Annotated in this window: 57 protein-coding genes (2 of these 57 cut by a window edge); 23 read left to right on the plus strand and 34 right to left on the minus strand. The window is 67.4% G+C overall.

Annotated elements, in window-relative coordinates; translation table 11 throughout:
• The 4 genes from NO998_RS14870 to NO998_RS14885 all read right to left on the minus strand — a co-directional run.
• Positions 1-790 carry the 5' portion of a flippase gene (locus NO998_RS14870; protein WP_267648074.1) on the minus strand. 680 nt of this gene lie to the left of the window's left edge, so the window shows 790 of its 1,470 coding nt (coding positions 1-790); the start codon lies at positions 788-790; its stop codon lies off the left edge, out of view.
• Entirely contained in the window at positions 791-2,620 is a 1,830-nt protein-coding gene (locus tag NO998_RS14875) for a hypothetical protein (RefSeq protein WP_267648075.1), read from the minus strand.
• 168 nt (positions 2,621-2,788) lie between these two features.
• Positions 2,789-3,076: a DUF7521 family protein gene (locus NO998_RS14880; protein ID WP_267648076.1), complete on the minus strand. Its 288-nt coding sequence runs from the start codon at positions 3,074-3,076 to the stop codon at positions 2,789-2,791.
• A complete protein-coding gene (locus NO998_RS14885; protein WP_267648077.1) occupies positions 3,073-3,432 on the minus strand; it encodes an ArsR/SmtB family transcription factor in 360 nt (119 codons plus the stop codon). The genes NO998_RS14880 and NO998_RS14885 overlap by 4 nt, the downstream gene beginning before the upstream one ends.
• A gap of 149 nt (positions 3,433-3,581) precedes the next feature.
• On the opposite strand from NO998_RS14885, the gene NO998_RS14890 reads away from it, so the two are divergent.
• From NO998_RS14890 to NO998_RS14910, 5 genes are all read left to right on the plus strand, one after another.
• Positions 3,582-4,031, plus strand: a complete 450-nt coding sequence (locus NO998_RS14890; protein WP_267648078.1) for a hypothetical protein — start codon at positions 3,582-3,584, stop codon at positions 4,029-4,031.
• The gene (locus NO998_RS14895) at positions 4,028-4,279 is read left to right on the plus strand and encodes a hypothetical protein (RefSeq protein WP_267648079.1); all 252 of its coding nucleotides are present in this window, start codon (positions 4,028-4,030) and stop codon (positions 4,277-4,279) included. Before NO998_RS14890 ends, NO998_RS14895 begins: the two co-directional genes overlap by 4 nt.
• Positions 4,280-4,390: 111 nt before the next feature.
• Positions 4,391-5,083, plus strand: coding sequence for an SCO family protein (locus tag NO998_RS14900; RefSeq protein ID WP_267648080.1), 693 nt, complete (start codon positions 4,391-4,393; stop codon positions 5,081-5,083).
• Entirely contained in the window at positions 5,080-5,616 is a 537-nt protein-coding gene (locus tag NO998_RS14905) for a TlpA family protein disulfide reductase (protein ID WP_267648081.1), read from the plus strand. Before NO998_RS14900 ends, NO998_RS14905 begins: the two co-directional genes overlap by 4 nt.
• Positions 5,616-6,281: a cytochrome c biogenesis CcdA family protein gene (locus tag NO998_RS14910; RefSeq protein WP_267648082.1), complete on the plus strand. Its 666-nt coding sequence runs from the start codon at positions 5,616-5,618 to the stop codon at positions 6,279-6,281. The genes NO998_RS14905 and NO998_RS14910 overlap by 1 nt, the downstream gene beginning before the upstream one ends.
• Before the next feature lie 76 nt (positions 6,282-6,357).
• On the opposite strand, the gene NO998_RS14915 is transcribed toward NO998_RS14910, so the two are convergent.
• The 6 genes from NO998_RS14915 to NO998_RS14940 all read right to left on the minus strand — a co-directional run bounded on the left by NO998_RS14915 (position 6,358) and on the right by NO998_RS14940 (position 12,531).
• Complete coding sequence (locus NO998_RS14915) at positions 6,358-7,293, minus strand: glycosyltransferase (RefSeq protein ID WP_345781147.1); 936 nt, start codon at positions 7,291-7,293, stop codon at positions 6,358-6,360.
• 47 nt (positions 7,294-7,340) lie between these two features.
• On the minus strand, positions 7,341-8,348 hold the full coding sequence (locus tag NO998_RS14920; RefSeq protein WP_267648084.1) for a GNAT family N-acetyltransferase: 1,008 nt from the start codon (positions 8,346-8,348) through the stop codon (positions 7,341-7,343).
• 123 nt (positions 8,349-8,471) lie between these two features.
• Entirely contained in the window at positions 8,472-9,419 is a 948-nt protein-coding gene (locus tag NO998_RS14925) for a polysaccharide deacetylase family protein (protein WP_267648085.1), read from the minus strand.
• Positions 9,416-10,444, minus strand: a complete 1,029-nt coding sequence (locus tag NO998_RS14930) for a DUF354 domain-containing protein (RefSeq protein WP_267648086.1) — start codon at positions 10,442-10,444, stop codon at positions 9,416-9,418. The genes NO998_RS14925 and NO998_RS14930 overlap by 4 nt, the downstream gene beginning before the upstream one ends.
• Positions 10,444-12,012, minus strand: coding sequence for an alkaline phosphatase family protein (locus NO998_RS14935; protein WP_267648087.1), 1,569 nt, complete (start codon positions 12,010-12,012; stop codon positions 10,444-10,446). The genes NO998_RS14930 and NO998_RS14935 overlap by 1 nt, the downstream gene beginning before the upstream one ends.
• 63 nt (positions 12,013-12,075) lie before the next feature.
• Positions 12,076-12,531 (minus strand): hypothetical protein, encoded by a 456-nt coding sequence (locus tag NO998_RS14940; RefSeq protein ID WP_267648088.1) that lies wholly within the window; start codon positions 12,529-12,531, stop codon positions 12,076-12,078.
• A 130-nt stretch (positions 12,532-12,661) separates the two neighbouring features.
• On the opposite strand from NO998_RS14940, the gene NO998_RS14945 reads away from it, so the two are divergent.
• Positions 12,662-13,018 (plus strand): HalOD1 output domain-containing protein, encoded by a 357-nt coding sequence (locus NO998_RS14945; RefSeq protein ID WP_267648089.1) that lies wholly within the window; start codon positions 12,662-12,664, stop codon positions 13,016-13,018.
• Here NO998_RS14945 and NO998_RS14950 read toward each other — a convergent pair.
• The gene (locus NO998_RS14950; RefSeq protein ID WP_267648090.1) at positions 12,993-13,124 is read right to left on the minus strand and encodes a hypothetical protein; all 132 of its coding nucleotides are present in this window, start codon (positions 13,122-13,124) and stop codon (positions 12,993-12,995) included. The genes NO998_RS14945 and NO998_RS14950 overlap by 26 nt on opposite strands.
• Positions 13,125-13,373: 249 nt before the next feature.
• Between NO998_RS14950 and NO998_RS14955 the strand changes: the two genes are divergently transcribed.
• Positions 13,374-13,508, plus strand: a complete 135-nt coding sequence (locus NO998_RS14955; RefSeq protein ID WP_267648091.1) for a hypothetical protein — start codon at positions 13,374-13,376, stop codon at positions 13,506-13,508.
• A gap of 226 nt (positions 13,509-13,734) precedes the next feature.
• On the plus strand, positions 13,735-15,531 hold the full coding sequence (locus NO998_RS14960; protein WP_267648092.1) for a right-handed parallel beta-helix repeat-containing protein: 1,797 nt from the start codon (positions 13,735-13,737) through the stop codon (positions 15,529-15,531).
• A 60-nt stretch (positions 15,532-15,591) separates the two neighbouring features.
• Here NO998_RS14960 and NO998_RS14965 read toward each other — a convergent pair whose 3' ends face one another.
• Positions 15,592-17,175, minus strand: coding sequence for an aldehyde dehydrogenase family protein (locus NO998_RS14965; protein ID WP_267648093.1), 1,584 nt, complete (start codon positions 17,173-17,175; stop codon positions 15,592-15,594).
• 120 nt (positions 17,176-17,295) lie between these two features.
• Here NO998_RS14965 and NO998_RS14970 point away from each other — a divergent pair, with 120 nt between their 5' ends.
• The 3 genes from NO998_RS14970 (at position 17,296) to dps (ending at position 19,980) form a co-directional block, all read left to right on the plus strand.
• A complete protein-coding gene (locus NO998_RS14970; protein ID WP_267648094.1) occupies positions 17,296-18,639 on the plus strand; it encodes an MBL fold metallo-hydrolase in 1,344 nt (447 codons plus the stop codon).
• Positions 18,632-19,351 carry an SOUL family heme-binding protein gene (locus NO998_RS14975; RefSeq protein ID WP_267648095.1) on the plus strand — a complete coding sequence of 240 codons (720 nt, stop codon included), beginning with the start codon at positions 18,632-18,634 and terminating at the stop codon, positions 19,349-19,351. Before NO998_RS14970 ends, NO998_RS14975 begins: the two co-directional genes overlap by 8 nt.
• Before the next feature lie 80 nt (positions 19,352-19,431).
• Positions 19,432-19,980: a DNA starvation/stationary phase protection protein Dps gene (dps, locus tag NO998_RS14980; RefSeq protein WP_267648096.1), complete on the plus strand. Its 549-nt coding sequence runs from the start codon at positions 19,432-19,434 to the stop codon at positions 19,978-19,980.
• 41 nt (positions 19,981-20,021) lie between these two features.
• Here the strand turns inward: dps and NO998_RS14985 are convergent, their stop codons facing one another.
• From NO998_RS14985 to NO998_RS15040, 12 genes are all read right to left on the minus strand, one after another.
• Positions 20,022-20,957, minus strand: coding sequence for an alkaline phosphatase family protein (locus NO998_RS14985; protein WP_267648097.1), 936 nt, complete (start codon positions 20,955-20,957; stop codon positions 20,022-20,024).
• A gap of 111 nt (positions 20,958-21,068) precedes the next feature.
• Positions 21,069-21,998: a DUF4397 domain-containing protein gene (locus NO998_RS14990; protein WP_267648098.1), complete on the minus strand. Its 930-nt coding sequence runs from the start codon at positions 21,996-21,998 to the stop codon at positions 21,069-21,071.
• A 149-nt stretch (positions 21,999-22,147) separates the two neighbouring features.
• Positions 22,148-22,570 carry a universal stress protein gene (locus tag NO998_RS14995; protein WP_267648099.1) on the minus strand — a complete coding sequence of 141 codons (423 nt, stop codon included), beginning with the start codon at positions 22,568-22,570 and terminating at the stop codon, positions 22,148-22,150.
• A 233-nt stretch (positions 22,571-22,803) separates the two neighbouring features.
• Entirely contained in the window at positions 22,804-23,079 is a 276-nt protein-coding gene (locus NO998_RS15000) for a DUF378 domain-containing protein (protein ID WP_267648100.1), read from the minus strand.
• Between the two features lie 185 nt (positions 23,080-23,264).
• On the minus strand, positions 23,265-23,498 hold the full coding sequence (locus NO998_RS15005) for a hypothetical protein (protein ID WP_267648101.1): 234 nt from the start codon (positions 23,496-23,498) through the stop codon (positions 23,265-23,267).
• A gap of 115 nt (positions 23,499-23,613) precedes the next feature.
• Positions 23,614-24,417 carry a polysaccharide deacetylase family protein gene (locus tag NO998_RS15010; RefSeq protein WP_267648102.1) on the minus strand — a complete coding sequence of 268 codons (804 nt, stop codon included), beginning with the start codon at positions 24,415-24,417 and terminating at the stop codon, positions 23,614-23,616.
• Positions 24,408-25,823: a nucleotide sugar dehydrogenase gene (locus tag NO998_RS15015; RefSeq protein WP_267648103.1), complete on the minus strand. Its 1,416-nt coding sequence runs from the start codon at positions 25,821-25,823 to the stop codon at positions 24,408-24,410. Before NO998_RS15015 ends, NO998_RS15010 begins: the two co-directional genes overlap by 10 nt.
• Positions 25,820-26,791, minus strand: coding sequence for a Gfo/Idh/MocA family oxidoreductase (locus tag NO998_RS15020; RefSeq protein ID WP_267648104.1), 972 nt, complete (start codon positions 26,789-26,791; stop codon positions 25,820-25,822). Before NO998_RS15020 ends, NO998_RS15015 begins: the two co-directional genes overlap by 4 nt.
• On the minus strand, positions 26,788-27,903 hold the full coding sequence (locus NO998_RS15025) for a DegT/DnrJ/EryC1/StrS family aminotransferase (protein WP_267648105.1): 1,116 nt from the start codon (positions 27,901-27,903) through the stop codon (positions 26,788-26,790). Before NO998_RS15025 ends, NO998_RS15020 begins: the two co-directional genes overlap by 4 nt.
• On the minus strand, positions 27,900-28,469 hold the full coding sequence (locus NO998_RS15030; protein WP_267648106.1) for an acyltransferase: 570 nt from the start codon (positions 28,467-28,469) through the stop codon (positions 27,900-27,902). The genes NO998_RS15025 and NO998_RS15030 overlap by 4 nt, the downstream gene beginning before the upstream one ends.
• Before the next feature lie 205 nt (positions 28,470-28,674).
• Complete coding sequence (locus NO998_RS15035; RefSeq protein ID WP_267648107.1) at positions 28,675-29,379, minus strand: class I SAM-dependent methyltransferase; 705 nt, start codon at positions 29,377-29,379, stop codon at positions 28,675-28,677.
• Complete coding sequence (locus NO998_RS15040; RefSeq protein WP_267648108.1) at positions 29,376-30,725, minus strand: right-handed parallel beta-helix repeat-containing protein; 1,350 nt, start codon at positions 30,723-30,725, stop codon at positions 29,376-29,378. Before NO998_RS15040 ends, NO998_RS15035 begins: the two co-directional genes overlap by 4 nt.
• A 342-nt stretch (positions 30,726-31,067) precedes the next feature.
• Here NO998_RS15040 and NO998_RS15045 point away from each other — a divergent pair, with 342 nt between their 5' ends.
• The 4 genes from NO998_RS15045 (at position 31,068) to NO998_RS15060 (ending at position 33,630) form a co-directional block, all read left to right on the plus strand.
• The gene (locus NO998_RS15045; RefSeq protein WP_321169532.1) at positions 31,068-31,259 is read left to right on the plus strand and encodes a DUF1328 domain-containing protein; all 192 of its coding nucleotides are present in this window, start codon (positions 31,068-31,070) and stop codon (positions 31,257-31,259) included.
• Between the two features lie 83 nt (positions 31,260-31,342).
• Positions 31,343-31,495 (plus strand): hypothetical protein, encoded by a 153-nt coding sequence (locus NO998_RS15050; RefSeq protein WP_267648110.1) that lies wholly within the window; start codon positions 31,343-31,345, stop codon positions 31,493-31,495.
• Positions 31,496-31,840: 345 nt separating this feature from the next.
• The gene (locus NO998_RS15055; protein ID WP_267648111.1) at positions 31,841-32,176 is read left to right on the plus strand and encodes a hypothetical protein; all 336 of its coding nucleotides are present in this window, start codon (positions 31,841-31,843) and stop codon (positions 32,174-32,176) included.
• Between the two features lie 206 nt (positions 32,177-32,382).
• Positions 32,383-33,630, plus strand: a complete 1,248-nt coding sequence (locus tag NO998_RS15060) for an RNA-guided endonuclease InsQ/TnpB family protein (RefSeq protein ID WP_267648112.1) — start codon at positions 32,383-32,385, stop codon at positions 33,628-33,630.
• 133 nt (positions 33,631-33,763) lie between these two features.
• Here the strand turns inward: NO998_RS15060 and NO998_RS15065 are convergent, their stop codons facing one another.
• Positions 33,764-33,982, minus strand: coding sequence for a hypothetical protein (locus tag NO998_RS15065; RefSeq protein ID WP_267648113.1), 219 nt, complete (start codon positions 33,980-33,982; stop codon positions 33,764-33,766).
• The gene (locus NO998_RS15070) at positions 33,982-36,138 is read right to left on the minus strand and encodes a hypothetical protein (RefSeq protein ID WP_267648114.1); all 2,157 of its coding nucleotides are present in this window, start codon (positions 36,136-36,138) and stop codon (positions 33,982-33,984) included. The genes NO998_RS15065 and NO998_RS15070 overlap by 1 nt, the downstream gene beginning before the upstream one ends.
• 501 nt (positions 36,139-36,639) lie before the next feature.
• Here NO998_RS15070 and NO998_RS15075 point away from each other — a divergent pair.
• Positions 36,640-38,229, plus strand: a complete 1,590-nt coding sequence (locus NO998_RS15075; protein WP_267648115.1) for an alkaline phosphatase family protein — start codon at positions 36,640-36,642, stop codon at positions 38,227-38,229.
• Complete coding sequence (locus NO998_RS15080) at positions 38,219-39,220, plus strand: GNAT family N-acetyltransferase (protein ID WP_267648116.1); 1,002 nt, start codon at positions 38,219-38,221, stop codon at positions 39,218-39,220. The genes NO998_RS15075 and NO998_RS15080 overlap by 11 nt, the downstream gene beginning before the upstream one ends.
• Positions 39,221-39,274: 54 nt before the next feature.
• Here the strand turns inward: NO998_RS15080 and NO998_RS15085 are convergent, their stop codons facing one another.
• Both NO998_RS15085 and NO998_RS15090 read right to left on the minus strand, forming a co-directional pair.
• Positions 39,275-39,694, minus strand: coding sequence for a hypothetical protein (locus NO998_RS15085; RefSeq protein WP_267648117.1), 420 nt, complete (start codon positions 39,692-39,694; stop codon positions 39,275-39,277).
• Positions 39,695-39,920: 226 nt separating this feature from the next.
• Entirely contained in the window at positions 39,921-41,213 is a 1,293-nt protein-coding gene (locus NO998_RS15090) for an MFS transporter (RefSeq protein ID WP_267648118.1), read from the minus strand.
• A 163-nt stretch (positions 41,214-41,376) separates the two neighbouring features.
• Between NO998_RS15090 and NO998_RS15095 the strand changes: the two genes are divergently transcribed.
• Positions 41,377-42,087, plus strand: a complete 711-nt coding sequence (locus NO998_RS15095; RefSeq protein ID WP_267648119.1) for a helix-turn-helix domain-containing protein — start codon at positions 41,377-41,379, stop codon at positions 42,085-42,087.
• A 55-nt stretch (positions 42,088-42,142) separates the two neighbouring features.
• Here the strand turns inward: NO998_RS15095 and NO998_RS15100 are convergent, their stop codons facing one another.
• On the minus strand, positions 42,143-42,355 hold the full coding sequence (locus NO998_RS15100) for a hypothetical protein (protein ID WP_267648120.1): 213 nt from the start codon (positions 42,353-42,355) through the stop codon (positions 42,143-42,145).
• 1,021 nt (positions 42,356-43,376) lie between these two features.
• Here NO998_RS15100 and NO998_RS15105 point away from each other — a divergent pair.
• Positions 43,377-44,606: an orc1/cdc6 family replication initiation protein gene (locus NO998_RS15105; protein ID WP_267648121.1), complete on the plus strand. Its 1,230-nt coding sequence runs from the start codon at positions 43,377-43,379 to the stop codon at positions 44,604-44,606.
• Positions 44,607-45,181: 575 nt separating this feature from the next.
• Here NO998_RS15105 and NO998_RS15110 read toward each other — a convergent pair.
• Both NO998_RS15110 and NO998_RS15115 read right to left on the minus strand, forming a co-directional pair.
• On the minus strand, positions 45,182-45,694 hold the full coding sequence (locus NO998_RS15110; protein WP_267648122.1) for a GNAT family N-acetyltransferase: 513 nt from the start codon (positions 45,692-45,694) through the stop codon (positions 45,182-45,184).
• A gap of 89 nt (positions 45,695-45,783) precedes the next feature.
• On the minus strand, positions 45,784-48,165 hold the full coding sequence (locus tag NO998_RS15115; protein ID WP_267648123.1) for a heavy metal translocating P-type ATPase: 2,382 nt from the start codon (positions 48,163-48,165) through the stop codon (positions 45,784-45,786).
• A 161-nt stretch (positions 48,166-48,326) separates the two neighbouring features.
• Between NO998_RS15115 and NO998_RS15120 the strand changes: the two genes are divergently transcribed.
• The gene (locus tag NO998_RS15120) at positions 48,327-49,121 is read left to right on the plus strand and encodes a sulfite exporter TauE/SafE family protein (protein WP_303648390.1); all 795 of its coding nucleotides are present in this window, start codon (positions 48,327-48,329) and stop codon (positions 49,119-49,121) included.
• Between the two features lie 133 nt (positions 49,122-49,254).
• Here NO998_RS15120 and NO998_RS15125 read toward each other — a convergent pair whose 3' ends face one another.
• Both NO998_RS15125 and NO998_RS15130 read right to left on the minus strand, forming a co-directional pair.
• Positions 49,255-49,626, minus strand: coding sequence for a DUF7970 domain-containing protein (locus tag NO998_RS15125; RefSeq protein ID WP_267648125.1), 372 nt, complete (start codon positions 49,624-49,626; stop codon positions 49,255-49,257).
• Positions 49,623-50,489 carry a ParA family protein gene (locus tag NO998_RS15130; protein WP_267648126.1) on the minus strand — a complete coding sequence of 289 codons (867 nt, stop codon included), beginning with the start codon at positions 50,487-50,489 and terminating at the stop codon, positions 49,623-49,625. The genes NO998_RS15125 and NO998_RS15130 overlap by 4 nt, the downstream gene beginning before the upstream one ends.
• A gap of 665 nt (positions 50,490-51,154) precedes the next feature.
• Here NO998_RS15130 and NO998_RS15135 point away from each other — a divergent pair.
• Positions 51,155-53,281: a PQQ-dependent sugar dehydrogenase gene (locus NO998_RS15135; protein WP_267648127.1), complete on the plus strand. Its 2,127-nt coding sequence runs from the start codon at positions 51,155-51,157 to the stop codon at positions 53,279-53,281.
• Between the two features lie 100 nt (positions 53,282-53,381).
• On the plus strand, positions 53,382-53,741 hold the full coding sequence (locus NO998_RS15140; RefSeq protein WP_267648128.1) for a hypothetical protein: 360 nt from the start codon (positions 53,382-53,384) through the stop codon (positions 53,739-53,741).
• A gap of 6 nt (positions 53,742-53,747) precedes the next feature.
• Here the strand turns inward: NO998_RS15140 and NO998_RS15145 are convergent, their stop codons facing one another.
• Entirely contained in the window at positions 53,748-54,155 is a 408-nt protein-coding gene (locus NO998_RS15145) for a DUF6788 family protein (protein WP_267648129.1), read from the minus strand.
• Between the two features lie 111 nt (positions 54,156-54,266).
• On the opposite strand from NO998_RS15145, the gene NO998_RS15150 reads away from it, so the two are divergent.
• Positions 54,267-55,111, plus strand: partial view of an enolase-like domain-containing protein gene (locus NO998_RS15150; protein WP_267648130.1) — the 5' portion only. 241 nt of this gene lie beyond the right edge of the window; only the first 845 of its 1,086 coding nucleotides appear in the window; the start codon lies at positions 54,267-54,269; its stop codon lies beyond the right edge, outside the window.

Genomic DNA, 55,111 nt, shown 5'->3' on the forward strand with positions numbered 1-55,111 from the left:
GCTTGGCGACGGTGTAGTAGCCGACTGCGGTCATGTCGATCAGGACGCCGACCAGCAGCGTGTCGACTTTCTTGTCGAGTACGTTCGCCCCCCGGGTCGCCGTCAGCGGGACGCTGTACTCGAGGAGGCGACGGGTGAGCCGGTCGCTCGGCGCGTCGTCGGCGTCGTAGGAGCGGTAGAAGCGGGTGTAGACGACGTACGCGCCCATCGCTGAGGCCAGCGCGAACGCGAGCACGTAGCCCGCGACGGCCCCGACGACGCCGAAGCCGAGTGTCACCATCAGCACCACCAGCGGCAGGCGGGCGACGCTCGAGACGGTCGTGACCAGCGCGCTCCAGTCCACCCGGTTCAGCCCCTGGAACACCGTCGCGAAGTAGCTCTGGTACGCCCGGCCGGCGACGTAGAGGCTGCCCACAGCCAGCAGGCCGCCGACGGCCGGCGAGCCGGTGAGTCGGAGCACGGTCGGCCCCAGTACCACCGTCCCGAGGACGACGGCGGCGATCATGATCGTCAGGTAGAACGCCGACTGCCGCAGGACGTGGGGGACCTGTCCCGGGTCGGTCTCGGTGAACTCCGTGACGTACCGCGCGGTGGACTTGGGTAGGCCGAGCGTGGCGAGGATCGTCACCACCCCCAGCGCCGAGAGCGCGAAGTTGAGTCGACCGTACTCCGCCGGCGAGAACAGCACCCGGGTCAGCACCAGCACGAGCAGCCCGCTCGAGACGAGGTTCAGCATCGTGGCCGCGAAGCTGGCTTTGACCCCCCGGGCCAAGCGGTCGACGAGCGCCATCTAGGACTCCTCACCCCCCTCGACGCGGTAGAGGCGGAACCCGTCGTTCGCCCTGATCCGGTCGACCCCCGGGGTCGTCTTCAGCGCCCTGAACCCACGTCTCGGGTAGCGGAACCCCTCGTACAGCCCGGTCTCCTGTTCGTACGTCGCTTCGGTGATCGTCAGGTATCGCGGCCCGTCGAAGGCGTCCGAGTAGTTCGCGGCGGCGAAGACGGCGGGGCGTATCCCCCGTTCGTAGCCCGGGAACGCGAGGACGTCGCGGGCGTACTGGGTGCCGTAGTGGTAGTCGACGTAGCGTCGCGGCCCGCCCCTGAGGCCGGTGAAGGGGACGTCGGGATCGCGCGCCTCGAACGCCGCACCGTAGCCGTCGACCTGTTGGGCCGAGACGTGCCCGGAGGGTTGGTAGACGTACGGCGAGGAATGGACCACCGCCAGCCCGGCGGGCGCGATGACCAACACGATCACGAGGGCGAGTGCCGCTCCGGACCGACTCCAGCCCGAACTCGTCAGCCGTCCCCGGAGGCCGGCCACCCCGGCGGCGCCGGCGACGGCGATCGGGACCATCAGGAACCCCTGATAGCGGAAGTACATGTCGCCGTAGCTGGCCGCGAGCATAACGAAGAACAGCCCGACGACGGGGACGAGCCCGGCCGTCAGCAGGAGGGCGAGCGGCGAGCGCCGGTGGTGCCAGAGCCCGGCGAGCAGCGCGACGGCGGCGAACACCGAGAGCAGCGTCGCGCCGCCGAAGAGCTTGAGGTACACCTCGAGGAGGCTCCCGCCGACGGTGGTCAGTGAGGTCGATTTCGCGCCGACGACCGCCGCGCCGGTCTCCCCGCTGGTGAGCAGGCGCGTGAGAATGCCCTCGGCGGCGCCCTGGACGCGGCTGAACCGGGGGGTCCAGATCAGGAACGCACCGAGCAGCGCCGCCGTCGGCGGGAGCAGCGACGGCACGCTGACGATCGGGTGGTCCGACCGGTAGCGACGGATACCCCACTGGAGCCCCAGCGCACCACAGAGGAACGCGGCGGCGTTGAGCGCCTGCTGAGGGTGGACGAACACGAACGCCGGCCCCGTCAGCAGGAGCATCGAGCCAGTCGCTGCCGTCATCGACCGGGTCGTCGCCACCGACGCCCGACTGTCGAGTCCGGTCGCCGCGTACGCGAACACGAGGTAGAGGACGAACGCGAACAGCAGGATCGCCTGACTGGCCGGGTGGGCCGTCGCGTGGACGGCGATGTTGTTCACCGGGACGAACGCCGCCGCCGCCAACAGCCCGATGGCGCCGGCTCGGGGAGCGCCGGTGAGGAGGCGAACCGACGCCGGGACGAACAGCAGGAACGTCAGCGGGAACGCGACGAGGACGACGTACAGGTTCGCCTGCATCGTGGCCACATCGGCGACCCGCGCGACGATCACCGTCGCCGTGTGGACGCCGGGGTAGAGCAGCTCCGTCGGGGCGAGCGAACCGGCGGCGATCTCGCGAGCCCAGCCGGCGTGGCTGAGTGAGTCGCCCGGGCCGTAGAAGGTGTAGCCACGGAGGATCGGCATCGAGAGGACCGACAGCGCGACGGCACCGATGAGCACGAGGGCGGCACGATGAGTGTACCAGCCGGCCGCGTTGGGGTAGTCGCCGTCGTCGAGGAGCGCGACGGTCGTACCGGCGAGGAAGGCGGCAGCGAGGCCGAGCCAGACGACCGTCGGCGTCGCCCCGTACAGCGATAGCTCGTAGCCCGTCGCCGGGTTCTGCCTGGCGACGGCGACCGCGATAGTCAGCCCGACGTAGCCAACCACCAGCGAGACCTTTGGGTAGCGGGAAGGGGTTCGTGACATGGGTCGGCGTTTGGTTCCGGTCGGCCCGATCGGGGGATTGTTATACGCCGAGTACTCGGCGATGCCGACGACGGCGGCTATCGGCGTGGCCGGCGACTGCCGGCCCGAAAAGGAGGTACCTACTCGTCGCGGTTCCGGGAGCGTCTCGGGAGCGTTCGGCGCCCGTCGCTACGCCTGATGCCGGTCGGGCCCGAGCGTGATCGAGCGCAGTATCAGCACCATGCCCGCCGAGACGAGCACCGCTTGCACGAGCGCCGCCGAGAACAGCGACGTTCCGAGGACGTCGAGGATCAGCCCCTCACAGATGGCGCCGACCCCGATGAAGACGAACCCGACCGAGACGTAGATCATCGGCGCCTGCTCGCTGCGCCGGTAGGCGTAGAACGCGAGGTACGCGACCGAGAGACTGAGCAGCAGCGCGATCAGCTTGACGGCAACGATCGGGATGCTGGTCATACGTTCTCTCTGAACTCCTCCCAGAGCGACGTGAAGTTATCGGCGAGTTCGTCGCGGGTCTCGACGGAGAGTTCGAGTTCGCCGTCGTCGACCCTGACGTGGAACGCCTCGATCGTCGTCTCGAACAGCCGTTTGTGTTCGCCGCCGGAGCCGACCGTCGAGTGGACGGCGATGAGCCCGCGCTCCTCCAGCGTGGAGATTCGTCGGTAGACCGTCGCGAGCGACGCGTCACAGATCCGGCTCAGGCTCTTGGCCGTGCGTGGTTCCTCGTCGGCCGCGAGGATGATCTGCCGGGAGTACTCGTCCGCGAACACTCGCAGGAGGGCTTCGGAGTCCCCGGCTTCGCCCGTCGTCATGGCTCCGAGTAGCGCGGACGGGCCGAAAGAAGCGACGGTTCGGCCGCGCGCCACCGCGGGCGTCGACAGCCGACGGGGGCGAGGCTTTTGAACGAGCGAGCAAACGGGCGGGCGACTTTATGCGTCGGACACCGAAGCCCACGGTACAGATGCGACCACCGTCACGGCGTCACCTCGAAGCGGCGGGCGTCACCGTCGGGGCGTTCGCCCTCTTCGGCGTCGTCACCGGCTTGCTCCCGAACGGACTCTACGTCAGGATGGTCCCGCGAACGCCGCTGGATTACCTCTTTCTCGTGCTCACCGCCGGGTTCCTCGGGCTGTACACCTTGCAGCGCACGGGCGAACGCCACGACGGGAAGACCGCGACGGCAAGCGCCGCGCTCGGCTTCCTGGCGTTCGGCTGCCCGATCTGTAACGCTGTCCTGCTGGCCCTGTTCAGCAGCTCCGCGCTGATGACGTACTTCGACCCGCTCAGGCCGCTGTTGGGCGTGGTGAGCGTGGTGCTGTTCGCCGGGCTGCTCTACGTTCGGTCACAGCGGCCCTGTGAGGACTGCGAGACGTCGAGGAACGACGAACGGGCCGAGGGGGTCGGTCGATGAGCGACGACGCTGAGTCAGGGGAACCGAAGTCGGGTCGGAGCGCGTTGCTGTGGGTCGGCGGCGCGGTGAGCCTCTGCTGTCTCTTCGCGACGCCGGCGGCGACCGGCGCCGTCGGGGCGACCGCGGCGGGCGGAGCGACGGCGGCACTCGGCGGCAGCGTCGTCAGGATCGTCGTCTCGGCCGTGGCCGTCGGCGCGCTCGGGGTGGCGCTCCGGATGCGGACCGGGTCGGAGTGCTGTGACGAATAGGGCGCGTGGGGCTGGAACCCCCCTCGACGGTTCCTTCCTCCAGCCGCCAGCTTGTTTTCGAGGTCGGAGAATCACCGGTCCCCACTTGTACGCGTCCCCGCTACGGTCACTATGGACCGCCGCAGCTACCTCCAGTCGATAGCCGCGACCGGGGCCGTCTCGGGGCTGACCGCCACCGCCGGCTGTCTCGGGATCGGTGACGCCGGCGCCGAGGGGACGGTACTCGATCCGCCGGAACAGGACCTGAGTGCGGCAGCACACCCGAGCTACGGCGACGAGATGCCGGCGTTGACGGTTCCGGACCCGATCACCGGCGAGTCCGTGTCGACCGCGTCCTTTGAGGGTGAGCGGACGTACCTATGGACCTCGTTCTACACGAACTGTCCGGACGGCGTCTGTCCGGCCCTGACGCTCCGGCTCCGGCGCGCCCAGGAGGTCGCCGCGGTGAACGGCTACGGCGACGACGCCGCCTTCCTCGCGCTCACGTTCGACCCCGAACGCGACACGGAGCCGGTCCTCCGGGAGTACGCCGACCAGCAGGGCGTCGACTTGGACGCAGGCAACTGGCACTTCCTCCGGCCCGAGAGTTACGAGTCGGGCAAGGAACTGCTCGACGAGGAGTTCGGGCTGGTGATCGAGAAGGTCCCGGCCGACGACTACGAGAACCTCGAGTACCAATTCCCCCACTACGGGCTGATCCTCCTCGTCAACGACCGCGGGATCGTCGAACGGGCGTACCCGAACGGGCCGACCGTGGATATCGAGACCGTCGAAAACGACTTCGAGGCGGTGGTTACGGCGTGAACCGTCGACAGCTACTGGCCGGGGTCGCGAGTGCCGGCGCGATCGGGGCGGGCGCACTCGTCGCGACCGGGGGTATTCCCAGCGGAACCAGCGACGGACAGACACCGGTCGAACCGACGACGCTCGACACCATCGACGCCCCGGGGAGCCGTGACGGCGAGGTGACGCTCCCAGCGGCGGGCCAGCCCACGTTCGTCGACTTCTTCGGGACGTGGTGTGACCCCTGTGTCGAGCAGATGCCGGCGCTCGCCGAGGTCGAAGATCGGGTCGGCGACGACGTGCAGTTCGTTTCGGTAACGACCGAGGACGTGGGCGGGTCGGTGAGTACGGAGTCGGTCGTCGAGTGGTGGCGCGAGAACGACGGCGACTGGCTCGTCGCCGCCGACGTGACCGCCGAACTCGCGGCGAAGCTCAACGTGGGCGGCTACCCGACTGCGGTCGCACTCGACGCCGACGGGCGGATCCGGTGGTCCGAATCGGGCATCCACAGCGCCGACGAGCTCATCGCCGGGATCGAAACGGCCAGGGACTGATGGCGGGGGAACTGCTCGCGACCAACGTCCCGTTCGCGCTCGCGGCGGGCGTCGCGACGTTCTTCTCCCCCTGTGCGTATCCGCTCCTGCCGGGCTACGTCGGCTTCTACGTGAACTCCGTCGACGCCGAGAACGCCTCGGTCGCCGGTGCCGGCGTCAGGGGCGTCGCGGCCGCGATCGGCGTGCTGACGACGTTCGCGCTGCTCGGCGGCGCAACCGCGTGGGTCGGCCAGGAGACGCTCTCGGGGATCACCGTCTTCGAAACGCTCGTCGGCGGGCTGCTCGTCGTCTTCGGGGTGCTCGTGGCGCTGGGTCGCGCCCCCTCACTGTCGCTGTCGCTGCCGAAACGCCGGACGGGGGTTCTGGGGTTCGGCCTGTTCGGCGCGGGCTACGCGCTGGCCGGCGCCGGCTGTGTCGCCCCGGTGTTCCTCGCGGTGGTCGCTCGTTCGATCACGCTGCCGACGGAGGCGGCGGGTGTCGTATTGGGCGTCTACGCCGGGACTGTCGCCGTGCTGATGACCGCCACGACGGTCGCGACCGGCGTCGGGGTCGTCAGTAACGCGAACCGAGTGATGACCCACGCGACGCTCCTGAAGCGGCTCGCCGGGGTGGCGATGGCGATAGCCGGGGTCGGGCAGCTGTACCTCTCGCTGGTCGTCTACTGAACCGCCGGGACCGAGGAGGTCGGTACGCCGACAGCGCCGGCGTGGACTGGGGAGCGCCGACGGCGAGTCCCCCGGGTCAGCCGTCGACCACGTCGCGATAGATGTCGAGGAGCCGTTCGCCGGTCCGCTGGACGCTGATCTCCCGAACCGCAGCGCGGCCACGAGGACGGTCGTCGGTCGTGAGAGCGTCGATGAGGCCATCGACGAGTTCGGCGTCGCTCGCACAGACCCACGAGTGGTCGAGGCCCGCAAGCCGCGTGGCCACGTCGCCCACGTCCGTCGAGACGACCGGGACGTTACACGCGAGGGCCTCCTTCACCGCGTTCGGCGACCCTTCGTGAGTGGAGGTGAGCAGCAGCGCGTCGGCGGCGTTGAGGTAGGATGGCATCCCGTCGTGGGGGACGCCGGTCACCGTGTGGAGTTCGATCGGATCGGACACGCGCTGGCTGGCCGCGTCGACGATCCGCTGGGCCCGCGGGTAGTTCTTCACGCCGCGCTCGGGGGGGTAGGGAAACAGCACGTGGTGGCCCTCGGCGTCCCAGCCGACGCGTTGGCGAGCGGGGCCCGTCGGCGCGGGCTTGAACAGCGACAGATCGACGCCGTGGGGGAGGACGTGTGCCTCCCGGCCCAGGTCCTCGGCCATCGCCGGCGACATGACGACGACGGCGTCGGCGAAGCGGGCACAGAACCGGCTCACCGGGCCGTACTTCCCGTAGAGGTCGGTCCCCCACAGCGAGAGCACGACGGGGAGGTTCGGCTGGCAGATGGCGTGGGGCGCGGTCAGCCCGTAGTTTGCGTGGATCAGGTCGTAGTCGTCGAAGGACGCCGAGAGCACGTTCGGGTAGAGCCGCGCGTAGTCGACCACCGATCGGCCGGAGGTGTCGCCGTCGTCGTACTCGCGGTGGCCCGGCACCGAGAGCGTCGTACAGTCGACCCCGAGACTTTCGAGGGTACGAACCTGCTGGTCGAAGAAGCGCGACTGCTCGCTGGGGACGAGGTTGAGCACGCGCATGTCGGTCGACGCCTCGGGCGGCGTCGCCGTCCCGCTGATCGGTTCGCTCATCGACTCACCAGCCGGTAGGCCGTCTTCGCGGCGGCCATGCCGGCCCCGCCGGACTCCAGTGCGTAGTAGGGGACGAGCGAGGCGCCGAACTTGCTCTTGTACCGACAGAGTCGCTCGGTGTTCGCCCCCATCAGGTCGTAGGTGTCGACCGACTCCCGGGGGTCGCCGGCGGCGATATCCTCGATGATCCGCCAGTGGAGCAGGCCGTTGACGCTCGTGCCCTCGTAGACCGAGCGGTTGCCCCCGAGCCAGAAGTACGCCGCGTCGTTGCTGTACAGCACCACCATCCCCGAGAGGAACTCGTCGTCGGGGCCGCGAGCGACGTAGGTCCGGCAGCGGTCCGTTTCGGCCAGCGCCTCGGTGAGGTCCTCCACGTACGCGCGGTCGAGGGCAAACCCTCGGTCCTGTTCGGCGTAGCGGTCCCGGGTGCGGTCGTAGATGCGGCCGACAGGCTCGGTACCGCCGCGCTCGATTGTCACGTCCAACTCTTCGGCGTCTCGGATCTCCCGCCGCAGACTCTTGCTGAACGAAGAGCGCAGGGCGTCGGTGTCCTCGCCGACGGCGAGGTGGTAGGTGAACCGCGTGTCGAGCGAGAGGTCGGACCACACGTACGGCCGCGGGTCGGGGTAGCTCGTCGGGCAGGACAGGCGGAACAGCGTCAGGGAGTCGTCGACGCCTACGTCCTCCAGCACCGCCTCGGAGAAGGTCGCGTTCACCTTCTCGCGTTTCCGGCGTTTCGGGCTGGCGGGCATCACCAGCGGGCCGAGTCGCGGGATCGAGAACCCCGGCGGCGGCGAGAGCACGGCGCGACCGATCGCCCGTTCCTGCACCATCGCCGGGAGCAGGCCGACCGGTCGGTCACCCTTGAAGCCCCCGTAGAGCCGGAGTTCGCCGGCGGCGTGGTCATCGAGCACTTGCAGGGCTTCGGGGGTGTGGAACACCTCGAACCCGTCTGACGGCAGGGCGTCCCCCCACTCGTCGATCGTCAGCTGTCGGACCTCCATTAGCTGCGAGCAGTGGGGCCGACCCGATTGTTACCCCCTCCTTACCGAGGGCCGGCGGGGCGGGGGGATCGGCGCCGGCGGCGGCATCGGCGGCGACGGCGGCGCTCGATCGGCCGGGGGCGATTAGTGGGTCTGGGCCTGCGGGCGGTCGAGCGCCGCGACCTCGTAGAACTCGGCCGGGGAGCCGACCCACGCCCCGAGGTCGAGGGCGGTCTGGACGAGCCGTCGGTAGAGTTGCCCGTAGCCCGGGAAGTCGGTCGCGCTGAACGTGCGGGGGTGCCAGAGCACCGTCATCACGGCGTCGTTCTCGGCGGCCTCGTGGAGCAGGTCCGCACAGATCCCCCATGCGTCATCGAAGCGCTCGCTCGGGTCGGGCAGGGCGTTCTCCATGATCGTCAGCGGGAACACGACGAACTCGTCGTCGAACGGACGTTTCAGGCCGTAGCCGTGGTCGAACCCGGTCTCCTCGCTGGAGCCGAGGCTGGTGTCGTAGCGCAGGCCGAGATCGCGGTAGTGGCGCCACGTCTCCGGCACTTCGAGGTTGAGGTAGTGCTGTCGGCCGCCGGTCACGTCGTCGCCGAGCACGTCCTCGATGGCCGCGAGTTCGTCCCGGAGCCGCCCGCGGTCGTCGGGGGAGTCGTAGGAGCCGTGGAGCCCCACCTCCCAGCCGCCGTCGTCGAGAGTTTCGACGACGTGCTGGATCGCGGGGTCAGAGAGGGAGTAGCGTCCGGCGAACAGCTGCCACGTCCGCGGGCTGAGCCACTCTCGGGGCGGCCGTTCCCAGACGCGCTGTTCGGAGAGGAAGTAAAAGGCCGAACGCACGCCAAGCGAGCGTTCGAGTGCCATCACGGTCTCGAACTGCCAGTACGGTTCGCGGCCGGGCAGGAGCGACGCGAGGTGCTTGAGGCGGTTCCCCTGCCCCCGCAGCGCGTAGTAGGGCGCCTGAAACGTCTTGTACGGCCGGTCCACGTCGTGGGTGAGCAGGAGGACGAACTCGTGGCCGTCCGGGATCGGTCGCTCCTCGCCCTCGAGCCCGGGGAAGTCGGCGGCGTCCGGGGGGTTGCCGCTCATGCGCCCACCTCCTCGACCAGCGCGACAGTAAACGAGGTCAGATCGACGGTCTCCCCGAGCAGTCGGCGGCGGCGCCGACGCCAGCGTCGTTCGGTGTCGTCGTCGGCTGCGAGTTCGATGGCGGCGTCGACGGCCCGCTCGGGATCGAGGTACGATTGGACGAGCCCCACATCGCCCAGTCGCTCGAAGTTGCCCATCTCGCGGTCGAGGGGGTTGTACCGGACAGATGGCGTGCCGAGGACCGCCGCCTCGGTCGCCATCGTCGAGGAGTCGCCGACGTAGCAGTCCGCGAAGGCGAGCAGGTCGTGCATCGCGTCGACGGGGATCGGCGGTTCGCGGCCGGCGAGTGAGTCTGGGAGCGGCGACTCGCTGGAGACGTACACGGGGCCCTGTTCGGCGAGGCCATCGACGAGTCGCTCGACGTGCTCCCGCGAGAAGCCCGCCCGCCCGCGGTCGTGGTGGGCGTCCATGGCGACCAGCCGGACAACGGAGTACGGCGAGTCTGGGTCGACGCCGTGGTCCCGGAGCACGTCGGGGTCTGGCTCGAAGCGCGCGGGGTGGAGGTACGCGAGTTCGTGGAAGCCGCGATAACGAACGTGCCGGGCCGGGAGTTCGCGGTCGAACGCCTCTGGGGTGGCGACGACGGCCGCGGCCGGCAGCGTCACGCGGTCGAGCAGACCCGCGACCTCGGTGTCGTGGAACACGACGTTAGGCACGCCGAGTGCGGCGGCGACGTGGGCCGAGGCGGGGTTGAGACGGCTGAGCACCACGTCAGGGTCGTACGCGCGGGCGTAGCGGTACAGCTTCGCGCCGCGGCCGAGCCACTCTCTGAGGGTGCCGGCGGCGCCGGAGCGGGTCTGTGAGAGACAAACGTGGTCGATCCCGTAGGCCGACAGCACGTCAAGGGTCACGTCCTTGTCTCGGGCGACCACCCGAACCTCGTGACCACGGTCCCGAAGCGTCTCCGCGGCGTTCCGGAACAGGTGGACGTGGGCCGGGTGGGTCACGTCGACGAGCAGCCGCATTACTCCAAGTAGCCGAGGTCGGCGAGTCGTTGCTCGACGGCGTCGCTGTCGCCTGCGGCCGACTCCCGGTCGCCCGAGATGGGCAGGCGAGTCTCGACGCCGCGCTCGGCCGGTTCGGAGCCGGGGGCGAACACGTCCAACACCTCGCCGTCCACGTCGGTGGGGACGGCCGCGCCCATCGCGTGCAGTAGCGTCGGCGTGAGGTCGGTGATCGACGCCCGTTCGGTGAGGCCGTCGGAGCGGAAGCGCGGGCCGCTGAACAGGAAGATCCCTTCGGGCATGTTGCCGCCGGCCCAGACACCCTCTGCGGCGATGGGTTCGTCGGGGCCGACGGCGTCGCTGACGTGGACGTTTTCGCCCTGATCGAGTAGGAGGTCCGGCGCGTTCTCGGCGTAGGGCCCCTCGTAGAACTCCTCACCGCGGTAGACGGCCTTCACGATCCGCTGGCCCGTCTCGGGGTGGGTGAGCGCTTCCAGCTTCCGGATGAGTTCGTCGCGGGTGGGCTCGTAGGCCGGGTCCGAGGGGTCGATCGCGAGGTAGATCGGTCCCTGGTTGCTGGCGACGGCGGTGGTGCGGTCCCAGTCGAGCACCGAGAGCACGCGGTCGCGCTTGACGCCTTCCTCCCACGGGACGAGGCGCTGCACGCGCTCAGGGACGACCTTGGCCAGCGTCTCGGTCATGCCCAGCGTCTTGGCCGCCGAGAGCGCCCGCTCCTTGGTGAACCCCACCCGCCCGAGCAGTTCGTCGACGCCGCGCTCGGTGGCGAGGTAGCCCTCCTGTTCGAGCCAGGAATTGATGTAGAACACCGTGTCGACGTGCCACGTCCCGTGATCGGACATGATCAGGATGTCGTGGCCGGCGTCGAGGAAGCGCCCGAGGTTCTCGTCGATGCGCTCCCACGCGCGGCGGACCGGCTCGTCGTCCCAGAAGTAGTGCTGGAGGGCCATGCTGTAGAACACGGTCAGATGGAGGAAGTCAGGGTCCTCACGCTCCAGCAGCCGGTCGGCAGCCTCGAAGCGCGTGTCGATGAGGTCGAGCACCGCCTCGACCTCGGCGTCGCCCTTCTCGGTGGGCGAGATCATGGGGTTGGGGTGGACTCGATAGTCCAGTTCCTCCCGCAGGAACGTCTCCACGTCGGCGGGGGTGGCGAAGCCGTGGTCAAGCGAGCGATAGGTCGTCTCGGAGGCGTCCGGCCCGCCGGCGACGACGAAGCCGTCGATCTCCTTTGGTGGATAGGTGGAGGGTTTGTTGATGACGCCGGCGGTCAGCCCCTCGTCGTTGAGGTAGTCCCAGAGCTCGGCGCTGCGGAAGTCCGTCGCGTCGTGGAAGACGTGTTCGCGGCCGGCCGTGTCGATGCGGTCGAAGCGGAACACGTCGAGCTTGCCCGGGTTCTTCCCCGTCGCGTAGCACTTCCAGTTGGGGACGGTGATCGGTGGCAGACAACTCTCAGAGACGCCGCCGATGCCGTCGTCGATCAGTCGTTGCAGGTTCGGCAGCCGGCCCTCATCGAGCCAGTCGCCGATCAGGTCCCAGTTCGCCCCGTCGAGTCCGATGGTGAGCGTCGTCATAGTGTGGCGGAGTGACACGCCGCGTGTGGCGGTTATCCGGGTAATCCGGAGAGGGACCCATAGTTATGGACGGGCTGAGGGTCGTCTGGCCGTGCATCGGGCGGCGTCGACGGCGTCGGAGGCGCAGTGGGAGCCGCCGGAACACCGGGTGAGCCGTCCGCTCACCGGGGAGGAAGCGACGGACAACCAGGAGGGAACTACTCGGCGCTCAGCCTTCCGGTATCGTGCTGTAGCTGCAGCCCGGTAGCCATCAGCCGCCGGACGATTGCGACGAGCCCGTTGTCGAAGCCGCGACCGAACGCCCTGTTCGTTCTCGCGCTCGTGGTCGCTGCCCACCGTGAACGAACTCACGAGGATCGCCTCGCGGTCGGCGAGCAACAGCCGGCTGATCTCGGTCTCGTCGCCCGGGAGCGCCGACGTACTCAGCCACTCCAGCCCCGAGACGAACACCTCGATTCTGGAGAGCACAGTCTGGGTGTCGCCGCGGAGGTCCCCGTCGATCGTGACAGACCTGAACACCTGGCAACTGGACGGGGACCGTGAGTAGGCAGGGGTAACGCGGATCCGTACAACAAGCATATATCCATGTAGTAGCCATCTACGGCTATAGAACTCGAACGGCTGCTAGCAGGGAACAGGCCCGATCAGCATGAACGACGACACGAACGAGACAGACGACGAACCGACGGTCCCGAGCGTGGAGTCCGACGAATTTACCCTCCGCCGCGATTGGGACCGTTCGGTCGGGATCAGCATCGCCATCGTCGAGGCGGTGGCCGTCGCGACCGACCAGTCGGCAGTGGATCTTCCCCCCCTCCAACACAGCCTGGATCAGGACGCTCTCGAGGTCCTGTTGGCCCGTGATCGGGGATCGCAGGTGACTATCAGCTTCGTGTACGCGGGCACCGTCGTCACGATACTGGAGAACGACGTCATCGAAGTGGAGGTCGACGAACGATCCGGCGACGACAGAATCCGGCCTACTGGCCCGGGTGATCGTCGATAACGTCGGGCAGCGAGGCGATCTCTGAGAACCCCGGGCCGCGGGTGACGGTACCGAGATCTGCGTCATAGACGATCACCGGGGCCTCCTGCATCATCGGGAGGTGCACGTGGCGGAGTCCGATTGATGAGGCGCTCGTACAGTCGGGCGCTGCCGGGGGGCTGGCCCCATCGAGCGCCCGTTCGAGGCAGTTGACAGTCGTTGACCCGAATCTTCCCTATGTCAGCAGCGACTACCTCCAAGGCGTCGGAACGGTAGGGTCCGAGGAGGCCAGCAAAACTCCCGGCTAACAAGGTCGCTGCGTGGCGAAGTGTGTACCGCAATGGCACACCAGTACGCGTGCGGCGAGTGTGAGTTCATGGTCCGATCAGAGAACGACGACGAGGTCATCGATCTCGTCCGGAACCACGCCGAGTCGGCCCACGACATGCAGGTTGCGGCCGACGACGTGCGGGCGGGCTGGGAGTCCGTGGGTGCGGGCGCACAGGACTGAGTACGGGCCGGTGGAGTTGGGCGCGGGCCCTCACGCGCTGTTTTCGTCGATACTGGAGTCGAGTAGCGGTACGCAACCGAGGCCGTCGGGAGCGATCGATCCCGGCGCGTGAAATCGCCGTTCCCCGAGTAGGATAGCCCCCTGAATCGAGTCCCAGTTCATAACGAAGCGCTCGGCGGCCGAACAGCCGACGATGCAGCAGACACGGCTCACACCCCGAGTTCTCGTGGTCATCATCGTCGCGAGCGCCGTCTTCGGTGGGACCGTCGCTGCGGTCGGCCCGTTCGCCACGGCCGGCACCACCGACGGCGCAGCCGAACCGTCGACGGCTCCGGCGACGTTCACGGCGCCGGCCGATGCACAGGCCGCGGGACAGCAGCTTGCACAGACCACCCAACGACCCCGGAGTATCGACTTCCTCAGGGTCCGATCCATCGGCGATGGTGAGTACGCATACCGGTTTCGCGTGCGCGGGTACGTCCAGAAGACCCGCGTCAACGACGGGATCAAGTCGGAGTCGAACGACGTGCTCCGGCGGAACGACGACGGCACCGTGACGGTGACTGGGACGACCGGGAACGGGCTGAGCGACGCCTACGTGGTCGTCGGTGAGATCGTCTCCTTCCGGAAGATCCGTGGCCATGCCGACGGCGAACTCACGCTGAACGGGCTGGAACTCACCCGCGACGAACTCCTCAACACCGAGACCGTCGAGGTCGTCTCGCGCGACGAGGGCGAGGAGGTCCGCTACGAGATCCGGGTCCGCGGGCCCGTCGAACGCGTCGAAACCGAGGAGGCCGTCGCCGGCGACGACGACGACCGAATCGTCCGCAACGACGACGGCACGCGGACGATCCGCGGCGTCACGGGCGACCAGACCGGCGACGCGTTCCGGGTTCGCGGGGAGGTGCTCTCCTTCGAGCGGACCGGCGGGGACTCGCGGCTCACCCTCCGTTTGAACGGGCTCGAAGTCGACCCCGAGACGCTCGGCGCGGGGCCGGGCGAACCGCCGGACGATGGAGATGGCGACAACGGTGATGACGACGACGGGGACGATGGCGACGTGGTGACCCGGATCGACGACTGCACCGTCATCGATGAGCCCGGGTCGTACGTCCTCACGGGGAACGTCAGAAACGCCGACGAGGACGCCTGTATCGAGGTGACGGTCGACGGCGTCACGATCGACGGTGACGGCCACGGGATCGACGGCGTCGACAGCGACGGCTCGGTCGGTATCGCGATCGTCGCCCCTGAGGACGAACGCTTCGAGTCCGTGACCGTCACGGACGTGGTCGTGACCGACTGGGGAACCGGGATCGACGTCGATGGAGGCGAGGCGACGACCCTTCGGGACGTGACGCTGCGTGACGTGGTCAGTCGCTCGAACGTCGATACCGGGATCCACCTCGTCGACGCCGCCGAGAGCCGGGTCGACGGGGCAAGGGTCAGGGACAACGGCCTGACGGGTATCCTGTTGGAGGACTCAGGGCTCGGAAACGTCGTCACCGGGAGCACGGTGGGTGACAACGGCGCCTACGGGATCGTCGTCTTCGACGGCGGGCGCGGGACGGAGGTCCGAGACAACACCGTCCGCCGAAACGGCCGCGGCGGGATCGCCACCTCGAACGGGGAGACGGGAACCGAGATCAGCGGGAACGTCGTGACCCTCAACGACGGAAACGGGATCTCGCTCTCCGACAGCGACGCCCCGGAGGTCCGCGGGAACCGCATCACTGGGAACGACGCCAGCGGGGTCTCCCTCGCCGACGTGCGGGAAGGGTCGGTCGCCGAGAACCGGGTCGCCGGGAACGGCGTCTACGGGATCAGCCTGCGCTTCGTGCGGACGACGAACGTCAGCGAGAACGTCGTGCGGGGGAACAGCGACAGCGGCATCTCGGTCGAACGGTCGCGGGAGAACACCGTCACTAGGAACGTCGTCTGTGAGAACGGCGAGCCACAGATCAGCGTCGGCGCCGAGAGCAGCGACAACGAGATCGCCGACAACCGCCTCACCTGCTGAACAGGTCGAAAGCGCCGGCCCCTCGTGAAAGCGGGGGAGCGACCGCCCGTCAGTCGGTGATCACTCGACGCGGGTCTGGGTCTGTTCGCGCATGAACTGCTGGAGGTACCAGTAGCCGCCGGCGAACTTCCCGGTCGTGCCGGAGAACTTCCAGCCACCGAAGGGCTGGGCCTGCACGAGCGCACCCGTCGTAGCGCTCTGGGAGCGGTTCGCGTAGCACATCCCCGACTCGATCTCGTCGAACCACTGCTCGACCTCGGACTCGTCCTCCGAGAAGATGCCGGCACAGAGGCCGTACTCGCTGTCGTTGGACTTCTCGATCCCCTCCTCGAGGTCCGAGATGGGGTGGACCGTCAGGAACGGGACGAAGTGCTCCTCGGTCGCGAGTTCGTGCTCGTGCGGGATGTCCGCGACGACGGTCGGCTCGACGTAGCGACCCTCGGGGAGGGCGTCGTCCTCGACCTCGGCGCCGCCGGTCAAGACCTCGCCGTCTTCTCGGGCTTTCTCGGCAATTTCGAGGTAGTGTTCGAGCGCCGAGTCGTCGATCAGCGGCGAGACGAACGTGTCCTCGGCGGTCGGCTCACCGATCGTCAGCTCTTCGGTTTCCGCGACGAGGCGGTCGGTGAACTCGTCGATCAGGGACTCGTCGACGTAGACCCGGGAGGTCGCCGAGCACTTCTGGCCGCTGAAGGAGAACGCCCCCTTCATCACGCCCTCGACGGCGTCGTCGAGGTCGGCCTCGTCGGTGACGATGACGGGGTTCTTCCCACCGAGTTCGGCGATCACGGGGCCGCGCTTGCCCAGCTCCGAGAAGGTCTCCTGGATGCCCAGGCCGACCGCGCGCGAGCCGGTGAATGCGACGCCGGCCACGTCCTCGTGCTCGACGAGAGGGTTCCCGACGTCACTGCCGCCGCCGGTGACGAGGTTGATGACGCCGTCGGGAATGCCGGCGTCCTCGAGGAGGTCGACGTACATGTGCGCGACCAGCGGGGTCGCGCTCGCGGGCTTGAGGACAACGGTGTTGCCCGTGATGAGCGCGCCCGCGGTCATCCCCATGGTGATGGCGACGGGGAAGTTGAACGGTGCGATGACGCCGAAGACGCCGTACGGCCGCAGGATGTTCCGCGTGTGCTGGCCGGGCGTCGGCTCGCCGGTGTCGAAGCGGTAGCCGTCGGTGCGCTCGAACTCGCGGCTGTAGAAGTCGAGGAAGTCGATGGCTTCGTCCACGTCGGCCATCGCCTCGGTCCGGTTCTTCCCGTTCTCCAGCGAGAGCGCGGCGGCGAACTCGTACTTGCGCTCGCGGAGGAGGTCGGCGGCGTCGGTGAAGAACTCGGTCCGCTCTTCGGGCTCCATCGCCTCCCAATCGGGCTGGGCCGCGCTGGCGGCGTCGACGGCGGCCTCGACCTCTTCGGCCTCGCCCGCGGCGAACTCGCCGATCTCGAGGTCGAAGTCCCCGGGCGACTGGACGCCGAAGCTGTCGCCTGTCTCGACGGCCTCGCCGTCGATGCGGAGCGGGTGTGTGGCGCCGAGGTCGGCTCTCACCGAATCAACGGCGGCCTCGTAGGCCTCGTGGAACTCGGCTTCGGTGCCGTTCTGTTGGTGGGTGTGATACGTCAGTTCGTTCTCGTAGTCGCGTTGTTGCACACGGAGAACGGGCGAGGGAACCCACTTATACCTTGACCTAGGGGGCGTTCCAACGGCCCGGGTGACGACGGTAACCGCTTAATAACGAACACCCGGGAGCGGATACGGCCGGTCGAACGAATGAAGGTCACTTACCTCAGTTCGGCGGCCATCCTCGTCGAGACGGACGACACGACACTCCTCTGTGACCCGTGGCTGGAGGACGGGGCGTTCTACGGCTCGTGGTGTCACTACCCCCCGCTCGAGGCCGAGCCGGAGGAGTTCGACGACGCGGACGGGATATACATCTCTCACATCCACCCCGACCACTTCGACCCGGCGACGCTGGAGCGCATGAACACCGACATCCCGGTGTACGTCCACGACTACCGCTGGGACTGGCTCCGCGAGGAGATCGAGGAGATCGGCTTCGACGTCCACGAACTCGAACACGGCGAGCGGACCCACGTCGGGGGCGACCTCCACATCAACATCCTCGCGGCCGACGCCTGTGACCCCGAGATCTGCGGGAACTACTTCGGCTGCTCGTGGGTCGAGGGGAACCCCGAACTCGGCTCGACGCAGGTGGACTCGCTGGCGGCCATCGACGACGGCGAGCACACGGTCGTCAACATGAACGACTGCCCGTACCCGATGGTGGAGACGAGCATGCGGCAGGTCAAGGATCGCTACGGCGACATCGACATGCTCTGTCACCAGTACAGCGCCGCCCAGTTCTACCCGCAGTGCATGCTCGACTACAGCCACGAGGAGAAACTGGAGGCCCGCGACGAGGTCATCCTCGAGAAACACCAACTGGCCACGGAGTTCGTCGACCTGATGGAACCGGACTACTACCTCCCCTTCGCCGGGGAGTACGTCCTCGCGGGCGACCTTGCGGACCTGAACGAGTACACCGCGAACCCGCCCCGCATCGAGGCCTACGAGTGGTTCGAACGGCACGTCCCCGACGAGCACCAGTGTGTGTTCCTCAACTCCGGGGAGCACATCGACCTGACCGACGGGAGCCTCTCGAAACCGTACGAGCCGCTGGATCAGGAGGAGAAACAGCGCTACATCGAGGAGGAACTGGCCGAGCGCGAGTTCGACTACGAGGACGAGCCGATGCCCGACCGCGAGGAGCTGTACGAGCGGCTCCCGGCGGCCTACGAGAAGTTCGAGGAGAACCGTCAGTCGGTCGGCTTCGAGACGGACACGACGGTGCTCGTGAGCATGCTCGACGACGAGTACGTCGAACTCACCTTCGACGGCGAGGGGTACGAACTGGTGCGCTCGCCGGACCTGGACCAGTACGACGGCTACGTCCGGTTCGAGGTGGATCCGCGACTGCTGAACTGGCTGTTACAGGGGACCGAAAAGGCCCACTGGAGCGACGCGAAGATCGGTTCGCACCTCGGCATCGCCAAACAGCCGGACATCTACGAGCGCCAACTGTACAACTGTCTGGGCTCGTTCCATGCCTAAATCGAGGTCGACGCCGGGGGACGACGACGGTCGCCTTGGGACGCTGAAGCGGGCCGCAACAGTCGGCGCCGGCCTCACTGTTGGCGCCCTCGTCGCCGCGAGCGTCTGGGGCCGCCGGCAGCGAGACGACGCCGAGACGGTCCCCTACACCGTCGTCGCCCGGCTCGGCGAGGTCGAACTCCGGCGGTACCCACGGGTGGTGACGGTCGAGACGACCGCCGACTCCGAGAACGAGGCGTTCGGGCGGCTGTTCCGGTACATCGCTGGTGCGAACGAGGGGAGCAACGACATCTCGATGACGACGCCCGTCGAGATCCGCCCCCGCGGTGCGTCGATCCGGATGACCACCCCCGTCGAGGTCGATCTCGGTTCTCGGCTCCCGGAACGCGACGACGGCGACGAGGACCGACGGCGGGACGAGGGCGTCCGGATGGCGTTCTACCTCCCCGCGGACTACGGCCCGGAGACAGCCCCAGTGCCGACTGACGACCGGGTGGAACTGGTCACGGTGCCCGAACGGACGCTCGCGGTTCGCCAGTTCTCGTGGCGGCCGACGACCGCACGGATCACGCGCGAACGCGACGCGCTGCTGTCGACGCTCGCCGACGCCGACGTGGCGACGGTCGGCGAGCCGTTCTTCATGGGCTACGACGCGCCGTGGACGCTGCCGTTCACCCGCCGCAACGAGGTCGCCGTCGAAGTCGAGAACTGAGCCCGCGGGCGCCTCGAAAGCCGAACCTACGGACAGGGGAGCGTTCATAACGAAACTCCCCGGCGGCCAACCGTTGGGGTATGGCCCAAGAGACGACCGAGACTGTTCCGTTCTCGACCAGAAACGACATCGAACCGGAAGTGCGCGAGGAGGTCGCCCGGGCGCTGAACCAGGCGCTCGCGGACACGACCGATCTGCAGACCCAAGCCAAACACGCCCACTGGAACGTCAAGGGGATGCAGTTCCGCGAACTCCACCTGCTGTTCGACGAACAGGCCGAACTCCTCGCCGAGCAGGCCGACATCCTGGCCGAGCGACTGACCGCCCTGGGCGGAACGGCCCACGGGACGGCCAGACAGGCCGCCGCAAACTCCCAACTCGGGGAGTTCCCCCCCGACACGACCGAAGGCAGCGAGTGTGTCGTGGCGTTGGCCGATCGCTTCGCCGCCCACGCCGCGAACATGCGCGCGTGGATCGACACGACGGCGGCCATCGGCGACGCCGACACCTCGGACATGTTCACGGAGCTATCCCGGGAGATCGATAAACAGCTCTGGTTCCTCGAAGCCCACCTCCAGGGGACCGAGATGGCCGCCGAGTCGGACCTCATGGCGCCAGACGAGGGGTGAGCCACGGCGCTGCGGCGTCAACGTGATCGGGGAAAAGGGCGCTAGCGGTAGCCGAGATACTCCAACTGTTTGGCGGTCTGTTTCGGGGTGCGTCGTCGGTCGGGCTTCTCGTAGTGTGGTTCGTAGGAGCCGGTGTCGGTCGCGGTGGTCTCCAGCCACGGGACCCGCCGGAGCCGGGGGTGTGGGACGCCCGTGGGGTGGCTGTAGAGGCCCATGTGGCCGAACAGTTCCCCGTGGTCGGCGGTGACGACCGCACGGTCAGCGTCGACGTTGTCGAGGAGCACCTCGACCTCGTCGAGGACCCAGCGGAGTTCGTCGAGGTAGCGCTCCCAGACGACACCGCGGTCCCCACCGTCGCGCAGGTAGTCGAACGGGCGGTACTCGTAGGACTCCAGCGTACGGTTCTCCCGGAGCGCGTTCGCCCGGTAGGGGTTGTGCGGCGGGAGGTAGTGAACGATCATCCGGTCGGCGTCGACCTCGCGGCCCACGCGAACCGCCCGATCGGTAGCGATCTCGGGCACCGTCGTCCCCCCGTGGGGGTCCGTCGGCGCGTAGTCCGAGACGGAGTCGAACGTGTGGAACGCTTCGGGCTCGACGGTGTCCCACGACGTGAACCGGCGGGCCAGCGGCGACTCCATCGCATTGCCGGCTTCGAGCGTCCGCGTGACCTGTGCGTTGCTACAGACGTAGGCGGTCTCGGCGATCCGGTCCCGGTGTCCGGTGGTGAACGTGTTCGCCGTCCACTCCCGGGTCGAACTCCCGAGACTGTGGATCGAGTCCACGTCGGTGACGAACTCGTACTCCGGCGCCAAACTGGCGAGCGCGTCGTACCGACAGGTGTCAAGTACGACCAAGAGGTCCCAACCCCGATCGAACACGTTCGTTCCGAGCGGTCGCCGCGACGACGCGCCGAGGAGCACGGACTCGACGACGGGTGTCACTGGGAGCCGGTCGGTGATTTTCTCAGCGAGTGACATGGTGTATCAGCAGCCGCCTACGCCGATGGGGCCGTCTCTTAAAGCTACGAACCGCCTAAAACGCGGCACCGGGCGGTTTTGTCACTCGAAACAAGGAGATCGAATCGGGCGCTACTCGGCGCTGCCCGTGTCCTGTGTGACGATGAGGTCGAACGGCACGTCGGCGGGTTCGTCGTCGGGGGAGAGGTAGCCGCTGGCGAAAGCGGTGTACACCTGCTCGCTCTCGACGGTCACGTCGAAGTCGGCGACGATTTCGCCGTCGTTGGACTCCGTGTCGCCACGGATCTCCAGGGTGTAGTCGCCCGCCGGGACTTCCACGGAGCCGGACTCGCCGAAGGCGACGCCGTCGAACAGCACCGTCTCGCCGCCGCCGACGGTGATGTCCACGGCTGGTGCGTCGGGCGACGCGTGGACCGCACGGACGCGGGCGGTGCCACTCTCGGGCGGTTCGAGGTCGTCCTCGAGGATCAGCGGGGAGAACGGCTGGTCGGCGTCGGAGGCCACCTCGCCGATGGCGGCCACGGTGTAGGCCATCTCGGCTTCGACTGTCACCTCGCCCTCGAAGACGACGGTATCGGGCTGACCGGTCGGCGTGACGACGACGGTGTGTTCCCCGGCAGAGAGCGCCAGATAGTCGCTGACGGTCCCGAAGGGGACGTCCTCCAGTACGGCCGTCCCGTCGACGGACACGTCGACGTTCGGGGCGTCCGGTGAGAGGTGGGCGACGCGGACCATCGCCTCGCCGGCCGGCGTCTCGGTCTCGGTTTCTGTCTCCTCGGGAGCCTCCGTCTCGGTTTCCGTCCCCTCGGCCGGCGTGTCGGTGTCGGTCCCCATCGGTTCGTCCGTCTCGGTGTCCATCGACGTGCCGGTGCCGTCGGTGGCCATCGTCCCGTTGGGCGATCCGTCGGTGTCGGTCCCCGTGCCCCCACAGCCCGCGAGGAGGACGGTACCGACGACTGAGCCCGTGAGGGCGACGAAGCGGCGGCGTGTCGGCGGTGATACGTCGGTGGACTCTGACGGCGTGTCTGTTGGATCGGACATCGTGTTCCGTCGTCGCCGGCTGAGGGTTTTGTTATGGATGGTGGCGCGTGAGTAATACTGTCCTTCAGTTCAGTAGGGCCGGAACCGTCCGCATCGGGCGTCGTCGATGCGGTAGTGTCGTCCGACGGCTGCTGGCGACCGTCGGGCTGTCAGTCCTCGAGCGTCGTGACGACGACGGGAACCGTCCCCATCCGGATCACTTTGTCCGTGACGCTGCCGAGGACGGCCTTTGTCAGTTCCGAGTGGCCCCGGGTCGGCATCACGATCACGTCGATCCCGTTGGCCTCGGCGTAGTCGACGATGGTCGCTGCCGGGTTCCCCTCAAGAACCGCGGTCTCGACCGGCACGCCGCGTTCGTCGCCCAGTTCCGCGACCGCCTCGACGAGGGCTTCGCCCCGACCGGTCAGTTCTTCGAGCACCATGCTGTGGACTGACGCCTCGTGGCTGAGCGCTTCGACGACGTACAGCGCGTGGAGGGTCGCTCCCTGGTCGGCGGCGAGTTCGAGCGCGTGGTCGCGGGCGCTGGCGGAGCCCTCGGAGCCGTCGGTCGGGAAGAGGATCACGTCGTACATCCCACTCAGCCGGACTCGGCGGCGTCGGGGCAGTCGTCGGGCCGATCGAGCGCCGCGGAGGAGGGCATGGTGTCCCTCTCTACGTATCAGCCAAGTATGAAGATGGACCTACACGATCGAAGCCGGGCGTCGCCACTCGAAGCCGTCGGCGTCGGCGTCGCCGACGTCGCCGCTCGGGGATGATCAACGGAAAACGGTGCGGGCGGGCGGAGCCGCCCGCGGGGGTTGGTCGGTCACTCGGTCGTCCGTCCGCCGGGGCTGCGCGAGACCGTGCGGGCGTCGTAAAGCTGGTAGGCGAAGTACAGTTCGTACAGGCCAGCCAACCCTACGAGGACGTACACGATGCTCTCCAGGGTGGGGATCGACCCGAAGATCAGGTTCACCAGGTTCCAGTTGGCGTCGACGAACCCGCCGAGGCCGACGAGTCCCCAGTTAATCGCGCCGACGATTACCAGCGTCAGCGACACCCAATCGAGCATGCTCGCACGTATCGAACCGTCTGATTGCATCTTCTTTCACCGTGGGTATGATGGCGCCGAGACAACATAAACACATACGACCGTTCACAGAAAGGATCCCTCTACCCGAAGGAACCGAACGGTAGCGCTGTTTTCGCTCCGCAGTAGGAACAGTTGTTTTCGAACGGGTAAGCCGGGTAGGGTCGTCCATCGCTTCACGGGCGGCGAGCGCCCGGCTACTCCCTGAGCACCACCTCGTCGTCCGAAATCCGGCGGATTTGGGAGTGCATGACCTCGAAGATATCGTCCTCCTCCGCCCAGCCCAGTCGTCGGCGGATGCTCCGTGAGAGCGATCCCTTGGGTTTGACGTGAGCGTTGTTGTTGTGGATCCGGTCGATCGTTCCGACCTCCTCGCCGCCGGCGGTGACCACGGTCTTCCCCTCGTCGCTGTCGGTGAGTTCACGTACCATCTGTGTGTCCGATGCACGCTCGTGCGCACATCGGCTCCGAGGAGGCCTGTCTCGCGCTTTGTAATAGCCAAACTACAGCTCGTACGGGAACCCTTCGAGATCGGGTGGGCGACAGTCAGGAGTCAGCGGCGCCGTAGCTGAACAGCGCCATACCCCGTTTGACGAGGTTCACCGCCCCGTCGGTCGAGCGGGCGGCGATGAGTTCCGGCAGCGAGTCCACCCAGCGCTCGGGGTGGGCGAGCAGGCAGGCCCGTTCGATTTCGCCCTCGCGGAACAGCGCTGCGAGGCCGTCGGTCGTCGCGGGGTTGACCTCTTTCTCACCCTCGCCCATGGTGTGGTCTTTCACCTTCAGCGGCCCATCGCTCCACGTCCGGCCGGTGTCGGAGAAGTACGCCACGTCGACAAAGTCCATCGAGAGGTAGGCCTCGCCGAGCAGGCTGTACGTCTCGAAGTCGGGCGCCTTCGGGTGGGTCCACATCGTCCGGTTGTCGTGGGGCGACAGGGGGTTGCCGTGCATACAGATCGTCTGGACGGGCTCGGAGTGGCCGCGGCGGAGCCGCTGGAGGTTCATCGCGAATCGGCGGTGGGCCGCCCGCAGGTCGCCGTCGGTGGCGACGTAGTCCTCGTAGTGGTAGCCGACCTCGTGACCGAGCCGGGCGAGCCGTCGCGTGCGGTCCGGCTCGAACGTCGAGGTACGGTAGTAGTAGGTGCTTCTCACACCGTGGTCGGCTTCGAGTTCCGCCATCCGCACCGCCCGACCGGGTCGGCGATCCACGTCGTGTCGAAGGACGACGAACCGCTGGGGGAGGTCGTCGCTGGCGAGGTACTCACGGACGGTGATGAACTCGTGACCGCCGTCCTTGATCGACTCGAGGAGGTCGGCGTACGCCCCCATCGTGAAACCGTCGCTCACTGCCATCCGCGCCCCACGGTGTACAGCCGGTGGTCGGTCCCGGTCAGGTCGAGCACGTCCCGGCCGTCGACGACGACCGTCGGCGGCAGCGCGGTCCAGTCGAGCGCCTCGAAGGCCTCGTGGGCGGTCGCGAGCACGACCGCGTCGGGGGCGTGGTCCGGGAGCTCTTCGGCCGGGACATCGGTCGCCGTGAGTCCCTCAGCGTCGACCAGCGGGTCGGCAGCGAGCACGGACGCCCCGCGGGCCGCCAGGTTCGCACAGATGTCGATCCCGGGGCTGGCGCGGGTCTCCTCGACGCCGGCGCGGTAGGTGAGGCCGAGGACGGCGACGGTCGCGCCGTCGAGTACCTCGTCGGGGGCGGGCGTCGCGTCGGAGCGGTCGTCGGCCATGGAGACCCCGCCGTCGGCGATACTCGCCGCTCGGGTGACCGCCAGCCCCTCGGCGACGCGGTCGACGACGAACCGCGGCATCGCGTCGTTGACGCTGCGGGCCGTCGCCAGCGTCGCCGGCTGGCCGTCGAGCCAGTTCAACACGAAGTACGGGTAGTAGGGGATGCAGTGCCCGCCCACGCCGGGGCCGGGCGTGTGGATGTCGCAGTACGGCTGTGTGTTGGCGGCGTCGATGGCCGCCCGTACGTCCACGCCGAGTTCGCCGGTTAGCCGTGCGAGATCGTTCGCCAGCGCGATGTTTACGTCCCTGTACAGGCCCTCGAACACCTTCACCGCCTCCGCGGTGGTGGCGTCCGCGACCCGGACGATGTCGTTGTCGACCAGTTCGCCGTACACCAGTTCCGCGACGCGGCCGCTCTCGTCGTCGACGCCGCCGACGACTTTGGGGTGGGTCCCGCGGATGTCGGCGAGCGCGCGACCGCTTGAGGTTCGCTCTGGACAGACGGCCACGCCGAAGCAGTCGCCCGCCAGCCCGCTCTCCTCGGCCAACCGCGGCCGGAGTACGTCGGTCGTCGCCCGCGGCGGGAGCGTCGACTCGAAGATCACGGTGTCGCCCGGCGCCAGGCCCGCCGCGATCTCGTCGACGGCCGCCTTCACCGCCGAGAGGTCGGGGTTGTTCCGGTCGTCGATCAGCGTCGGCACCATCACCACGTGGAGGACCGCGTCGGCAGCGGCCGTCGCGGCGTCGGTCGTCGCCGTCAGCGAGCCGTCAGCGACGAGTGACTCGACGAGCGCGGGCAGGCCGGGTTCGCCCTGGACGTGGCAGTCGCCGACGTTGATGCGCTCGACGACAGTCTCGTCGATGTCGACGCCGGTGACGTTGCCGGTGTGCTCGGCGTACACCGACGCCAGCGGGAGGCCCATCTTCCCGAGGCCGTAGACGGCGACCGGGATCTCGCCGGCGCCGAACTGGGTTCGTTGGGCGTCGGGTTCGAGCAGCGAGTCGTACAGCGAGGCGGTCACGGCGACACCTCCTGCTGGGGCCGCCCCAGTTTCGCGGCGACGGCGCTGGCCAGTTCGACCGCACGGATCCCGTCCTCGGCGGTCACGAGGGGCGTGGTCCCCTCAGCCGCGGCTTCGAGGAACGCCGCGAGTTCGCGTTTGAGCGGTTCGCCGCTCTCGACGAACGGGCGCTCGATCACGCTCTCGATCCGGTGGCGCACGTCGCCGTTGGCGGCGACGTACTCCGGGCTGGAGCGTCGGTGGACCTCGACGGTCTGGTCCAGCAGGTCGACGACGATCCGGCACTCCTCGGCGGTGACGGTCAACCGGCGGACCCGCTCCTGGGTGAGTCGGCTCGCGGTCAGCGAGGCGACGACGCCGTCATCGTTGGTCCACGTCGAGGTGGCGTACTCGCCGTCGCCGGCGCCGGTCGCCGAGACCAGCGTCGGCGTCGCGCCGAGCAGCGTACAGAGCAGGTCGATGTCGTGGATCATCAGGTCGAAGGTGACCCCGGCCGCGATCTCGCGTTCGAGCGGTGGGCCGAGGCGCTCGGCGGTGACGGCGATCACCGAGAGGTCCCGGAACCCCGACAGCAGCGTCCTGACGGCGGGGTTGAACCGCTCGATGTGGCCGACTTGGAGCGTGACGCCGGCCGTCGCCGCGGCCTCGGCCAACTCCCGACCCACCGCGGGGTCGTCGACGAACGGTTTCTCGACGAGTACGTCGACGCCGGTGTTGATGCAGTCCCGGACGACCGGCTCGTGGACGGGCGTCGGCACGGCGACCGAGACGGCGTCGGCCCGCGCCAGCAGTTCGATCGTGTCGTAGGCCTCGGTGTCGAACTCCGTCGCGACGGCGTCGGCCGCGGCGGCGTCGGCGTCGGCGACGCCCACGAGTTCGCACTCCGAGAGCTCCTGGTACACCCGGGCGTGGTTCCGGCCCATGCTCCCGACACCGATGACGCCGGCCCGCAGCGGCGCGTCGCTCACGAGTCCGTCACCCCCGGTTTCGGGACCGGCGTCGTTGAGGGCTCGAACGTCTCGACGGCACGCGCGACCGTTCGGAGGTCCTCGACCGAGAGCCCGGGGTGGACCGGCAGCGAGAGCACGCGGTCGGCCGCGCGCTCGGCGACGGGCAGGTCGGCCTCCACGTCGTCGTAGGCCGGTTGCTCGTGGATCGGCGTGGGGTAGTAGACCTTCGAGCCGACGCCGTGGTCCTCGAGGTGCGCCATCAGCGCCTCGCGCTCGTCGGTCCGGACGGTGTACTGGTGGTAGGAAGCGTCGACGCCGGGCCGTTCCGGCGGCGTCTCGACGGCGCTGTCGGCCAGTCGGTCCGTGAGGTAGGCGGCGTTCCCCCGGCGCGCGAGGTTGAAGAAGGGGAGCCGCCGGAGCTGTTCGCGGCCGATGGCTGCACAGACGCTGGTCATCCGGAAGTTGTGGCCGACTGTCGCGTGGTCGTAGCCCGACGTGCGGCCGTGGTCGATGTAGCGCCGGATGCGGTCGGCGAGGTCGGCGTCGTCGGTGGTGACCATCCCACCCTCGGCGCTGGTCGCGTTCTTGGTCGGGTAGAACGAGAAACACGCCGCGTCGCCGAGCGAGCCGACGGGTTCGCCCTTGTAGCGTGCGCCGTGGGCCTGGGCGGCGTCCTCAACCAGCGCCACGTCGTGAGCGTCCGTCAGCGCCCGGAGCCGGTCCATCTCGGCGGGGAAGCCGTAGAGGTGGACCGGGAGCACGGCGACCACGTCGTCGCGCTCGGCGAGGACGCTGGCCACCGCAGCGGGGTCGATAGTCAGCGTTTCTGGGTCCACGTCGGCGAACACCGGCTCGCCGCCGGCCAGCCGGATCGCGTTGGCGCTGGCGACAAAGGAGAACGGCGTCGTGATCACGGCGTCGCCGTCGCCGACGCCGAGGGCCTCGAAGACGGCGTGGAGCGCGGTCGTGCCGTTGGTGGTGGCGACCGCGTGCTCGGTGTCACAGAACTCGGCGAAGGCCTCCTCGAACTCACGGACCGCCGGCCCGTCTGCGAGTTGGCCGCTCTCCATCACGTCGCGGACGGCCTCGATCTCGTCGTCGCCGATGTCGGGGTCAGCGATCGGGATCATGCGGTGTTCCCCCCGCGGAGCGTCTCGGGCAGCGGGCGGTGTTCGGCCGGCGAGCCGATGGCCAGCGTCCCCGGCGGCACGTCCTCTGTGACGACGGCGTCAGCGGCGACGAACGCGCGCTCGCCGACAGTCACCCCCGGGAGGACCGTCGCGTTGGCGCCGATCGAGACGTCGTCCTCGATGGTCGGCCCCTCGAGGTCGGCCTCCTGGCGCAACGGGTAGGGGTCGTTGGTGAGGACCGCGTGGGGACCGAGGAACACCCGGTCGCCGATGGTCGTGTTCCGGGGGACGTACACCCCCGTTTGGAGGCTCACGTCGTCGCCGAGCGTGCAGTGACCGTCGATGACGGTGTTGGTGCCGACGAGCACGTCGTCGCCGAGGATCGTTCCCTCGCGGATCACCGCGCCGTGGCCGGTCGAGAGCCGGTCGCCGACGACCACGTCGCCGTAGACGACGGTGTGGCTACGGATCGTTGGGTCTGCCCCGAGGCTGGGGCGGTCGTCGGCGTCGCCGAGGGTGGCGTCCGGGTGGATCTCCGCGTCCTGCCCGTACTCGGTGCCGGTCATCGGCCCGCTCCCCCCGGGATGTCGGCCGTGGACTGGCATCCAGCTCGCGCGGGGAACACGGTGCTGGTCCGTCGGTCAGGTCGGAATGCTGTGGGTGACATAGTCGATACCGCCGATGGCGGGTACGAGAGGGTCCCGGCGACCGGGCCAAAGTTATAGAGGGGCTTTCACGGCGTTAAGCGGCCGCTGTACGGGTGACGGTGCCTCAGCGCGGCGGCTTGCTGGCGACGACGAACGTGCTATTGCCCACTACCGCCGAGCCCGGGGTGCGGTTGCCGACCAGTTCGACAACCTCGAAGCCGACCGCGCGGACGATTCGGACGAGCGAGAGCGGGTCGGTGAAGTGCGCCGTCGCGCCGTCCTCGGTCGTCAGGTACGGGGAACCGGCGAGCAGTGTCCCCGCGTTGCGCCGCCAGAAGCGCGCCAGCTTCCCGATCCAGTAGCGCGTCGGCGGGAGCGGGAGCAGCCACCTGAGGACGTTCTGGCTGCTGAACGCGAAGCGGCCGCCGGGTTCGAGCACGCGAAAGGTTTCCCGGATGGCGGCGGCCCGCGCCGACTCGGGGCGGAGCCAGTCGAGCCCGTTGTACGAGAACAGGACGTTGCTGAAGCTCCCGTCGGTGAACGGGAGCGTCGCGGCGTCGGCCGCGAGGTAGCGGACCTCGGGGTCGGCGGCCGCGGCGACCGCGAGCATCGGCCGGCTGCTGTCGAGCCCGACCGTCTCGAACCCCTCCTCGGCGAGCACCGCCGAGGTGCGACCGGTCCCGCAGCCGAGGTCGAGCGTGCGGCCGTGGGGATCGAAGTACCGATCGACCGCGTAGCGCTCGCGCCGACGAAGACCCTCCTCTCGGGCCGCCGCGTAGGTCGTCACCACGTCCGCGCGGTCGTAGTAGTCGGGGACGCGACGGCTCACGGCCTGAGCGGCCCGAGGGGCTGGTAGGCGCCCTCGTCGTCGCAGTTCTTCTCGTCGGGGGTCGAACTCAGCCGGACGTTACGGCGCTCTATCGTCGAGTTCGAGAAGGAGAGTGGTTCGTTGGTGACCGAGACGCAGGTGTCTACCACTTCGCCACCGACGCCGGTCGTGACGATGCCGTCGCGGTCGTCGCCGGGCTGGTGAATGCAGAGGCCGCGGAACGAGCAGTTCTCCCGCCCCGAAGCCTGGACCGCGGCGCCGCCCGCGGCGTCGCCAGTGATCCGGACGTTCTCGAATCCGAACGGGCCGTGGCGGACCGACTCGCCGGCACCGGAGTTGGGTTGTTTCACCCGGAGTGCGTTCACGCCGTCGGCGTCGACCCGGATGCGGCAGTTCCTGATCGTCGCGGACTCCAACTCGGAGGCGATCGTGATGGCGCCGTCGCTGCTCGGGACTTTGAGCATCTCGACGAGGCAGTCCTCGACGACGTGGTCGTGGCCGCCGCGGAGCCGGATCCCGCGCATGTTCTTCCCGACAGCGTCGGCGTCGTCACAGCGGACGTGGACGCCCCTGACCTCGCTCGGCTCGCTCGTGGTGATGCGGACGCTCGCGACGCCGTTGTTGCGGAACGATCCCCCGTGAACCTTGATCGAGCCCTCCGGCGGATCAGCGTAGAGCCCGTTGTCCGGGAACCCGTCGATTCGGCAGTCGAGGAACGTCACGTCGCCGTGGTTGTCGTCGCCGACCTCACAGCCGGTCACGCCCGGTTCGGTGGAGCCGTCGGGAAGGCTGAGCCGGTGGACGAACCCCTTGCCGTCGGGCGACGTCACGTCGAGTCTGAACACGTCCTGTGGCACGTCGACGACGCCGTCGACCGAAAGGTCCCGGAGAACGACGAGGTCGTTGGCCGTCGCGGAGATGGGACGGGCGCCGGTGTTCTCGGCGGTGAAGTCGAAGGTGAACCCGCGGACGAGGAGGCTCGACAGCGGGTCGGGATAACCGACGGTGAGCAGTACCGTGTCGAACCCCTCCGCCGGGACGATGGTGGCGTCGTCGCCCAAGAGCCCGAGTCGGCCGGGGCCGGCATCCGTGTCGGTCGCCCCATTGAGCGCGACGGTGTCCTCGATCCGGTACTCACCGGGCGGAAAGTACAGCAGCGTCCCATCGTCGGCGTGCTGTTTGAGCAGGTCGTCGATGGGTTGGTTCCCGTCGGTGTCGGCCCCCAGATCCGCGAGGTTCGTGACCGAGTCGAGCCCCCATCGGTCGGCGACGGTCTCGGGGTGGCTCGACTGGACGCGTTCGCGGTAGTCCCACGGCTCCGGCGTACTCGTTGTCGGGTCGCCCATCGTCGCCGGCGGGTCAGTCTCGGGACGTTGAGGCGAGTCACTCGGGCCGGTACCTGCACACCCGACGAGACTCACGCTGCCGAGACTGCCGAGCCAGCCGAGAAGCTGACGGCGGTTCATCTGTGGGACACTGTGACTGCCGCTACCTTCGTTATGCGGCGTCGATTCGGGTTCCTCACGGTGGTACTGGCCCGGCCGCCGGTCGGCGTTCTGTTGGGTAAAGGAACTGTTACTCGGCGGGGAACGCGCGGCGCAAGCGTCGCCGGCGGTGGGGCCGTGGCGCCGAGGAGCCACGATGTGGCTAACGAAGACGCCGGCTCACGTAGACGACGTATGTCACTGATGGGCGTAGCGAACGCGACGGTGTTACAGTTCTTCTCGGGACAGTTCCTCGAGTTGGCGATCCTCTTTTTCGTCCTCGCCGTCGTCGCCGCGATAGTCGGCGCCCGCGGCGTCGCCGGGGTGAGCATGGCGGCCGCCCGCTGGCTGATCATCGCGTTCCTCGTGTTGGCGCTGATCACCGCGATCCTGTGAGGCAGGGTGGGCTCGCCGGCAGCACCGCTCGGGGACAGTATGGTACTCATTTACAAACTTAATCGCCGTCCTTCTTCGGTGGTATGCGACTCGACTGCCCCCACTGTGGTGCGCGCCTGCTGGTCTCTGCGGCGGAGCGCGCCATCCAGAACGCACCAGGAGTGGATAGCCGGCTCCAAGGCGGGGAGTACACCTGCAACGAGTGTCAGAGCGACCTCGACGTGTACTACTTCTGACCGCGTCGCGGTCGTTGGCCGGGAGCCCGCCGGGCGCTCGGCCGGCAGGGAGCGCGTAGGGGCCGCAAACCGTGCGGTAATCGCCACTTTACAATACTGCAATCCGTCCAAGGGGTAACCGGGACCGGCCGAGTCAACCACGACGTTGGCCTGTTCCATTCCCCCCCCCCATCCCGATCCTGACCCCGAGCGGGGAGGTGCTTTCCTCACCTCCCCGTCCCCCCTTTCGACGACCTGAACGAGACCCCAAGCGACGGCCGCGGGAGCCGTCACCGCCGGGAACAGCAGTTGGCGCATCAATCAAATTTATAACTATTAGCCGCAATTGATACGAGATAGAGCACGATGGAGTCGGAGCCAAGGACTGAGACAGATATCCGTCTCGACGCTGTCAGCCACGCCGCGCGTCGGCGGGTGCTGTATACCCTGTTGGCCGCACGCTGGAACGGCAGTTCGGGTGTCAGTATCGGCTCGATCTACCCCGAGCGTGGCGAGAACCAGGTGGTGGAGCTGTACCACCTCCACCTCCCGAAGCTCGAGTCGGGCGGGTTCGTCGGCGTCGACAGGGAGCAGGACCGCGTAGAAGTCGGCCCTCGGTTCGACGAGATCGTTCCGCTGCTCGACCACTTGGCGGAGGACGCCGCCACAGAGTACGGGACGGTCGGCTGCCGGGAGCGCTAGCGGGCACCGCGGCGCCGCGAGAACCATGCGGTCAGCGGGAGCAGTCAGCGTTTTTCAAGGTGGAGCCTCCGGCCTCAAGGAGCGACCGAAGCGTAGCGAAGGGAGCGAGTAGGCCGGAGAGGAAACCGACATGGTACGACACAACCGGCAGACTGCGACCGGCAAACTCCCATATGTTCAAGTACCGTCTACCCTTCTCTGAAGTCATGGACGTGCGTCGAACTGCCGTCGTGAAACTCGACCTTTCCGACGAGCAACGCGACGCACTCCATCGAACCGCCGAGCAATACCTGTACTGTGCAAACCGAACTGGCGACTACTGTTGGTCCGACATCTCCTACACCGAGTGCAAGACCAACAAGCGAGAGGTTCGTGACGCGCTCTACTCCAAACTTCGAGAGGAGACGGACCTACAGGCACAACTCGTCCAAGCCGCCATCAAACGCGCTGTCGAAGCCGTCAAAGGCGTTATTGAACGGTGGAAGAAGGGACAGCGTGTCTCTTGCCCGACATTCACCGCCAAGACGATGGACTACGACGCGCGGAGCGCGACCTTCTACCGAAACAAGGTGTCGCTGGCAACTGTTGAGGGCCGCGTCGAACCGTCGTTCGTTCTCCCAGCAGACAGTCCGACGCCCTACGAGCGGTACGTACTCCCAGAGGACTACGAGTTCCGCGAGAGTACGCTTCGGTACGACGCGGCCACTGACGAGTTCTACATCCAACTTTCGACGCGGCGGATAGACGGCGACGAAGAGGTTCCGGCAGATACCGAGCACCCCGACCAAACGGTCCTCGGTATCGACCTCGGCGTCAACAGTCTCGCGGTCTCCTCAACCGGCACGTTTTGGCAGGGAGACGACTACAACCACTGGTGCCGCGAGTTCGAGAAACGACGTGGAGAGATGCAACAGCGCGGCACACAAGCCGCGCACAACGCCCTGCTTCGACTCGGAAAGCGCGAAGATGCGTGGCGCAAACAGTACATCCACACGGTCGCTAACGAGCTTGTCGCGGAAGCCGTCGAACACGACTGTGACGTAATCGTGTTCGAGGACTTGAGCGGCATTCGAGAGCGTCTTCCGCACGCGAAGTGGCATCACGTTTGGGCGTTCCGACGCCTGTTCGAGTACGTCTCCTACAAAGCACCCGAGCAGGGCGTCTCTGTGGAGCAAGTCGAGCCGAACCACACGTCTCAACGCTGTTCTCGGACGGATTGTGGGTTCACGCACGAGGACAACCGCCACGGGGAACACTTTGAGTGCCAGAAGTGTGGCTACGAGGTGAACGCGGACTACAACGGCGCGAAGAACATCGGGCTACGGTACGCTCGAAAGCGGACACACAGACTCCGTTCCTCGCCCACGTCGGGGAGCGGAGACGTAGAAGTAGACCTGCGTGTGAATGGTGGGACGTTGAACGGCGAGAGTCACCGGCCTATTGCTGGTGACTGATTGCTGGGAGTCCACATCAAAGCCCCATCACCAGAAATCGGTGATTTCTGGTTAGCAGTCAGAACACGACGCGTTCTGACGACACCCTCAAGGACCGAGGCGCGTATGCGCCGAGGGAGTAGGGTGGGGTAGTTTACCGGACCGTACCGAGGTCCCGAACCGAAGCCTCGTCGACGATCATGAACGCGTCCTCCGCCAGCAGGTCCTCGTCGGTGGGGAGCACCAGTGCCCGGTTCTCGCCGTTCGTGTTGGTGCTGATCACGTCGAGTTCGACGACTTCGTAGCCGAGGTCGTCGGTGGGGTCCGGGTCCTCCGAGACGTCCCACCAGTCCGTCGAGGGGTCGTGTTGCATCAGGCGTTCCTCTCGATGTCGACGACGGCGTCGCCGTCCACGGTGATGCCAGTCACGTGACCGTCAAACCGGTAGGCGTCGACGCCGCTGCCGACCAGGCCGATGACCTTCCCGTCCTCCGCGAAGTCCTCAACGCGGCTCCACATGGTGCCGTCCTCGGTGGGCTGGCTGGCCTCCGTGTCACGGGCGACCGAGCCCGAAACCGTGAACGTGTAGGTGGTCAGGCCGTCGGTGTCGCCGTCGATGACGATCTGGTTGGGCAGCGTGTCGGCGGTCTCGCTGTCGCCGTCCGTGGTGCTGTCCGTCGATCCGTCGGTCGACCCGTCCGTGGAGCTGTCCGTCGAACCGTCCGTGGAGTCGTCGGTCGATCCATCCGTGGAGTCGTCCGTCGACCCATCCGTGGAGTCCCCATCAGTACTGGAGCCGAAAGCGGTCGGGTCGACGACCTCACCGTTGACCAGCACGTCGAAGGCGTAGTCCTGGTCGTCCCAGTCGAACGACTGGATCGTACCGTCGACGAGGTAGGCGTCGCCGTAGCCGTCGTTGCCGGTGAAGCCGGTGACCGTCACCGTACCGTCGGCGTTCTGGACGACCGTGTCACCGTTGCCCGACGTGATCATGTCGGAGGTCTCGTGGAGTTCCGCGCTCCCGTCGACCACGAACTCGTAGTTGAGCGGGCCGGACTGGCGTGCGACCACTTCGACAGTGTCGGCGCCCGTGCTGTCGTCCCCGGTGGAGCTGTCGGTCTTGCCGGTCAGGTCCGCGAACGTCGTCGTCGTCCCGTCGACCGAGAGGTCGATTGTCGCCGCCGCCGGGACACTGTAGTCGACCACGCTCCCGCTGAAGCGGAAGGAGTCGAGTTCGTCGGGCGCGAGCACGCTCGTCACCGTCGCCGTGCCGTCGCCGTTGTCGACGACGGTGTCGCTGTCGGCCTCCGCCTCGCCGGCGAGTTCGGCCGAGCCGTCGACCGTGAAGTTCACTTCGGCCGTTTCGGCGTTATCGGGGCTGGCGTGGAGGGCGAGCGTGTGGTCGAGGGAGGAGTCCTCGGTGGTGCTGCCGGAGCCGCTGCCCCACGGGCCAATGTCCGTGCCCACGCCGTCGATGTCGTCGGCCGACGCGTAGCCGGTGACCGCCGACGGGAGCGGGAAGGTGACGCTGTCGTCCTCGGTGAGCCCCGAGCCGTCGTAATCGGGCTCGATCGTTCGGCTGCCCGAGCCGGCGACGGTACAGTTCTCGATGGTCACGTCCATCTCGCCGCCGGACTTGTCCCGCACGATGTCGCGGTCCGAGTCGTTGTAGAACGCACAGTCGCGGATCTCGACGGTCGCGCCCGCGGCGCCGTCGTGAAGCTCGATCAGGTCGGCGGTGCCGTCCACGTCGAGGTAGATGAACCAACAGTTCTCGATCAGCAGGTCCGCGGGGTGACGCAGTCGGATCCCGCGGGCGTGTGGGACGTTCGTGTCGTCGTTCTCGACCTGCTGGGTGACCGCGATCAGGCTGTTGCGGATGACCGTCCGTTCGTCCTCGTCGGTGCCGTCTCGGTGGCCGACGCGGATGTTGGCGATGTTGTTGTTCACCGCCGCGCAGTTCTCCATCGTGACCGGCGGCTTGTCGAGGTAGGCGCCGTTGTTCACCATCCACCCCCACGCGGAGTTCCGAACCGTTAGGCGGTCGTTACCGCCGTCCGGCGTGTACATCGCCCGGTCCTCGCTCTCCTGCCCCCCCTCGGGCCAGATGAGCCCGTCGACGGTCGCACCGGGGTGAAGGTTGATCCCGGACTTCGGGTCGTGGTTCGACCCGCGGACGACAACGTTCTCGAGGCGACCCTCGATCGACCCGTCCATGGTCCCGGATTCGAGGTTGAGCACGACGTCGCCCGGACTCCCCTCACCGACGATGGCCTCGCCGCTGTCGTTGCGGAGGCCGTCGCCGTCCCACGAGTACTCGCCCGCGGGAATCGTCACGTCCCCGCCCGAGAGGTTCACGTCGGCGGCGGTCGCGCTCCCCATGATCCCGCTCAGACCGCCGAGTGCCGCGGTGGCGCCGACCGCCTTCAGCATCGACCGGCGGCCCAGCTGTCGCCCCGCCGACTCGTCCGTCGCGTCGTTGGTAGGATCGTCCTTTCCCTGACCGTCGTCGCCATGGCGTTCTGCCATGGACGGGTAGAGAGAGATTACCCGAAAAGGTATTTTGACGGGCTGGGGCCCAGTCGGCGGTAAAACGGGCCTACTTGGCGACGAATGCCATTCAGTTCTGAACCGAATCCAGACCGGATCAAGACGAGATCGAAACCCGATGTCGGAAGACTGGCGACCGGCAGAGCTGACGCGCACGCCGACCAGTAGGACGGGTTATACGTTCAGTAGGGCCTTTCGAACGATTCGGTAACCACGTTCTACAGCCGGTAGGACGGTCCATACGGGTTGAAGAGGCGGAGAACGGCGTCGATCGGCTGTCGGTCCGTCGACGTCGACGGCGGGGCCGCGATCGCGGGAACGCCGGATGGGCCCCGGCCGCGGCGTCATCGTCGCGCACGGGCCCGTTTCGGTAGGTCGGTCGTACGGCTCGGGGAGGGGTACCTGCAGTGGTCACGATATCCATAACAATTGCTGGGGGCGGGGAACACGGCTCCCGTGTCACCCCGAGTATCGACCGAGATGGAGACGCTGCTTATCGGCCTCGACGGGGTCTGTCGGGACGTGCTCGAGCCGATGTTCGACGCCGATCGGCTGCCGGCGCTCGCCTCGCTGTTCGAGGACGGGGTCGTCGGCGACCTCGAATCGCAGGTGCCGCCGTGGACCCCGAGCGCGTGGCCGTCGCTGTACACGGGTGTCAACCCCGGGAAGCACGGCGCGTTCGACTTCCTAGCGTTCGACGGCTACGACTGGGGGCTGGTGAACCGGACCCACGTGCGCGAGCACGCGATCTGGGAGCTACTGGATCGCCACGATACCTCGAGCGTGGTCGTGAACGTGCCCGTGACCGGCCCACCCCGTGAGTTCGACGGCGCGCTCGTGCCCGGCTACGTCAGTCCGGAGCCGCCCACCTGTCACCCGGAGGGACTGCTCGACGAACTCGAAGCGGAGCTCGGGGAGTACCGCGTGTACGCCCCGTCCGGCGTCGAGGGCGACGAAGCGATCGAGTGGTACCGGCGGCTGGTAGAGATGCGCGGGGAAGCGTTCCGACTGCTCGCCGAGCGCGAGGACCCGACGTTCGGCTTCCTCCAGTTCCAGCAGACCGACACGGTGTTCCACGAGCGGCCGGCGGACGAGACGGCCGTTCACACCGTCTTCGAGGCCGTCGACGAACAGGTCGCCGAGACGCTCGAGGCGTGTGACCCAGACCGGGTGATCGTCGCCAGCGACCACGGCATCGGCCCCTACAGCGAGGACGAGTTCCGGGTCAACGAGTACCTCGCCGAGATGGACTACCTCCGCACGACCACCGGCGAGGGCGGGATGCCCTCCTGGAGCAGCATCGTCAGGGAGAAAGAGGAGTCCGCTTCCTCGGTCGGCGGCCGGCTGGTGGCACTCGCGGCCACGCTGGGAATCAGCAGCCAGCGGATGGGCGATCTGCTGGACCGCCTCGGCCTGAAAGACTTCGTCCTCCGGCACGTCTCGACGGGGACGGTCCGGGCCGGCTCCGAGCGCGTCGACTTCGCGGACTCGGCGGCGTACATGCGTTCGCGCACCGAGTTGGGCGTCCGGATCAACAAGGCCGGCCGGGACCCCTCGGGAGTCGTCGCGCCCGCGGAGTACTCGGCAGTTCGGGACGACCTGATCACCGCGCTGAACGAGGCGCGGGCACCCGACGGCGAGCCGATCTTCGACGACGTGGCGCCCGCCGAGGAGTTCTTCGATGGGCCCTACGCCGACGAAGCCGTCGACATCGTCACGATCCCGGCGGGGTTCGACCGCCTGCTGTCGGCGGCGATCCGTGGCGAGGTGTTCGGCGACCCGCCAGACGAGTGGAACCACAAGCGGACGGGCATCGTCGCGATGACGGGCGACGGCGTCGACGAGACTGCGGGTCTCGACGGCGCGCACCTGTTCGACGTGGCGCCGACGGTGCTCTCCTCGCTCGGGCTGCCACCGTGTGACCGCATGGACGGGGGCACGCTCGCCCCCATCGACGGGGTCGAGCCGGAGCCGTACGCGCCGTTCGACCCGCGGCTCGAACGGACCGAAGACGACGACGTGACCGAGCGGCTCTCACAGCTCGGATACATCGACGACAATGAGTATTGAGGTAACCACGGTCGACGACGCGGGAAGGTGGAACGAACTGTTGTCGGAGACGGCGGGGGCGGCCGCGTTCCACCACACGGGGGCACTGGAGGTGTTCGAAGCACACAGCGCCGGGACGTGTCACCGTCTCGTCGGGCTGAAAGGCGAGGAACCGGTCGGGCTGTTCCCGGTGTTCACGATGCGGAAGGGCCCGGCGACTGCGGCGGTCTCGCCGCCGCCGAACCTCAAACTCCCGTATCTCGGACCGCAAGTGCTCAACCGCCAGTCACCCAAGCGGCGACGGCGGGACAAGCGGAACCGCCGGTTCGTCGATGCGTGTCTCGACTGGCTGGCGAGCGAACACAGTCCGAACTACACGTCGATCCGGACCGCGCCGGGCTACGATGACGTCCGGCCGTTCATCTGGCAGGAGTACGAGACGACGCCGCGGTACACATACGTCGTGGACATCGACCGGGATCCCGAGACGCTCCTGTCGGCGTTCAGTACTGACGCCCGGCGGAACGTCACCGACGAGTACGACGTGGAGTACGAACTGACCGAGGGGAGCATCGACGACATCGACCGCATCGTCGAGCAGGTCGAGCAGCGCCACGCGGAGCAGGACGAGTCGTACCCGCTGGACGCCGCGGTCGTGCGCGATCTCTACCGGTCGCTCCCGGAGGGTGTCGTCCGGCCGTACGTCTGCCGTATCGACGGATCGTTCACTGGCGGCGTCATCAACATGGAGTACGGCGACCACGCCGTGCGCTGGGTTGGCGGGGCGAAGGTGTCGGCGGACCTTCCGGTGAACGACCTGCTCGACTGGGCGTACATCACCGACGCGATGGAGCGGGACGTGCTGACCTACGACCTCGCCGGGGCGAACAACCCGCGTATCGCCCGGTTCAAGGCGAAGTTCGCGCCGGACCTCGTCCCCTACTACCGGCTGGAGAACGGGACGCGAACCATGTCGACGCTCTCGAAGCTGTACGGGAGCCTCAGCGGGTGAGTGCCAGCACGGAGTCGGCTGACCGGACAGTCGGTGAAGAGAGGGCGGCGCCGATCAGTCGCTGATCGACGGTACGTCCGGGGGCGACTCCGTCAGCGGGGAGAGGAGTGCCGGGCCCACGATGTCGATCCCGTAGGCGTCGGCGATACTGAGTGCGCCAGTGTCGAACCCGACCGCCGAGACGACGATCACGTCCTCCGGGGCGGCGACTTCCGCGTAGACCCCGAGCAGCGTCGAGGCCGTGATCTCCCCCGCCTCACCCGGGACGGCGAGGATGATCCGTGGGTTGGCCGCGCGGACGAACAGTACCACGCCCGCCTCCACGGGTCGAGTCACGTCACCGGTTCCGGGCGGTAGCTCCGCCTCGGAGGGCCTGACGACCTCCCAGCCGTACTCCCCCCACGTACGTGCGACGACCCGAGCGAACGCCTCCGCGTCGAGTTCGCGGAACTGATCGACCGTGCTGGAACTCATCGTCCCCCGGTGACTGCCGGCCTCAATCGCCGCGTCGGATCGCGGACCCGTCGTCCCGTTCGATGTCGTACCATCAACAACGCAACACAATCGGGTTTGGCTTGGTTATACACTTCTTACCCATCGATTTCTGGGGTTCCGAGGTCGTTCGCGGAAGGTCGAAAAAGCGGCCTGCGTCGGCGGCGTCGATGCTCGTCAAGGCTGCTGTGTCCGTCGCGGTACTGACTCAGTCATGGACGTGCGCCGATCCCGAGTGGCCCTCGGCAGGGGCTGGCGGTTCGTGCGTGCCGAACTCCGGGTGGGTCTCCTCCATCCAGAGGGTGACGATTCCCCCCGAGACGAACATCAGGCCGGCAGTCAGGTAGAACGCGGCCTCGACGCTGGCGAACTGCATCGCCAGCCCGATGACGATGGCGCCGACGCCGTAGCCCGAGTCGCGCCACATCCGGTAGACGCCCATCCCGGTCGCCCGCCACGTCGGGTGGGCGGCGTCACCGGGCACCGTCATCAGGTTCGGGTACAGCAGCGCCATGCCGATCCCGGAGAGCCCGGCGAGGGTTACCCACGGGAGATAGCCCTCCACGAGCACCATCCCGAGAATGCCGGCGCCGGCGAGGAACATGCCGGCGACGACTGGTGGGCGGCGACCGATGCGGTCGGCCAGCCCGCCGGTCCCGATCTGGAGGAAGTACATCGCGCTGTGGACGCCGACGACGAACCCGACCGCGGCGATGCCGAGCCCCCGACTCGTGAGGTAGAGCGGGACGGCGAGCCAGAACAGCGTATCGACGAACTTCTCGATGTGGCCGGCCTGGGCCGCGGCGAACAGCGTCCGGTCGCCGTAAGTCGCGCGCTTCAGGACCGCGACGAACGGGAGGTTCGCGTCGTGGTGGTCCTCGTCCTCGATCTCCGCTCGTGCGAGTTGCAGCGTCTCCTTGACCAGGAACACCGAAAGCAGGAACGCCAGAACGACGACGATCGCGAGGAAGTAGAACGGCTCGGGCCGGAGCCCCGTCCGGGCGGCGATGGCGCCCGTGATCCACGCGCCGACAGCGACGCCCGTGTAGCCGAACGCCTCGTCGATCCCCACGGCGAGACCACGCTGGTCCGGCCCCGCGATGTCGATCTTTGCGTTGATCGCCATGCTCCACGTCAGCGCCTGGTTGACCCCCAGCAGGACGTTCCCGACGGTGACCCAAGCCCAGTTGGGGGCGTAGATGAGGATGACCGGTAGCGGGAGCGCGGTCAGCCAGCCGAGGATCAACACGGGTCGGCGACCGTACGCGCCGCCCCACTTGCCGGCATAGAGGTTCAGGAACCCCTTGACGAAGCCGAAGGAGACGACGAACGAGCCGATGACGAACAGCGACTCGACGCCGAGCACGTCGCGGCCGAGAACGGGGACCACGGCCCGTTCGGAGCCGATAGTCAGCCCGGTGGCGAACACCAACAGGACGTGGAGCGAGAACTGTCCGAGGTGTTCGCGGATCCCCTGTGTCGGCTCGGTGTCGCTGCTCATCGACCACCCCGAAGGCGGCCGGTGCTGTCGCTGTCGGTTCCCTCCCACGCCGGTTCGTCGACGGACGCCGCCATCAGTACCTTTCGATTGGTACGGTACGGGGATATGGGTACTGCCGGTCATGACCGGTACCGTTAATCACTGCACTCCCGAACCTGTCGGTATGGGTCTGTACGAGGCCTCGATCCGGGTCAGACACGAGTGTCCGTACCGACGGATCTCGGAACGGCACCCGGACCTGACGATCCGCGAGTGGCCGTTGAGCGACTGCCAGGTGCTCGAAATCTCGACGGCGGCGACGCCGACCGACGAACTGCTCGCCGAGATCGACGAGATCGGGACCGTGCTACACGAATCGGCGAACGACGAGGGCTATCACGTCGTCACTCGCTCCTGTCTCTGTTCGCTCGAAGCGTCGATCGTCGACCGGTTCGAGGACCACAACTGCCTGTACCAGTCGCCGACGATCTACCGACAGGGGTGGGAACACTACACGGTAATCGCGTTCGACGAGGACGACGTGCGGGACCTGCTTGCCGACCTCCGGGCCGACCGGGACATCGAACTGCTCTCGAAGACGGCGATTTCGGAGACACAGATCCCACACACCATGCTGGCACCGGCCGGACGGCTGTTCGAGGACCTCACCGACCGACAGTTGGCGGCGCTCCAGGTCGCGCTCGAACGAGGCTACTACGAACAGCCACGGAAGACCACGCTGCGGGAGTTAGCCGAGGGGACCACCGTTGCCCGCTCAACCTACGAAGAACACCTCCGCAAGGCGGAGAACAAACTCCTCACGAACGCGGGACAGTTCCTCCGGCTAGTTACTGCCACTTCGACGGCCGACCCACTCGGAGTGGCGTCGCCGTAATGGGTGGACGCTGACGGAAGCGAACGGTATCACCAGAGAACCAAGGTGGGGTAGTTCACGAGCCGAAGTAGGGGATGTGATCCCACTCAAAGATCATACAGAAGAGGATCGAGAAGCCCCAGAGCGTCCCGCTCGCGACCAGTACGTACCAGCCGAGCGGTACTGTTTCCCAGACGACGATCATCAACACGCTGAGTACGACGCCAACGAGGCCGATCACCGCACCGATCACGCCGGGGCAGTCGGCCGGTGAAGGTAGAGAGACCATGTTTTTCAGATAACACGATTGGTCGTGAGGATACTAAACGGTGACCTTGGATGACGAAGGTGTCGAGGGTGAGTTCCCTGGCCGAAATCGAGGCTCGCTGGAACACACACACCCCGGGTGTCGAGTGTAAGTGCCAAAATACGGTGGTGGGAGTCCTTCTACGACGCGGTCACGAATCGGCCGAAGTGGCGAAAGCGCAGAGTAGGACGGTGGTGTACACGAGATCCAGCACGACCTCGTCGATTCCTCGATCCATCGGGACGTTCTGTCGTCGAGGCCCGAACAGATCATGGCGGATGGCCGCAGCCGAACAAATGCTACTTAAAAGACGGCGCGACTGTACAATTCAGGACGTGTGGGTTACTCTCTTCTTGCGTTCTCAGATGTCTGTTTTGCTGCTACAATAAAATATATACCATAGATATAGATAGTAGTAGTAGTAGCAGTCCCAGACACGAAGTAGGAGTCTACTAACTACTGTTCGTGGCGTTGTCGTCGCTGTACCGTCTACCGTCCCAATTTGGTAAACGCGGCGAAGCGACCCCCCACCCCCACTATTTTGGCCATTTACACTCGACACCCGGGGTGTGTGTGTTCCCCCACTCGCCGTTCGTGTGAGCGAGTCGACCCCTGAGGTATAGTCGGTACCGACAGCGTGATCTGCCGGGACGCCACGTCGACGTCGTCGGCCAATTGAATACACTCGACACTTGGGGTGGTCTCGGGCAACACGGGGCGAGAGTACCAGAAACGTCAACGGATACACTCGACACCCGGGGTCGGACCTGGCAGTATAGGGTGACATTAACACGGATATCTCAACCGTTACACTCGACATCTGGGGTTCTCCGGCCGTCGACCGGGACGAGAAGCGTGAGTTGTGTATTCAGCACTCTAGCGGCCTATATCGGACGTATTCGGGTGGATACTCTCGACGCCCGGTGTGTCTCATCCCGCATCTTTATAGTGCCACACCGGCTGTCGTGTGTAACATGGAGCGGAAAAGTCGGGTGGAAGGCTGATGGGCGAGGAGGCACAGAGCTCCCTCGACTCCATCTGGGAGAGCAAGGACCCCATCTTCGCCGATAAGGAACTCCTCGACATCGAGCACATCCCCGACGAGGACCGGATCATCGGGCGCGAGGACGAGATTTCCGACCTCGCGAACGGCATCCATCCGGCGATCCGCGGCGGCAAGCCCCGGAACACGCTGATCTACGGCAAGACGGGGACCGGCAAGAGCCTCGTCGCGAAACACGTCACCCGGAGTGCCGAGGCGTTCGCCCAGGAACAGGGCACACGACTACAGCGGGCCTACATTGACTGTACACAAGCGACGACCGAGACGCAGGTCGTCATCAAGCTGGCTCGCGCGTTCAACGACCCCGACGAGACCGACATCTCCGTGCCGCTCTCCGGACTCTCGACGAACGCCTACTACGACCGCCTCTGGCGGGTCCTCGACGCGCGCCACGACGTCGTGATCATCATCCTCGACGAGGTCGACAAGCTTCAGGAGAACAACGTCCTGATGCAGCTCTCCCGGGCAGGCGAGGCCGGCAAACTCGACACCTGCAAGGTCGGCATCCTCGCGATCAGCAACAAGATCTCGTTCAAGGACAGCCTCGACGAGCGCGTCCTGAGCAGCCTGCAGGAGCGGGAGTTCATCTTCCCACCGTACGACGCCAATCAACTCCGAGAGATCATGCGCCACCGGAAGGACGCCTTCCACGAGGGCGTGCTCACCGACGACGCGATCCCGCTGGCGGCGGCGTTCGCCGCACAGGAGCACGGCGACGCTCGGAAGGCGCTCGACATCCTCCGGAACGCCGGCGAACTCGCCAAGGACGACGGCGACGACCTTGTTCGGGAGGAACACGTCAGGAACGCCAGGGAGAAAGCCGACGTCGACCGGTTCTCGAAACTGCTGCAGGATCAGCCGACGCAGTCGAAAGCGGCGGTCTACGCGCTCTCGCTCATCGCCGACGCCAAGAACGACGAGGAGTTCGCGACCCGTGAGATCTACGAGCGCTACGAGCAACTGACCGAGCGGCTGGACATCGACGCGCTCTCGCAGCGACGGTTGGCCGACCGGCTCAACGAACAGGCGTTCCTCGACATCCTCGGCGTCACTGACCGTGTGGGCCGCGGGCGTGGGAAGGGGATGACGAACTTCTACTACCTCCTCGAGGACCCCGGGGTCGTCCAGACCGCCATCGAGTCCGATCAGCGCTTCTCCGAGAGCGAGTAGCCTGCTGGCCAGTTTTTCACTCGACACCCGGGGTGGTCGACCTGTCCGAGCCCGCACCCGTTCGACACGCGAGCACCGAAACGACGTTACGAACGCTCTCGAAGCTGATACCGGGAACTTACACTCGACACGAGGGGTGGGGGCGACGTAGCTCGGGCCTCTCGACGGCGAGACCGTTCGGACCGGCCCCGAACGTCACGGTAATCGCTTCGCCCTCGGCGCCGACGTCCCGACACCCGGTCACGTTACACTCGACACCCGGGGTGATTCGGTACCGGCGACGGTGACCGACGCCGATAGACAGCGACAGTGATCGGCGCCGATGGCCGGCATCCGACGCACACGCTACCCACTCTCGCCGATAGGCGAACCCCTGAGAACCCTCAAAAAGCCTGTATCCGGCGGTTTTACACTCGACACCCGGGGTGATGGCCGGAGTCTTAACCAACAACACCGCGCCATTCAGGCCGGTTGTTGGTTAAGACGGTTGCAGTTCGGGACTGGCTCGACCGAGCACGACGCAGCGGCGCCCTTCGAGCAGTAGTGGGGACGAAACAGCGTACCCGAGGGGTCCGCTAGCTCTCCGCCTGCTCGAACTCCGGTCGGTAGGTGACGACGCCGTCGACGCCGTCCAGTGCGCCGCCGTGAAGCGGTTCGACCATGAACGCTTCGTCGGCGCCGTACTCGTTCCCGAGTCCGTACTCGCTCGCGCGTTCGAAGCCGAACCGGGAGTAGTACTCGGGATCACCCAGCACGACCACCGCGTCGACGCCGGCCGCACGGCACGCCGCCAGCCCCTGCCGAATCAGCGACGAACCGACCCCGTCGTTCTGGTTCTCCGGAAGGACTCCGACCGGCGCCAACCCCACCAGTTCGATAGCCACGTCGCAGTCAGCTACAGTCACTCGGGAGAACAGAACGTGACCCACGACTCGCCCGTCGATCACTGCGACAAGCGAGACCACGGCCTCGTCGGCGTCGTGCAGTCGCTGCACGATGCGTGCCTCGTCAGTCCGTCCGCCGAAGGCACGGCGATGCACTTCGAAGACCGCGTCGGCGTCACGCTCGCTGTACGGTCGGATATCCATGGGTATTCGACGGTAGTGAGCCGGCCCGTGTGCAAGGCGTGATCGGTCCGGGGCCGTCGCCCCCGGCGACGCGCGGGGCCGGCTCGGACCTACTCCTCCAGCAGCGGCCGCGAGGAGTTCGTCACGACCAGCAGGCTGCTGGCGGCCATCGCCACTGCGGCGAACAGGGGATTCAGCAGCCCCGAGAGCGCCAGCGGGATGGCGACCGCGTTGTAGCAGAACGCCCAGCCGATGTTCTGTTTCACCCGTTTGCCGGTCGCCTTCGAGAGGTCGAAGACGGTCTCGAGCGAGCCGAGGTCGTCGTCGATGATCGCCACGTCGGCGGCGTCGACGGCGATGGCGGTGCCGCTTCCGAGCGCGATCCCGAGATCCGCGCTCGCCAGCGCCGGCCCATCGTTGGTGCCGTCGCCGACCATCGCCAGCGTCCGACCGGCACCGAGCCGTCTGACGGTCTCGGCTTTCCCCTCCGGGGGAACGCCGGCGAACACCTGGTCGATCGCGGGGTGCTCGCGGTAGGTCGCCGTCGCCTCGGTCTCGTCGCCGGTGAGCAACACCACGTCGACGCCGCGGTCGGCGAGGCCGGTGACGGTCTCCTCCCACCCCGGTCGGGGTTCGTCGCCGAGCACGAGCAGCCCCACCGCCTCGCCGTCCCGGCCCACGAGGATCGGGAGGTCGCCCTTCGAGCGAACCGTCGACGCCCGGTCGCGGAGCTCCTCACCGACGGGCCAACCCCGCTCGCCGAACAGGTCCGGGTGCCCGACGACGACCTCATGGCCGTCGACGACACCGCTGACACCCTGCCGGTGGCTCTCGAACTCAGAGACGGGGTCGTCGTCCCAGTCGCTCTCGACGGCGTCGGCGATAGCCGCCGCGATCGGGTGTGAGGAACGCCCTTCGAGGACCGCCGCGGCCGCGAGCGCCGCGTCCGGCGCGTCGGACTCCTTCACTTCGAGGTTCCCCGTCGTCAGCGTCCCCGTCTTGTCGAAGACGACGGTGTCGACGCCGCGGAAGCGCTCGAACACCGTCTCGTCGAACACGACAATGCTTCGCTCGATCGCGTCGCGGATCCCCGAGGCGACCGCCAGCGGCGTCGCCAGCCCCAGCGCGCAGGGACAGGAGACGAGCAACACGGTGAGCGCGATCAGCACCGCCCGGGTGGGTTCGGCACCGAGTGCGAGATAGCCCACGCCCGCAATCGTCGCCAGTACGATCACCGTCGGAACGAAGATCACCGCGAGCTTGTCCGCCAGCTTCTGGACGCCGCCGTTGGCGCTCTGGAGGTTCCACAGCAGGCTCGTCACCCGATCGATGCTGCTGGTGGCGCCCTCGCCGACCTCGACGGTGAGCGAGCCGTCGGCCAGTACTGCACCGCCGACGACACGATCGCCCGGCTCCTTCGAGACGGGGAGGGACTCGCCGGTCACGACGGCCTCGTCGACGGTCCCCTCGCCGTCGATAACGGCGCCGTCGACGGGGATCCGGTCGCCGGTCCGGACGAGCACCCGCTCGCCACCCGTCAGATCGGCCACGTCGACGGTCGTCGTCGAGCCGTCGTCGTGCAACAGCACGGCGTCGGAGACCTGCTCGCCGCTCAGCTCCGAGAGCAGCCCCATCGCGCGGTTCTTGATCGAGGACTCGTAGTAGTTGCCGGCGGTGACGACGACGATGATCGCCACGGTCACGTCGTAGTAGATGTCGATCCGGCCGAGCGCGGCCGCCAGCGTGCTGTAGGCGAACGCGCTCAGCGCCGCCAGCGAGACCAGTAAGTCCATGTTCGGCGACCTCGCGCGCAGGCTCACGATCGCACCACGCAGGATCGGGCCACCGACGCCGAACAGTACGATCGACGTGAGCAGCGCCAGCACGACGTAGAAGTACGTCGCGCCCTGTAGCTGTGCTTCGGCCATCTCGGCCAGCCACGGCGGGTAGAGTCCGAAGTGGACCGGGTAGATGTATACGAGGTACGGGATCATCACGGCCATCCCGAGCATCGCGCCGGCCGCGATCCGCCAGAGCAGCGTGTCCTCAGCGGTGACGCCGGGGTTCTGCCCCTCCCGGTCGTTTGCCACGTAGCCCGCCGTCGTCAGTCGCTCCCGGACCGACTCCTCGGACACTCTCTCAGGGTCGTGGTCGACCCGGACCGTCTCAGTGACGTAGCTCGCTTGTGCGCCGCTGATACCCTCCTCGGCGCCGGCGACGGACTCGAGGAACGCCTCGCAGGTGGTACAGTGCATCCCGCTCACGTGGTAGTACGAGCGCTCGTGACCCTCGGGTGGCTCCTCGTCGAGGGCGGTCTCGTCGGCTTTCGCCTCGCGCACGTCGTCGGCCTCGATCGCGGCGTCGCCGAGGGCGTTCTGTACGTCCCGACAGCCGGTACAGCAGTACACCGCGTCCTCGCCTTCGACGCGACCGCGCGCCAGCGAGAGGCCACAAAGCGCACACTCGCCGTCCTCGACAGCTGTTGCCGTCATCGCCCGGCCACCCCGGTCGTCGGCTGGAACGATCCCTTGCTCGGACACGACGCTTCGACACTCACACCAGAACTGCAAACCCCACAGCCCTCGTAGTGTTGGGTCGTGATCCGTGACCGAACGCTGTGTGCCCGACAACGGGCGGGACCGTGGGGTGGGCGATGATCCCGGCGGGGCTTCCGGCCCACGTCGGGCCGCTGCCGACCGGCGAGGTCGAGATCGCCGTCTTCCTCGTGGTCGGCGTCCTCGGCGGCGCCCACTGTCTGGGGATGTGCGGGCCGCTGGTGACGATGTACGCCGACCAGATGGACAGCGGGGGCCGCGACGGCGTGCTCTCGCTCTACGAGGTGCGCCAGCACGCGCTGTTCAACGCCGGCCGGACCGTGAGCTACGCCCTCATCGGCGCGCTGTTTGGCTCGTTGGGAGCCGTCGTCTTCGGCGCGGCGTCGACGGTAACTGCCATCGGCGACACCGTCCGAGCGGTCTCCGGCCTGGTCGTCGGCGTGCTGATCCTCGTCGTCGGCGCCCGGTACGCCCTCGGCCAGTTCGGTGGCCACGGGCTCTTCGGTGGGGGCGGGAGCTGGTTCGGCGCGGTCTACGGCCGACTCACCGGGCGCGTCGAGAAGTGGGCCAACGGCCCCGGCATCTTCGGGCTGGGGCTCGTCCACGGGCTGTTGCCCTGCCCCATCCTCTACCCGGCGTTCCTCTATGCCTTCGCACAGGGATCGCCGGCCGTCGGCGCCGTCTCGCTGACGCTGCTCGGGCTGGGGACGTTCCCGACGCTGTTCCTCTATGGCACCGTTATCGGCGCCGTCGGGCAGCGACACCGCACCCTGCTCCACCGTGCCCTCGGCGTCGCCTTCCTCGCGATGGGTTGGATGCCGATCGCGCACTCCCTCCAACTGTTCGGGATCGCCATTCCCCACATCGAAGTGCCGGTCTACCTGCCGTTCTGACGGCGAGAGCCGGTCGCCGCCCGGCTCGACTCCGGTTCGATGGGTCACGGAGCAGGTAGGGGACGGAGGTAGGTGTCGATTCTGGTTCGAACGTCTAACTGGGTCGGATGAGCATGCCCACGTTCGAGTGAGCTTACTCCTCCCGCCCTGCGGCCAGTTCGTCGGCGATCTCCTCGGGGTGCTCCATCGCCACGCGCAACACCGCCTCGTGGAGCTCTCGCCCCGCCTCGTTCCTGACGCCGCGATCCCGGAGGAGCCGTTTCACGTCGATGTCGAGGAAGTCCTCGAACTCGTCGTGGGTCGTCTTCCGCGGATAGATCTGGGCCTGCACCGCCTCGTCGAACGGGAACGCCGGCTCCTGTTCGTCGCCAGCGTTGCTTCCCGCGTCGTCGGTGCCCTCGATGGCGCTACCGTTCGCCGCGACGCTGTCGGTTGCCTCCTCGTCGGTGTCGGCGGCCGCGACTTGCTCCTTGCCGGCTTCGTTGAGGTCGTCGAACCCCGTCATCGGTCGATCCCTCCACGCTCGACGATCGAAGCCAACTCGGCGTAGTTCTCCAGTTGGTCACAGTCGCCGTCAAAGTCACGAACCGGCAGCCCGGCGTCGTGGGCGGCGTCGATGGACCCGCGGAAGCGGATCCCCGGCAGGCCGCCGTCGTACTCGCCGGCGTCGATGGCGTCCCACTCCTCCTCGGTGATCCGGGCGTAGGACGGGACGATGTCGTCGGCGATGTCGAGGGAGTTGAGCTGTTCGAGTAGCCCGCGGTCGCGGGTGTCCTGATCGATCCTGCTGTTCAGCGCTGTCGGCGTCACCGCGAGGATGTTCAGTTCGAAGTACTCGCGGGCGTCCTCGACGAGCCGCTGGATCGTGTTCGAGAGCCCCGAGTCGTAGCCGCTCTCGGGTTTGAGCGGGATGATGATGTTCCCCGTCGCGTACATCGCGTTGTCGTTCAGTTTCCCGCGGTTCGCCGGGCAGTCGACGACGATGTAGTCGTAGGTTTCCCCCAGCAGCGGGTCGACCAGGTGCTTGCGGAGCCGCGCACTCCCCATCGTCGCGTTCCGGAGTTCGTTCTCGACGGACTCCAGTTCGGTGTGAGCCGGGAACAGGTCGAGGCCGTCGACGACGTTCACGGTGTATTGGGTCGGGTCCTCCCCCTCGACGAGGACGCGCTTCGTGTGGTTGGTCTCGCTCGTGAACTCCGCTTCGAAGCCCAACTGCCGAGTCATGTGGCCGTTGTCGTCGAGGTCGACGACGAGGGCGCTGTCGTTCCGGTGGGCGAGTTCGCGTGCGGTGTTGATCGCGGTGGTCGTCTTACCGAACCCCCCCTTCAACACGCCGACGCTGACCGCCCGAGGTGCTGTCTCAGTCATGGATTTCTGAAGCAGCTACTGCAGCTACGGTACCTAAGGTAACTTGGGTACCTAGTACACCTGCAGTAGGTGCTGTTTTCGTACGTCGAACCGTCGGGCACCCACTTGAATCTACCTACGGTAGCTGCCGCAGGCGCTTGAGCTGCCGAATCTACCCACGCTACCTTAGTTACCTAAGGTGAATGTGGTGTCGAACGCGGCCGGATTCACGGGTGTCAGCTCCTGGATCGTCGCCACAGTCGCACACATCGCGCAGTTACCCCCGGCACATCAGTCACCAAAGCCGAAACAGCTACCCGAGTTATCTTAGTTACCTTAGTCACCTCAGGTAGCTCTGCTGGATGCGGTACCTCGTCCACCGTAGTAGCCACCGGTACCTCCCCCAGCTTCGGCGCCGATGGCGCCGGCGACTCGTGCCGACGAACGCCGGCACGCGGATCATCGACGCCCGGTGGCCGCTCCAGCAGTAGGGTCGCCTTTTTCGCTCGGCGGTCCCGAAACCCCGCCTCCGGTCGTGCGAAGTGGTCGACGGCCGTCGCGTGCAGGAGCTCCCTCTCGATGGAGCGCGTAATGTGACGTTTCACACGCGTGTCCGACCTTACTCGATACACGTCTCGGATTGGTTATTTATAACGAAGCTCGTCGCTGCCGAACCCGCGTACGTCATGGAGAAGCATCCAGAACCCGGCAAACGCGACGACGAGTCGGACAGCTACGGCCCGGAACGGGCCGAATCAAGCACTTCGCGCCGACGTCTGCTCCAGGGCGTCGGCGTCGCCGGCCTCGGTTTGGGGCTCGCGGGCTTTGCCGCCCAGCAGAAGAGTACGACGTTCGTGTTCGACGGGGAGGTAGAGGCGTGGCAGGGGCAGTCCCCCGAGTCGATCCTCGGGGCAAACCCGACACTCCCGCTCCAAGCGGGACAGGAGTACACCGTCGAGTGGGAGAACGTCGACGGGCAGCCACACAACTTCGTGATCCTCGACGCCAACGAGGAGCAGCTACTCCGGACGGAGATCATCACCGAGCAGGGGGCGACCCAGTCGGTCACGTTCACCGCCACCGAGGAGATGGCGACGTACCTCTGTGAGGTCCACCCGACGACGATGGTCGGCGATATCGAAGTGACCGGCAGCAGCACGGGGACCGGAACGGCGACCGAGGACGCGACCACCGAGCAGGGTGCCGGAGCCGGCTTCTTCAGTCCCGGTGCCGAGGTCGGCCTCGAGGTCGTCGCCGAGGGGATGACCGCGCCGACGGACCACGCCCTGCCCGGCGACGACAGCGGCCGGCAGTTCGTCGCCGACCAGACCGGCGAAGTGTGGACGATCACCGAGGAGGGCCGCTCCGAGACCCCGTTCATCGACGTCTCGGACCGCATGGTCGACGTGGGCGGCGGGGAGTCGGCCGACAGCGTCTCGTACGACGAACGAGGGTTGCTCGGAATCGACTTCCACCCCGAGTTCGCCGACAACGGACGCTTCTACCTCCACTACAGCGCGCCGGCGAACGAGGAGACCCCCGATGGCTGGGACCACGTCGGCGTCGTCTCCGAGTTCACCGCCACCGAGGACCGCTCCGCGGGGGACCCCGACTCCGAGCGGACGATCCTCGAACTCCAACAGCCCCAGTTCAACCACAACGGCGGCCCCATGGCCTTCGGCCCGGACGGCTACCTCTACGTTCCGACGGGCGACGGCGGCGGCGCCAACGACGAGGGACCGGGTCACGTCCAAGACTGGTACTCCCCGAACGCAGGCGGCAACGGGCAGGACGTTTTCGAGAACCTCCTCGGGGACGTGCTCCGGATCGACGTCGACTCGGAGTCGGGCGACCAGCCCTACGGCATCCCGGAGGACAACCCCTTCGTCGACACGTCGGCCCGCGAGGAGATCTACGCCTACGGCTTCCGGAACCCCTACGGGATCTCCTTCGACAGCGCCGGGAACTGCTTCGTCGCCGACGCCGGTCAGAACCTCTTCGAGGAAGCGAACGTCGTCGAAGCCGGCGGCAACTACGGTTGGAACGTCAAGGAGGGTACCCACTGCTTCAGCACCGACAGCCCGAGCGACCCGGCAGCGATCACCGACTGCCCGTCGACCGGGCCCGCGGAACCGCCCTACAACGGGGACCCCCTGATCGACCCCGTCGTGGAGTTCCCGCACACCTATGAGGGAACGGGCGTCGGAATCACCATCATCGGGGGCCACCGGTACGAGGCGTCGACGATCCCGGAATTGGCCGGGAAGTACGTCTTCGGCACGTGGACGCGAGGCACGTCGGGGCCCGCCCCAGAGGGCCGCATATTCGCCGCGACGCCTCCTGAGGGGTTCGACACGGGCGGCGAAACTGGGACCGGCGACGACATGGCCGGAAACGAGACCGCCGAGAACGACACGACCGGTAACGAGACTGCTGGCAACGACACGATCGGTAACGACACGGCCGGCAACGAGACCGCCGCTAACGGCGGGATGAACGGGACGGCCACGGCGACACCCGCCGACGGAGACAGTGGCGCCGACCCCGGAGCCGTGCCGGTCGAGGACCTCTGGGAGATGGAGGAGGTCGTCGTGAGCGGGGAGTTCCCGTACTTCGTCCGCATGTTCGGACAGACGGCCGACGGCGGCGTCGCCGTCCTCGCCAGCCAGAACCCCGTTCCGGACGGCGACACCGGTGTTTTGCTGGCGATCGTTCCCCCGGGTGACGGAGACACGACCGGAACGGCGACGGAGGCACCGAACGGAACGATGACCGAAGCGCCGAACGGAACGACGGGCAACGAGTCCCAGTAGGCGACGCCGGTCCTCCAGTCGTCCGACTCAGCGGGGTAGGTGCCTCGTAGCCCGGCCGGAACGGCCTCATAACTATTCGGTTCCGGACACGACGGGAGCCATGGCGCTCATCGACTCGGTGATCGTGTTCCTCGTCAGCCTGTTGATCGGCGCGCTCGGCATCTACGTCGGTGCCCGCGTCGTCACCGACCGCGACGACTACAGCTACGCGATCATCACCGCACTCATCGGCGCCGTCATCTGGGTCGTAGTGGCCTTCTTCGTCGGCTGGATCCCGTTCCTCGGCCCCCTGCTCGCGCTGCTCGCGTACGTCGCCGTCATCAACGCCCGCTACCCCGGCGGCTGGTTGAACGCGGCCGCCATCGCCATGATCGCGTGGCTCGCGTCCGTCATCGTCCTCTACATTCTCGGGGTGCTCGGGTTCGCCAGCTTCGAAGCCATCGGCGTCCCCGGTGTCTGAACCGGCTCACTCCGGCGCATCTGCCGGGCCTTTGTACTGCGACCGGATCTTGTCGCCGTCCCGCCACTGCCAGTAGTGATAGCGGTTGCCGTTGATCTCCTTGATCGTCGTCGAGGCTTTCGCCGGCACACCCTCGGGGCGGTCCTCAGCATCCGCGATCGAGTCGGTACGGTCCTCGCCGGCGTCGTCCGCATCGTCCGCGCCGGCGACATCGTCGCCCGTCCCGCCGCTCACCTCCTCGGCCGACTGCCGGGCTTCTCGACGGTGGGTCGCGAGGGCACCCGCGTAGTCGGACAGTGCACTCGTGTAGTCGGCAAGCGCGGTCAGTTCCTCGGCGTCCAGATCGGCGACACTCTCGACGACGCTCTCGGAGAGGGTTTCCGGGGGTTCGGGCGAGGACGGGTCGTCGGGCATCGTGACTCGATTAACCAACACGGCGCGGAGAGCATACGTGTGTTGGTTAAGAACGCCGGTGTTCGGTTCGCCCGCCGCCGGAGTTTTCCCCCTCACAGCCCACCGTCCGGTATGGCCGACACCACGCCCGACTCGGCGCTGTACCGGGAACTCGCTGACCTCCCGCTCACCGTCGAGGGGTTCGACTACGAACAGTTCGAGCAGGACACCTCCTCGGACTTCACCCGCGTCACGACGGTCTTCGAACTCGCCGGCGACGGCGAGACCGGCCGTGGCGAGGACGTTACCTACGACACCGAGGACCACGAGCGTGTCGCCGACGCCATCGACGACGGTCGCTTCACCCTCCCCACCGGCTCGTTCACGTTCGCGGAGTTCTCCGCGGCGCTCGATGGCGTCGACCTCTTCCCGGGCGATGGCCCCGAGCGCGCCGACTCCCACGACTACCGCCGCTGGGCCGTCGAGTCGGCGGCGCTCGACCTCGTGCTCCGCCAGAACGACACCACGCTGCCCGACCTGTTCGACCGGGAGCACCAGCCGGTCCGCTTCGTCGCCAGCACGCGGCTTGGCGACCCGCCGAGCGCCGACCGCGTCGAGGAGATCCGCTCTCGCAACCCCGGCATCGGTTTCAAGCTCGACCCCACCCCCGACTGGAGCGACGACCTCATCGACGACTTGCGGGCCCGTGATGCGGTCCGGATCCTCGACCTGAAGGGTCACTACGAGGGGACCGACGTTGACAACGAGGCCGATCCCGCGTTCTACCGGCGGATCGTCGAGGGGTTCCCGGACGCCGTCATCGAGGACCCGCGGCTGACCGAGGAGACCCAACCGGTGTTTGCGGGCGCTGAGGGTCGCGTCTCGTGGGACAGCCCGATCCACAGCCTCGCCGACGTGCGCTCACGCCCGTGGGTGCCGTCGTGGCTCAACGTCAAGCCGTCCCGGTTCGGGACAGC

The organism is Halolamina litorea (genome assembly GCF_026616205.1).
Taxonomy (GTDB): Archaea; Halobacteriota; Halobacteria; order Halobacteriales; family Haloferacaceae; genus Halolamina; species Halolamina litorea.

What these genes read in the sequence shown, in the direction of transcription:
- NO998_RS14875 (WP_267648075.1), bottom strand. Translation starts at nt 2,620, where the DNA reads ATGTCACGAACCCCTTCCCGCTACCCAAAGGTCTCGCTGGTGGTTGGC.
- NO998_RS14880 (WP_267648076.1), bottom strand. Translation starts at nt 3,076, where the DNA reads ATGACCAGCATCCCGATCGTTGCCGTCAAGCTGATCGCGCTGCTGCTC.
- NO998_RS14885 (WP_267648077.1), bottom strand. Translation starts at nt 3,432, where the DNA reads ATGACGACGGGCGAAGCCGGGGACTCCGAAGCCCTCCTGCGAGTGTTC.
- NO998_RS14890 (WP_267648078.1), top strand. Translation starts at nt 3,582, where the DNA reads ATGCGACCACCGTCACGGCGTCACCTCGAAGCGGCGGGCGTCACCGTC.
- NO998_RS14895 (WP_267648079.1), top strand. Translation starts at nt 4,028, where the DNA reads ATGAGCGACGACGCTGAGTCAGGGGAACCGAAGTCGGGTCGGAGCGCG.
- NO998_RS14900 (WP_267648080.1), top strand. Translation starts at nt 4,391, where the DNA reads ATGGACCGCCGCAGCTACCTCCAGTCGATAGCCGCGACCGGGGCCGTC.
- NO998_RS14910 (WP_267648082.1), top strand. Translation starts at nt 5,616, where the DNA reads ATGGCGGGGGAACTGCTCGCGACCAACGTCCCGTTCGCGCTCGCGGCG.
- NO998_RS14915 (WP_345781147.1), bottom strand. Translation starts at nt 7,293, where the DNA reads ATGCGCGTGCTCAACCTCGTCCCCAGCGAGCAGTCGCGCTTCTTCGAC.
- NO998_RS14920 (WP_267648084.1), bottom strand. Translation starts at nt 8,348, where the DNA reads ATGGAGGTCCGACAGCTGACGATCGACGAGTGGGGGGACGCCCTGCCG.
- NO998_RS14925 (WP_267648085.1), bottom strand. Translation starts at nt 9,419, where the DNA reads ATGAGCGGCAACCCCCCGGACGCCGCCGACTTCCCCGGGCTCGAGGGC.
- NO998_RS14930 (WP_267648086.1), bottom strand. Translation starts at nt 10,444, where the DNA reads ATGCGGCTGCTCGTCGACGTGACCCACCCGGCCCACGTCCACCTGTTC.
- NO998_RS14935 (WP_267648087.1), bottom strand. Translation starts at nt 12,012, where the DNA reads ATGACGACGCTCACCATCGGACTCGACGGGGCGAACTGGGACCTGATC.
- NO998_RS14945 (WP_267648089.1), top strand. Translation starts at nt 12,662, where the DNA reads ATGAACGACGACACGAACGAGACAGACGACGAACCGACGGTCCCGAGC.
- NO998_RS14955 (WP_267648091.1), top strand. Translation starts at nt 13,374, where the DNA reads ATGGTCCGATCAGAGAACGACGACGAGGTCATCGATCTCGTCCGGAAC.
- NO998_RS14970 (WP_267648094.1), top strand. Translation starts at nt 17,296, where the DNA reads ATGAAGGTCACTTACCTCAGTTCGGCGGCCATCCTCGTCGAGACGGAC.
- NO998_RS14975 (WP_267648095.1), top strand. Translation starts at nt 18,632, where the DNA reads ATGCCTAAATCGAGGTCGACGCCGGGGGACGACGACGGTCGCCTTGGG.
- dps (WP_267648096.1), top strand. Translation starts at nt 19,432, where the DNA reads ATGGCCCAAGAGACGACCGAGACTGTTCCGTTCTCGACCAGAAACGAC.
- NO998_RS14985 (WP_267648097.1), bottom strand. Translation starts at nt 20,957, where the DNA reads ATGTCACTCGCTGAGAAAATCACCGACCGGCTCCCAGTGACACCCGTC.
- NO998_RS14990 (WP_267648098.1), bottom strand. Translation starts at nt 21,998, where the DNA reads ATGTCCGATCCAACAGACACGCCGTCAGAGTCCACCGACGTATCACCG.
- NO998_RS14995 (WP_267648099.1), bottom strand. Translation starts at nt 22,570, where the DNA reads ATGTACGACGTGATCCTCTTCCCGACCGACGGCTCCGAGGGCTCCGCC.
- NO998_RS15000 (WP_267648100.1), bottom strand. Translation starts at nt 23,079, where the DNA reads ATGCAATCAGACGGTTCGATACGTGCGAGCATGCTCGATTGGGTGTCG.
- NO998_RS15005 (WP_267648101.1), bottom strand. Translation starts at nt 23,498, where the DNA reads ATGGTACGTGAACTCACCGACAGCGACGAGGGGAAGACCGTGGTCACC.
- NO998_RS15010 (WP_267648102.1), bottom strand. Translation starts at nt 24,417, where the DNA reads ATGGCAGTGAGCGACGGTTTCACGATGGGGGCGTACGCCGACCTCCTC.
- NO998_RS15025 (WP_267648105.1), bottom strand. Translation starts at nt 27,903, where the DNA reads ATGATCCCGATCGCTGACCCCGACATCGGCGACGACGAGATCGAGGCC.
- NO998_RS15030 (WP_267648106.1), bottom strand. Translation starts at nt 28,469, where the DNA reads ATGACCGGCACCGAGTACGGGCAGGACGCGGAGATCCACCCGGACGCC.
- NO998_RS15040 (WP_267648108.1), bottom strand. Translation starts at nt 30,725, where the DNA reads ATGGGCGACCCGACAACGAGTACGCCGGAGCCGTGGGACTACCGCGAA.
- NO998_RS15045 (WP_321169532.1), top strand. Translation starts at nt 31,068, where the DNA reads ATGGGCGTAGCGAACGCGACGGTGTTACAGTTCTTCTCGGGACAGTTC.
- NO998_RS15050 (WP_267648110.1), top strand. Translation starts at nt 31,343, where the DNA reads ATGCGACTCGACTGCCCCCACTGTGGTGCGCGCCTGCTGGTCTCTGCG.
- NO998_RS15055 (WP_267648111.1), top strand. Translation starts at nt 31,841, where the DNA reads ATGGAGTCGGAGCCAAGGACTGAGACAGATATCCGTCTCGACGCTGTC.
- NO998_RS15060 (WP_267648112.1), top strand. Translation starts at nt 32,383, where the DNA reads ATGGACGTGCGTCGAACTGCCGTCGTGAAACTCGACCTTTCCGACGAG.
- NO998_RS15065 (WP_267648113.1), bottom strand. Translation starts at nt 33,982, where the DNA reads ATGCAACACGACCCCTCGACGGACTGGTGGGACGTCTCGGAGGACCCG.
- NO998_RS15070 (WP_267648114.1), bottom strand. Translation starts at nt 36,138, where the DNA reads ATGGCAGAACGCCATGGCGACGACGGTCAGGGAAAGGACGATCCTACC.
- NO998_RS15075 (WP_267648115.1), top strand. Translation starts at nt 36,640, where the DNA reads ATGGAGACGCTGCTTATCGGCCTCGACGGGGTCTGTCGGGACGTGCTC.
- NO998_RS15080 (WP_267648116.1), top strand. Translation starts at nt 38,219, where the DNA reads ATGAGTATTGAGGTAACCACGGTCGACGACGCGGGAAGGTGGAACGAA.
- NO998_RS15085 (WP_267648117.1), bottom strand. Translation starts at nt 39,694, where the DNA reads ATGAGTTCCAGCACGGTCGATCAGTTCCGCGAACTCGACGCGGAGGCG.
- NO998_RS15090 (WP_267648118.1), bottom strand. Translation starts at nt 41,213, where the DNA reads ATGAGCAGCGACACCGAGCCGACACAGGGGATCCGCGAACACCTCGGA.
- NO998_RS15095 (WP_267648119.1), top strand. Translation starts at nt 41,377, where the DNA reads ATGGGTCTGTACGAGGCCTCGATCCGGGTCAGACACGAGTGTCCGTAC.
- NO998_RS15100 (WP_267648120.1), bottom strand. Translation starts at nt 42,355, where the DNA reads ATGGTCTCTCTACCTTCACCGGCCGACTGCCCCGGCGTGATCGGTGCG.
- NO998_RS15105 (WP_267648121.1), top strand. Translation starts at nt 43,377, where the DNA reads ATGGGCGAGGAGGCACAGAGCTCCCTCGACTCCATCTGGGAGAGCAAG.
- NO998_RS15110 (WP_267648122.1), bottom strand. Translation starts at nt 45,694, where the DNA reads ATGGATATCCGACCGTACAGCGAGCGTGACGCCGACGCGGTCTTCGAA.
- NO998_RS15115 (WP_267648123.1), bottom strand. Translation starts at nt 48,165, where the DNA reads ATGACGGCAACAGCTGTCGAGGACGGCGAGTGTGCGCTTTGTGGCCTC.
- NO998_RS15120 (WP_303648390.1), top strand. Translation starts at nt 48,327, where the DNA reads ATGATCCCGGCGGGGCTTCCGGCCCACGTCGGGCCGCTGCCGACCGGC.
- NO998_RS15125 (WP_267648125.1), bottom strand. Translation starts at nt 49,626, where the DNA reads ATGACGGGGTTCGACGACCTCAACGAAGCCGGCAAGGAGCAAGTCGCG.
- NO998_RS15130 (WP_267648126.1), bottom strand. Translation starts at nt 50,489, where the DNA reads ATGACTGAGACAGCACCTCGGGCGGTCAGCGTCGGCGTGTTGAAGGGG.
- NO998_RS15135 (WP_267648127.1), top strand. Translation starts at nt 51,155, where the DNA reads ATGGAGAAGCATCCAGAACCCGGCAAACGCGACGACGAGTCGGACAGC.
- NO998_RS15140 (WP_267648128.1), top strand. Translation starts at nt 53,382, where the DNA reads ATGGCGCTCATCGACTCGGTGATCGTGTTCCTCGTCAGCCTGTTGATC.
- NO998_RS15145 (WP_267648129.1), bottom strand. Translation starts at nt 54,155, where the DNA reads ATGCCCGACGACCCGTCCTCGCCCGAACCCCCGGAAACCCTCTCCGAG.